A 57671-nucleotide genomic window follows, 5' to 3' on the forward strand; every position below is an offset into this window, starting at 1 on the left:
AAGACCACTATTTTGGCGGAGGTGAAAGGTTTGAGTCTATTCGCCGCAATTGGATATATGGTTCGAGAAGTGTTTGTCTTTGTTTCTTATGTGAAGAATAATGCGTTTCCGCAGCCGTTATCATCAGACGATGAGAGAAAGTACTTAGAGTTAATGGAGCAAGGTGATGCTCAAGCGAGAAATCTGTTAATTGAACATAATTTACGGCTTGTAGCTCATATCGTTAAAAAATTTGAAAACACAGGGGAAGATGCAGAAGATTTAATTTCAATTGGTACAATTGGGCTCATTAAAGCGATCGAGAGCTATTCGGCAGGAAAAGGCACAAAACTTGCGACGTATGCAGCACGATGTATTGAAAATGAAATTTTAATGCATTTACGTGTACTGAAAAAAACGAAAAAAGACGTTTCACTTCATGATCCAATCGGGCAAGATAAAGAGGGGAATGAAATATCGCTTATCGATATATTAAAATCAGAGTCTGAAGATGTAATTGATATGATTCAGCTTAGTATGGAGTTAGAAAAGATTAAAGAGTATATCGATATTTTAGACGAACGAGAGAAAGAAGTAATCGTGAAGCGTTTTGGACTGGGGCTTGATAAGGAGAAAACGCAACGAGAGATTGCGAAGGCACTTGGTATTTCCAGAAGCTACGTATCAAGAATTGAAAAGCGCGCTTTAATGAAAATGTTCCATGAATTTGTAAGAGCTGAGAAAGAGAAAAAAGCGAAAGAATAATGTACATTGCAAGCAGCCATATTTTAAAATGGGCTGCTTTTCTTTTTGTAAATAAGGAAAGAAAAAGAGTTGTGTTCAGAAGAAATCTATGTTCACTGTTGAAAATGACGGATTCTATCTGTAATATTAGAGGGTGCTAAACAATTTAAGAATAATACCATACTTAGTTTTCTGCATGTATAATGAAACAGTTCTATATGATATGTGGGAATAAGAACCAATTTTACATATGATATAGAAGGAAAAGAAGGGGAAGCTAAAGTTATAGACTGATTAGGAGGTTTCGCAATTTGCGACGTACATTATATCGACTTATGATCGAACTTACAAATGGTCGTTTTACTTCTTATATATTACGTAAATTTGCACAATCTCGTTTGAGCTCTATCATTATTCCATCGTATGCGAAAGTTTTTCAAATTAACCAAGATGAGATGGAAAAGGGTTTGAAGGAATATAGAACATTGCATGAATTATTTACGCGTAAGCTAAAAGAAGGAAAGCGTAGTGTTGATACAGATGCATCGAGTATCGTTAGTCCTGTTGATGGTGTTTTTGCTGATCACGGTCCTATTGAGGACACAAAAACATTTGATATTAAAGGTAAGCGTTATTCAATAGTGGATATGCTAGGTAATGAAGAACGTGCAAAGCGATATGCAGGTGGTACATACATGGTTATTTATTTAAGCCCAAGTCATTATCATCGTATTCATAGTCCGCTTTCTGGTTCTGTGACTGAAAGGTTTGTACTTGGTAGAAAGTCATATCCGGTAAATGCAGCTGGTATGGAATATGGGAAAGAGCCATTGTCAAAAAATTATCGCTCTGTTACAGAAGTAAATAGTGACGGTGAACATATGGCACTTGTAAAAGTAGGAGCTATGTTTGTTAATAGTATTGAGCTGTTGCATGAAAGAGACACTGTTCAAAAAGGTGAAGAAATGGCATACTTTACATTTGGCTCAACAGTTGTGTTATTGTTTGAAAAAGATATGATAGAAGTAGTGCAGGAATTGAAGAGTGGACAAGAGCTTCGTCTTGGTGAAAAAATTGCTACTCGTTCGGCTCATAAGTAAAGAAAACATTTTATAACTGTAAGCAAGAGTTATGGACAAAGATGCTTAATGATGAAATTCCCTAGATGGGAGTACTTGTTTATTCGAGAGCCATCGCAGGATGGCTCTTTTTACAAGTTAGCTCATTAAAATTTCACTTTATATGTAATCAAGACGATTTGACAAGCTTGTCCTCTAATGAGCGTCTAATCATTTCTTGTTTTATAAGTAAAATGAAGTCGGGATTTAATTTTAGTTCTTTTGCTTTATAATAAGACTCAGTGAGTAACTCAGTAGACAACTGTTCCATATATTTTGTTTTCAAGGTGAGTCACCTCCTAATAATTTAAGGATTGATTCGTTGTTGCATTTAATGTACCAAAAAAATATGACAGTCACAAACGAGTGGTTATCCACATACCTAGGTGGATAAAATGTGTATAGATTGTTAGTAAATTCCAAATTGGCTGAAAAATTAATGTGGAAAATGTGTACAATTTTATCCACAGGTCATATATCGAAATATGTTGTCGAAAAATTTTTATGAAAACTCCTCAAAGAGGTGAAAGAAATTGAAGCTATTTTTACCAAATGAATATGTGAAAAATGTATATCATGTTCAACCAGAAGATTTGAAAAAACGTGGAATTAAAGGTGTCATTACTGATTTAGATAACACGTTAATTGAATGGGATCGTCCAAATGCAACGCCACAACTTGAAGAATGGTTTTTGAAAATGAAAGAGCAAGGTATTCAAGTAACGGTCGTTTCAAATAATAATGAGCAACGTGTGAAAGACTTTGCTGATCCATTAGGTATTCCATTTATTCATAGTGCGCGTAAACCATTTGTTCGCGCGTTTAAGCGTGCGATACAAGAGATGCGTTTACAACCAGATGAAGTTGTAGTAATTGGAGATCAGTTACTAACGGATGTTTTAGGTGGAAACCGAGTGGGACTTCATACAATTTTAGTTGTACCGGTAGCACAAACGGACGGATTAGTAACGCGCTTTAATCGGAAAATTGAACGAAGAATTATGAGAAATATGAAGAAAAAAGGTTTAATTAACTGGGAGGAATAAAGTTTGACTGAAACAATTAAATGTATTGGTTGCGGTGTAGAAATTCAAACAGAAGATAAAAACGAAGTGGGATATGCTCCTACCTCATCTTTAGAGAAAGAACAAGTAATTTGTCAACGCTGTTTTCGCTTGAAACATTATAACGAAATTCAAGATGTATCATTAACAGATGATGACTTCCTACGTATTCTAAATGGAATTGGAAAATCGGATGCGTTAGTAGTTAAAATTGTAGATATTTTTGATTTTAATGGTAGCTGGTTACCTGGCCTACATCGTTTCGTGGGAAATAATAAAGTATTACTTGTTGGAAATAAAGCTGATTTAATTCCTAAGTCAGTAAAACATGATAAAGTAAAGCATTGGATGCGCTATAGTGCAAAGCAGCTAGGATTAAAGCCAGAAGATGTCTTTTTAATTAGTGCAGCAAAGGGGCAAGGGATTGCTGAGTTGGCAGATGCTATTGAGTATTACCGCGGCGGAAAAGATGTTTACGTTGTTGGATGTACGAATGTAGGAAAATCAACATTTATTAATCGTATGATTAAAGAATTTAGTGATGAGACTGAAAATGTAATTACAACATCTCATTTCCCAGGAACAACACTTGATTTAATTGATATTCCGTTAGACGAAGAATCTTCTTTATATGATACGCCAGGTATTATTAACCACCATCAAATGGCTCATTATGTTGGAAAAGAAAGCTTAAAGCTTATTACACCAACAAAAGAAATTAAGCCAATGGTGTTCCAATTAAATGAAGAACAAACACTATTCTTCAGTGGATTGGCACGTTTTGATTATGTAAGTGGTGGTCGTCGTGCATTTACTTGTCACTTCTCGAATCGTTTAACAATCCATCGTACAAAGCTTGAGAAAGCAGATGAATTGTATAAAAATCATGCTGGGGATTTACTAAGCCCGCCAACACCAGAAGAATTAGAAAATATGCCAGAGTTAGTGAAATACGAATTTAATATTCGTGAACCAAAAACGGATGTTGTATTCTCTGGATTAGGATGGGTTACGGTAAACGAATCGGGAGCAAAAATTGTTGCACACGTACCAAAAGGAGTAAGTGTTTCGCTACGTAAATCTTTAATTTAATATGGAGAGGGATTTATGAAACAATTATATGGTGTAATCGGAAATCCAATTGGACATTCATTATCGCCAGTTATGCATAACGATGCATTTGAACACTTGAATATGGATGCCCATTATCATGCATTTCTTGTTAAAGAGGAAGTGCTAGGGGAAGCAGTAAGAGGTTTAAAAGCATTAGGTATTTCAGGATTTAATGTAACAACGCCGCACAAAGTTGCTATTATGGATTATTTGGATGAGATTGACCCGCTAGCAAAACAAATTGGTGCAGTAAATACAGTGGTTCATAAGGATGGAAAATTGATTGGCTACAATACAGATGGAATTGGTTTTGTCCGAGCGCTGCAGTCAATTAGTAGTGAACCACTTCAGGAGAAACGTATTTTATTGCTTGGCGCAGGTGGTGCTAGTCGAGCTATTTATTTTTCTCTTGCTGATGTAGGTGTGAAAGAGATTGATGTAGCTAATCGTACAGCAGATAAGGCGAAAGAACTTATTGCTGCATGTACGGCTACTGTTAATTCTGTTGCTTTATCGCTAGAAAAAGCAACAGAAGAACAAGGAAATTATGATATTATCATTCAGACGACAACAATAGGTATGCATCCACGCGTCGAATATACGCCATTACAAATTTCTTCGTTAAAAAAAGGGACGATTGTATCAGATATAATTTATAATCCATTTGAAACGAAAATTTTATGTGAGGCAAAAGAGCAAGGTGCAATGATTCAAAATGGTATTGATATGTTTGTTTATCAAGGTGCACTTGCATTTGAAATGTGGACAGGGCGTGTACCGAATATCGATAGAATGAAACAATTAGTTATAAGAAAGCTTGGAGGCTAACATATATGTTAACAGGAAAACAAAAAAGATTTTTACGTGCACAAGCACATCATTTAACACCAATTTTTCAAGTAGGAAAAGGCGGAGTAAATGAAAATATGATTAAACAAATCGCAGATACTTTAGAAGTTCGTGAACTATTTAAAGTAAGTGTGCTACAAAACTGTGAATTCGATCGTCGTGAAGTTGCAGAAGAACTTGCAAAAGGCGCACGTGCTGAAATCGTTCAAGTAATTGGAAGTACAATCGTTTTATACAAAGAATCTAGAGAAAATAAACAAATTAAACTTCCGCGATCAAAAGAATAGCATATGCTATTTTTTATCGTTAGTGCGTAATGATGTAGAGAGCGAAACCAATTGAACTTTTATTAACAGTGAACTCTCTTCGGATAGGAATGAAGAGAGTTACTGTAGGTAAAAGGAAGGGGCGTTTCTTTTGAGAAAAATTGGCATCATTGGCGGTACATTTGATCCGCCACATTATGGGCATTTGCTAATTGCAAATGAAGTATATCACGCTTTGAATTTAGAAGAAGTATGGTTCTTACCGAACCAAATTCCACCGCATAAACAAGGACGGAATATTACAAGTGTAGAAAATCGCTTACAAATGTTAGAGCTTGCGACTGAGGCGGAGGAACATTTTTCTATTTGTTTAGAAGAGCTAAGCAGAAAGGGCCCATCTTATACGTATGACACTATGTTACAATTGACGAAGAAGTATCCGGATGTGCAGTTTCACTTTATTATTGGTGGAGATATGGTTGAGTATTTACCGAAGTGGTATAACATTGAAGCGTTACTCGATCTTGTGACGTTTGTTGGGGTTGCAAGACCTGGTTATACATTGCGTACGCCTTACCCTATCACCACTGTGGAAATTCCGGAGTTTGCAGTTTCTTCATCTTTAGTGCGTGAGAGATATAAAGAGAAGGGAACATGTAAATACTTACTTCCCGAAAAAGTACAGGTGTATATCGAGAGGAATGGGTTGTATGAATCGTGAGAAAGCACTTCATATTGTCAAACAACAAATGCATGAAAAACGTTATATACACACAATAGGTGTAATGGAGACAGCAATTGAACTTGCTAAGTTATACGGTGTGGATGAAAAAAAGGCTGAAGTTGCAGCTATATTCCATGATTATGCGAAGTGTAGAGCGATTTCTGAGATGGAAGAGATTATTAAAAGTGAAGATTTGCCGAAAGATTTACTTTGTTATAACAAAGAGTTATGGCATGCACCTGTTGGGGCATACTTAGTAGAAAAAGAAGTAGGCATTACGGATCCTGAAATCCTGCAAGCTATTACATATCATACAAGTGGTCATGAGAAAATGACGATGTTAGATAAAGTAATTTATGTAGCTGATTACATTGAGCCTGGGCGAAAGTTTCCAGGGGTGGAGGAAGCTCGTAAACTCGCATATACGGATATAAATCAAGCTTTATTATTTGCGTTAAAGCGAACAATTCAATTTTTAATGGAAAAAAATCAAACGATTTATCCATTAACATTCCAAACATACAACGCAGTTATCAAGGAGGAAATTAGTAAATGAAAGATAAAGAGTTATTAGTATTAGCAGCAAAAGCAGCTGATGATAAGAGAGCAGAAGATATGGTTGTCCTAAATATGCAAGGTATTTCACCAATTGCAGATTATTTCATTATTTGTCACGGTAACTCAGATAAGCAAGTGCAAGCAATTGCGCGTGAAATTAAATCAAAAGCACATGAGTTCCAAATCGACGTACAACGTATGGAAGGTTTTGACGAAGCACGCTGGGTACTAGTTGACCTTGGAGATGTAGTTGCTCATGTATTCCATAAAGATGAGCGTAATCACTATAATTTAGAGCGTCTTTGGGGCGATGTGCCACGTGAGGATATTACAGACGAGCTAGACCAATGAAATACGAACAATTTGCTTTGTTGTACGACGAACTAATGAATGATGTTCCTTATGATAAATGGGTGGAATTCACAGAGGAAAGTTTACAGCAAGCGGATATGAAAGAGGCGAAGATTCTTGATGTAGCATGCGGTACTGGTAATGTAACACTTCCGCTTGTACAAAAGGGTTACGATTTAATCGGTGTCGATCTTTCGGAAGAGATGTTAACGGTCGCTCAGCAAAAACTAGGCGGAGAAGGATACTTTATTCCTTTTTACCAACAAGACATGCGAGAGCTTGACGTTCCAGGTGAGTTTGACTGTGTAACGATCTTTTGTGATTCATTAAACTATGTATTGCAAGAAGATGGAGTGCAAGAAACATTTCGAAGAGTATTTCACCATTTACGTCAAGATGGTTTGTTTTTATTTGATGTACATTCTTTATATAAAATACATCATGTATTTCAAAATGAAACATACACAGTGAATGGAGAAGAAATATCTCTTATTTGGAATTGCTTCCCTGGTGAAGAATCAAATAGTGTAGAACATGATTTAACATTCTTTGTTCAAGACCCAGAAGAAGATGTGTACCATCGTTTTGACGAATGTCACGTGCAACGTGCATATCAGGTCGAAGAGTTAACGAAATGGCTTGAAGAAGCTGGTTTTACTGTGCTTCGCGTCACTGGTGATTTTGAGCGACTTGAAGTTACAGAACAAACAGAGCGTATTTTCTTCATGGCGAAGAAAAACGGATAAAACAAAAGCAACCGAGAAGGTTGCTTTTGTTTTGTAAAGAAGTTGTAATTTTAGTTCTAGCATAATAAGAAGATGATATACGTGAAGTGTGAAAATACTAGTTTAAGTGAAAATGTAATGTAAAAAAGTAAGTATTTATAAAAAGGATTTGGAATGACGATGACGTATTTATTATGTGTGTTTATTGAATTGCTGATCGACGCATTTTAAATCTTCATCAAATTTCTCGTGTGTCCGCTCAATTAATTTATGAAACATATCCCCAACATGTTCTTCTAAAACACGAATGCCTTCTCCTGTAACGCCGCCTTTAACACATACTTTTTCTTGTAAAGTAGGCAATGTGAAAATCTCTTTTTCAAGTAGTTTCCCCATTCCAACGACCATTTCACTTACTAAAGTAGTGGCTTCTTCATGTGTAATATTTGTTTTATCTACAGCAGCGTTAATGAAACATTGTAATAAATAACTAAAGAATGCAGGGCCGCAGCTTGCTATATCAGATGAAACGCGCGTTATATCTTCTTCTATCATAAGAGGAGTAGAAATGTTTTTGAATAGGCGAAATAGCTTTTGTTGCCACTCTTCAGAGCATTTACTTCCAAATGTAAATAGTGATGCGCCAGACAGGGCGCGGTTTGTAATGCTCGGAATGATACGTGCAATGTGGCAAGGTACAAGCGTCTCTAATTGTGACGGAGATATTGGACTTGTGATAGAAACTAAGCACTTTTCATCAGAAAAATGTTCAGCGTATTTTTGTAGGATCGGGTATATATCTATCGGCTTTACGCAAATAAAAATAAGATGTGATCGTTCGATTACCTCATCGATAGTTTTGGCTATATGAACAGAAGGGTGTTTTTCCTTTATATGATATGCTTTGGCGGGCGTTCGATTAATCATTGTAAGGCACGAAGGTTTGACAGCACGGGTTTCTAAAAATGCGTCGATTAGTATATTCCCCATGTTCCCTGTCCCTATAATTCCTATGTTCAATGTTTCATCCCTCCTTCGTAACAGCTTTCTCCTAAACAATATGAATGATGTTATAAATTTATGATTAGAGGTGTAAAATGATGTGGGATTTTCCAAAGAAATGGTTAGGATTAGTAGCTATTATTGGAACTGTACTTTTTCTTCTTTTTTGGAAAACGAACCAGCATACAGAGCGAACGGTCATTGCAACGGATGTTCAAGCGAAAGAGCTAGAGAAGAAAAGTAAACCGAAAATATCGGATACAAAGCAGCAGAAAAAAATAATTGTAATTGATATGAAAGGGGCTGTTGTTAAAGAGGGGGTGTATGAAATGAAAGAAGGGGACCGGGTCAAGGATGCTATTGAAAAGGCAGGTGGTTTTTTACCTGAGGCAGATAGGAAGAAGGTAAATTTAGCACAAATGGTACAAGACCAAATGATCCTTTATGTACCGAATGAAAACGAACAAGTGCAAGAGGTAGCTGCTATTGCAAAGGGGGAGGGGAAAGTTCAAATAAATGCAGCTTCTAAAGAACAACTTGAAAAAATTACAGGCATTGGTTCTCGGAAAGCAGAAAGTATTTTGAAATATCGAGAAGAACATGGTCCTTTTCAGAAAATAGAAGATTTGTTGGAGATTGATGGGATCGGTGTGAAGTCATTGGAAAGAATAAAAGATCAAATTATTATTCCGTAAAAGATTGACGAAGTTTTTCTTCATTCGCTACACTACAAGTAGACAAAAAAGTAGGTGAAAAATATGGAACGAATTTCATGGGATCAATATTTTATGACGCAAAGCCATCTGCTATCTTTACGTAGTACATGTACAAGGCTTGCAGTAGGAGCGACAATCGTTCGTGATAAACGAATTATTGCTGGTGGATATAATGGTTCAATTAAAGGTGGCGTACATTGTATAGATGATGGATGCTACGTTATTGATAATCATTGTGTTCGTACAATTCACGCAGAAATGAATGCTTTATTACAGTGTGCAAAATTCGGTGTGAAAACGGAGGAAGCGGAAATTTATGTTACGCATTTCCCTTGTTTACAATGCTGTAAGGCGATTATTCAAAGTGGTATTACAGCAGTTTATTATGCGCAGGATTATAAAAATCATCCATATGCCGTAGAGTTATTTGAAAAAGCGGATGTAACAGTGAAACACGTTCCGCTAGAATATAATATTGCAGCATTAGAGGATCAAAAGCGTCATATGGAGTTAAAAGAACTATTTGCATCTTTAGAAAAAGAAAACTTATCAATGGAAGAATTACAGCATGTATTCACGAAAGCAAAAATGATGCTATAAGGAGTGAGTATAGTTGTATGGACAATGGGGTTATGTTGCAATCTCATTTATCATAGGGATTGCAATTGCCTTTTCCACTTCAGTTTTATTGCTGACTTGTTGTCTCGTTTTGTATGTTTTCTATTGTTTATACCGTACTTCGCGTAAAACCTTCTTTTTTTGTATGTTAGCGTGTTTTAGTGGCGCTATGTACACTACGTATATTCAAGGGCAAAACAAGCCTCTAGGAGAGTCTTACGAAGTTACAAGGGGGCTAATACAAAATACACCTCTTATTAACGGGGATCGCCTAACATTTCAAGTTGAAGATCAGAATAAAAATATAGTGCAGTTAAGTTACAAAATTAAATCGGCCTTGGAAAAGAAACAACTGCGACAATTACATGCAGGAGTATCATGTGTATTCGAAGGTGAGAGGAAAGAACCACCAATAGCTCGGAACTTTCATGGTTTTAATTATCGTGATTATTTGTATAAGCAAAATATTCATTTCATATTGGAGGCTATACATATTTCTGAATGCCAAAAAACATCGTTGTCACTCGTGCAATGGATTCTTCTTTTGAGACAGCAATCAATCTCGGGCGTTACAGAAATGTTTCCGGAGCAATCAGGTGCTTTTATGAATGCATTAGTATTTGGTGATAGACAACAAATGACATTTGAAGTTGAAGAGCAATATCAGCAATTTGGTCTTGTACATTTGTTGGCGATTTCAGGATCGCATATCGTATTGTTAATGGTAATTGTGTATTTTATTTTGCTAAGAAGTGGTGTGACGAGGGAGATAGCGACAGTATGTCTTATCTTTTGCATTCCTCTATATATGATTTTAGCAGGAGAATCACCGTCTGTTATAAGAGCTTCTATAACAGGAGTTTTGATGTTGATTGCTTTCATATGTTCTATTCGTTTATCTAGCTTAGATGCTTTAAGCGTTACAGCTATATGTATGCTTATATTTGATCCGTATCTTGTTTTTAATATTGGCTTTCAGTTTTCGTTCGTTGGTAGTTTCGCCTTGCTTTTGTCAGCCCCGCTTTTACTAGATAGTAGCAATGGAGTAATCCGAAATTCCATTTATATCTCTTTTATTTCACAACTCGTTAGTACTCCGATTTTGTTATATCACTTCGGTTATTTTTCTCCATATAGTATTTTTCTTAATATCCTATACGTTCCGTTTTTATCTCTTATTGTATTGCCGTGTAGTATTATTGTTTTGGTATGTATACCAATCTTCCCGTTTCTTGCAAAAGGACTTGCGAATGTACTATCAATAGGTTTGAATCTTTCTAATGATTTTCTAAGTTATTGTGAAAATTTACCGTTTATCCGCCTTGTTTTCGGGCAAACACCTATACTTCTTGTAGCTCTATATTACGCGAGTATTGTTAGTATATTGATGGTTTGGGAAAGGCGGGTGTCGAAGAAAATTATGTTCGTAGCTTCGGGTATATTTCTTTTCGTTTGTACATGTCATTATGTATATCCGTATTTTCGAGAAAGTGGGAGTGTTACATTTCTTGATGTTGGACAGGGAGACGCAATTTTAATTCGCCTCCCGTACGATAAAGAGATTTACCTCATTGATACTGGTGGCACAATGCGTGCAAATAAGGAAGAATGGCAACGGAAAAAGCATGAATTTTCTGTTGGAAATGATATTTTAATCCCTTATTTACAAAAGGAAGGGATTAAAACAATTGATAAATTAATCGTAACGCATGGAGATGCGGATCATATAGGTGCTGCGCAAGAGTTATTATCAAATATAAGCGTAAAAGAAGTTGTATTTGGCCGAAAAGAACAAGATGCGGTATTAGAAAAAGTATTAAAGAAACAGGCATTAGAAAAGGAAGTGAAAATAAGTGAAGTGGGGGGAGGAGAGAGTTGGAGCGTAAATGAAGCGGAATTTTTTGTGTTAGCTCCAACAGGAAAAGCAAGAAGTGAAAATAATGCTTCAATCGTAATATGGGCAAAATTAGGAGGGGCAACGTGGCTGTTTACAGGTGATTTAGAAGAAGAAGGAGAGAAATTTTTAATAGCTACGTATCCAGATTTACGGGCGGATGTTTTAAAGGTTGCTCATCATGGGAGTAATACGTCATCTATAGTGCCTTTTTTGAGCGCTGTACAGCCTGATATAGCGATTATTTCTGTCGGTGAGCGTAATAGGTATGGGCATCCTCATAAGGAAGTGATAGAGCGTTTGGAGAAGATGGGGATTGAAATATGGCGTACGGATAAGCAAGGCGCTATTTCCTATGTTTTTAAAGTGGAACACGGAACCTTTCGTAGCAAAATCACATACGATGAAACACATAATAGATAAAAAAGAAGACTGCCAGTAAGCAGCAGTCTTTAAGAACCGATAAATTTAATAACAGTTGCAATGATGAAAAGTGTTGCGAAAAAACCAAATGAGACGATAAATCCTACCCCTGAATCAATAGCGTCATTGCGTTTACTTTGAACGTTCTGTTCAAAATCATTCATTTAGAATCCCTCCCCAACATTCCACTTTAGTATAAAATATTGTCAGAAAAAAATCTACAATTTCCATATGAAGAGAAATCGAGCGTTTTTACTACTTTAGATCGTTAAGGAACGTGAGTGTTTTGTTTCCAAGCATGTTAACAGTTGGCACTTATACTTGAATCTTTATTGTGAATAATAAAGGGAAGGTGATTACCGCACACCAATAAGAAACCCGGGGCTTATTGCGTGGCGTTTAATATAAATAAAGGAACGGGTCATAAAGCCTGTTCCTTTGTACTTGTAAAACGAAAGCTAGGGCAGTAGTATAAATATATATTGCCAAGTTAGGGAGTAGGAAAAAGTATGAGTGATATACATAAAAAGATTAAAAAGAAGCAGTTTGCTCCAGTGTATTTACTGTATGGAACGGAAGCGTTTTTTATAAATGAAACGATAAAGCTTATTACAACAGAAGCGCTTGAAGAGGAAGATCGCGAGTTTAATGTTGTGACATATGATTTAGAAGAAGCGTATTTAGAAGATGTGGTTGAGGATGCACGTACACTTCCTTTTTTCGGGGAACGTAAAGTGATATTAATAAAATCACCACTATTTTTAACTTCACAAAAAGAAAAATTAGAGCAAAATATAAAAATTTTAGAAGAATATATTGGAGAGCCTTCTCCATTTTCTATTCTTGTTTTTGTTGCGCCTTACGAAAAACTTGATGAACGAAAAAAAATTACAAAATTATTAAAGAAAACAGCGGACGTAGTAGAAGCGAATGCGATGCAAGTGCAGGATGTTCAGAAGTGGATTGTTGCTCGTGCAGATGAAGTGCATGTGCATATAGATAATGCAGCTGTTAGTTTGTTGTTAGAGCTTGTGGGAAGTAATGTAACGATGTTGGCGAAGGAAATGGACAAGTTAACGTTATACGTCGGTATGGGCGGAGAGATTACACCGAAACTTGTTGGGGAGCTTGTGCCAAAATCGGTTGAACAAAATGTGTTTGCTTTGACAGAAAAAGTGGTAAAAAAAGATATCGCGGGTGCGATGCAAATTTTGGATGGATTATTTACGCAGCAAGAGGAACCAATTAAACTGCTTGCGTTATTAGTAAGTCAATTCCGCTTGCTCTATCAAGTGAAAGAGTTACAGCAGCGTGGTTATGGACAAAATCAAATTGCGTCTCATATTGGTGTGCATCCATATCGTGTAAAGTTAGCGATGAATCAAACGAAGTTTTTCTCTTTTGAAGAATTAAAAAAAGTGATTATAGAATTAGCGGAAGCTGATTATAGTATGAAGACTGGAAAAATGGATAAGAAACTTGTGCTTGAGTTTTTCTTAATGCGGTTAAATCATATGTGATGAAACAAAAAGTTCACGTGCTTAGCACGTGAACTTTTTGTATATAAAAAAACGATCCAAATGGATCGTTTTTTAAACGCCTTACGCGTTTACTTGTTTCGCTAAGCGAGATTTTTGACGAGCTGCAGCGTTTTGGTGGATAAGACCTTTACGAGCTGCTTTGTCAAGTTTTTTAGAAGCAGTTTTGAAAGCTTCTTTAGCATTTTCAAGATCGTTATTAGTAACTAAAGCTTCTACAGTTTTAACAGCAGAACGCATGTCAGACTTGATAGAAGCGTTATGTGAACGACGCTCTTCGCTAAGTTTAGCGCGTTTGATAGCAGATTTGATGTTTGCCATACTTTTCACCTCCCTGGTGCAATCGAATGACTCGATTCTTAACATAGAACAAGTGATATTCTATCAAACGGTGAAGAGAATTGCAATAGTATATCAATGAAATTTCACGTAAAGGAAAGAATGACCTTATATAACTTTGGGAAATCTAACGATATTTACTATGAATTACGGAGGAGATACGATGAAAGAACCATTAGATTTAAGTAAATATAGTGTTAGAACGGACCTTGCTGTAGAGGCACATGAAATGCTGCAAGAGAGTCAAGAAGAGCAAAAAGGGATACAAGGAGTTATTGTCAAAGAGAGGGAAGAAGAAGGTATCACCATTACAAAAGTAACGATTGATGAAATTGCCTCTGAATCGATGGGTAAAAAACCTGGGAGTTATTTAACGCTTGAAGTACAAGGTATACGTCAACAAGATACGGAACTGCAACAAAAAGTAGAGCGCATTTTTGCAAAAGAATTTTCTTATTTCTTAGAAGAGGTTGGCGTTACGAAAGAAGCGAGTTGTTTAATTGTTGGCCTTGGGAATTGGAATGTAACGCCAGATGCGCTTGGACCAATCGTTGTAGAAAATGTATTGGTAACGAGACATTTGTTTCAATTGCAGCCTGAAAGTGTAGAAGAAGGGTTTAGGCCTGTTAGTGCAATTCGGCCGGGGGTAATGGGAATTACAGGAATCGAAACGAGCGATGTCATTTATGGAATCATTGAGAAGACGAAGCCAGACTTTGTCATTGCAATTGATGCATTAGCTGCCCGCTCTATTGAACGAGTAAATAGTACGATACAAATTTCTGATACGGGAATTCATCCTGGATCGGGTGTTGGGAATAAGCGTAAGGAACTTAGTAAAGAAACATTGGGTATTCCTGTTATCGCGATTGGTGTTCCGACTGTGGTTGATGCAGTTTCGATTACAAGCGATACAATTGATTTTATTTTGAAACATTTTGGACGGGAGATGAAAGAAGGAAACAAACCTTCCCGTTCTTTGTTGCCAGCCGGTTTTACATTTGGAGAAAAGAAAAAATTAACAGAAGAAGATATGCCGGATGAAAAGAGTCGGAATATGTTTTTAGGTGCTGTAGGTACACTGGAAGATGAAGAGAAGAGAAAATTAATTTATGAAGTGTTATCTCCTCTTGGTCATAATTTAATGGTGACTCCGAAAGAAGTGGATGCTTTCATAGAGGATATGGCGAATGTAATAGCGAGTGGTTTAAATGCAGCCTTGCATCATCAAATTGACCAAGATAATACAGGAGCATATACACATTGATGGGAAGAGACGATAATCGTTTAAGCCGTTTTTCGCTTTTATGTATATGTAGTGCGGCCTTATGTTTACTTATGATAATAGCAGGGGTGGCACTTGCTAATCATGGTTTGAAAAGTATGAAAGGTTATCAGCAAATGTCGTATGAACAAATCGCTCATATGACAGGAACAGAGGGTGCGGGTGCTGAATCGGAAATTTTGGGAAGTTCGTTTTCCGTTGCTGAAAAACAAAAACAATTAGAAAGCTTAAAAAGCTTTAATGTTGTAGAAGGAATTGGTATGGCAATAGCAAGTGCTACTTATGAAGTAACAAAGTTCGGAACGGATATAGTTGTTGGGAAAGTGAGAGAGATTTTTAGTTAAGGGTAGCAGGAAGAACGGTTGTCTTACCATTTTGTACGACAGCCGTTTTTAAATTTGAAAAAGGTTTGTCTCTTATGGTTTGTTCGCATAAGATATAAATAGAATGATTTGTATTGTAAGCAGCACGAGTTTTCATTGAATCTTTGCTGCTCTATTGATATAATCAGTGCTAGTGTATATTGGCGAGACTATTAGGAGTTGAGAACATAGATGAACAAAGAAGAAAGAGCAAAAAGACAGTCCAAAATCCGTAATTTCTCTATCATTGCTCATATTGACCACGGAAAATCAACGTTAGCAGACCGTATTTTAGAGAAAACAAACGCGTTAACACAACGTGAAATGAAAGCTCAATTGCTTGACTCTATGGATTTAGAGCGTGAGCGCGGTATTACAATTAAATTAAATGCAGTACAACTAACGTATAAAGCGAAAGACGGTGAAGAGTATATTCTTCACTTAATCGATACTCCAGGACACGTCGACTTTACGTACGAAGTATCTCGTAGTTTAGCGGCTTGTGAAGGTGCGATTCTTGTTGTGGATGCAGCACAAGGGATTGAGGCGCAAACATTAGCGAACGTATATTTAGCGCTTGATAATAATTTAGAAATATTACCAGTTATTAATAAGATCGACTTACCAAGTGCGGACCCAGAACGTGTACGTCAAGAGGTAGAAGATGTAATTGGTTTAGATGCATCGGAAGCTGTACTTGCTTCAGCGAAAGCTGGTATTGGTATTGAAGATATTTTAGAACAAATCGTTGAAAAGGTACCAGCTCCAACAGGTGATTCAGAAGAGCCTTTACAATGTATGATTTTCGATTCTTTATATGACCCGTACCGCGGTGTAATTGCATATATCCGTGTTGTAAATGGAACGGTAAAAGTTGGCGATAAAGTACGTATGATGGCAACTGGAAAAGAATTTGAAGTAACAGAAGTAGGTGTGTTTACACCGAAAACAACGCAACGTGACGAGTTAACAGTAGGTGATGTAGGTTTCTTAGCAGCATCTATTAAAAACGTAGGTGATACACGCGTAGGTGATACGATCACACATGCAAAACGTCCGGCTGCAGAGGCGTTAGCAGGTTATCGTAAATTAAACCCGATGGTATTCTGTGGTTTATATCCAATCGATTCTGCACGTTACAACGACTTACGTGATGCGTTAGAAAAATTAGAGTTAAACGATTCTGCTCTTGAGTTTGAACCAGAAACATCTCAAGCGCTAGGATTTGGTTTCCGTTGTGGTTTCTTAGGACTTCTTCACATGGAAATCATTCAAGAACGTATTGAACGTGAATTTAAAATCGATTTAATTACAACAGCACCAAGCGTTATTTATAAAGTTTATTTAACGAACGGTGAAGATGTTATTGTTGATAATCCATCTAATATGCCAGATCCACAGTCTATTGATCGTGTAGAAGAGCCGTTTGTGAAGGCTTCAATTATGGTTCCGAATGACTATGTTGGAGCTGTAATGGAAATTTGCCAAGGTAAACGTGGAACGTTTATTGATATGCAATATTTAGATGAAACACGTGTTACACTAACATACGAAATCCCGTTATCAGAAATCGTATATGACTTCTTCGATCAGTTGAAATCAAATACGAAAGGATATGCATCGTTTGACTACGAGTTAATTGGTTACAAACCATCGAAACTTGTGAAAATGGATATTCTTTTAAATAACGAACAAGTCGATGCTCTATCATTTATCGTACACCGTGATTCAGCGTATGATCGTGGTAAAGTAATCGTAGAGAAATTAAAAGAATTAATTCCAAGACAACAGTTCGAAGTACCAATTCAGGCGACTATCGGAAACAAGGTTGTAGCACGTTCTACAATTAAGGCAATGCGTAAAAACGTACTTGCAAAATGTTACGGTGGTGACATTTCTCGTAAGCGTAAACTTCTTGATAAGCAAAAAGAAGGTAAAAAACGTATGAAGTCTGTTGGTTCTGTAGAAGTACCGCAAGAAGCATTCATGGCTGTACTGAAAATGGATGACAACTAATAATTGATTGTTATTTCATGCGGATTGAGATAAAAAAAGAAGTCGTTTATACGGCTTCTTTTTTATGTATAATTACTTTTTAGACAACGTAGCTTCTCTCATTTACAATAGTGAGGTGGCTATATTTATGAATGATTGATATAGAGTTAGGAGACTATTAATGTCCGAAAATATTCGAAAAGATATTCACGAAAAAATACAAAATGGCAATTTTAATTGTGAAAAGGAATTGACGCTTTCTATTATTAGCGGGAAGTGGAAAGTTGTGATACTGTGGCATCTTGGTGTGGAAGGGCCTCATCGTTTTAGTGAATTACAACGATTATTCCCAAGCATTTCTCATAAAGTTTTGTCGAACCAATTAAAAGAGTTAATGGAAGATGGGATTGTTGACCGAACAGTATACCCAGAAATTCCTCCGCGAGTAGAGTATTATATGACGGAATTAGGCATGTCGCTTTTACCGATCGTTGAAATGATGTATGATTGGGGAAAAATGCGAATGGAACAAATTCGTAATACGTTAGAGAAGTGAAGATTCCTCCGGAGTGCGGAGGTTTTCTTTTTAGAAAGGTAGGAGTTATATTTGGTTCAAGCTGCATATATTCATATTCCATTTTGTCAGCATATTTGTCACTATTGTGATTTTAATAAAGTGTTTATTGAACGCCAACCGGTCGATCAATATTTAGAGTATTTAGAGAAAGAAATAATAAATACAGTTCAAAAAGTACCGTTTGATAGTATGAAAACGATTTTTGTTGGTGGAGGAACTCCGACAGCGTTAAATATGGAACAGACAAAAAAGTTACTAGATATTATAAACCGTCGCTTACGTCCATTTGCTCCAAATTGTGAATTAACATTTGAAGCGAATCCAGGTGATTTACCGAAAGAGAAGTTAAATGTATTGCTAGAAGGTGGAGTGAACCGAATTAGTTTTGGTGTGCAAACATTTCGGGATGAGTTGCTTGAGAAAATTGGGCGTAAGCATACGAGGGAAGATGCATTTGTAGCAATTAGAGAAGCGCAGGAAGTGGGCTTTAAAAATATAAATGTAGATATTATTTATGCTCTGCCAGGGCAGACGATAGAAGATGTAAAAGAAACATTAGACATTGCTTTTACGCTTGGTGTACAACATTTCTCAGCATATTCATTAATTGTGGAACCGAAAACTGTGTTTTATAACTTAATGAATAAAGGGAAATTAAGACTTCCAGGTGAAGATCATGAAGCGAAAATGTATGAAATGGTAATGGATGAAATGGAGAAACACGGCTATAGCCAGTATGAAATTAGCAATTTCTCAAAAGGTGATAATGAAAGTAGACACAATCTCACATACTGGAATAATGAGGAGTATTATGGATTTGGAGCTGGAGCGCATAGTTATGTAAATGGAGAACGTATCCAAAATGTAGGGCCGCTCAAGCAATATTTCAATAAAATCGATGAAACTGGATTTCCATATTTAGATGTTCACGCGGTGACGGAGAAAGAAAGAATGGAAGAAGAGTTGTTCTTAGGACTTCGAAAAACACAAGGTGTATCTAAAATATTGTTTCAAAAGAAATTTAATATGGAGATGAATCAAGTTTTCGCGAAGCAGTTGCAAAAAAATCAAGAACAAGGATTGCTTGAAGAGAAAGATGGATATGTTCGTTTAACGCGAAAAGGAAAATTATTAGGGAATGAAGTATTCCAATCATTTTTGATTGACTAATTAAATGTTCCATAAACGTGAAAAAGTTTCATTATTTCGTGACGTTTCCGTTGACAATTGAATGTCAATTTTGGTAAGTTATTAATAGATTTAGCACTCGAAGACAAAGAGTGCTAACAGAGGTGATGATGAGATGCTTACGGAACGTCAGCTCTTAATTTTACAAACAATTATTGATGACTTTATTGGATCAGCGCAACCTGTTGGGTCGAGGACGTTGGCTAAGAAAGATGAAATTACGTTTAGTTCAGCTACTATTCGAAATGAAATGGCTGATTTAGAGGAACTAGGATTTATTGAGAAAACGCATAGTTCTTCAGGACGTGTTCCTTCTGAAAAAGGATATCGTTTTTATGTAGACCATCTTTTAGCGCCGCAAAACTTACCGAACGATGAAATTGTACAAATTAAAGATTTATTTGCTGAAAGAATTTTTGAAGCGGAAAAGATTGCACAACAATCGGCTCAAATTTTATCAGAGCTTACGAATTATACGGCCATTGTTCTTGGACCGAAGTTAAGCACAAATAAACTTAAAAACGTACAAATTGTACCGCTTGACCATCAAACTGCAGTCGCTATTATTGTAACGGATACAGGGCATGTACAAAGCAAAACGATTACCGTTCCGGAATCTGTTGATTTATCAGATTTAGAAAAAATGGTTAATATTTTAAATGAAAAGCTGTCGGGTGTACCAATGGCAGAACTGCATAACAAAATCTTTAAAGAGATTGTTACAGTTTTACGTGGATATGTTCATAATTACGATAGTGCAATAAAAATGTTAGATGGTACATTTCAAGTTCCTTTATCGGAAAAGATATACTTTGGAGGCAAAGCAAATATGCTTTCGCAACCAGAGTTCCATGACATTCACAAAGTAAGATCCTTGCTGACGATGATTGATAATGAAGCCGAGTTTTATGACATTTTGCGTCATAAACAAGTAGGTATTCAAGTGAACATTGGTAGGGAAAACTCTGCGACGGCCATGGAAGATTGTAGTTTAATTTCTGCAACATATTCGATTGGAGAAGAACAGCTTGGAACAATTGCTATTTTAGGTCCGACAAGAATGCAATACTCTCGGGTAATTAGTTTGTTACAGTTATTTACGAGACAATTTACTGATGGACTTAAAAAGTAAATGAGAGTAATACATTCGCTCAAGTAATGAAATTTTCATTGCTGTGTGTAATATATAATGCTTAAGGAATTGTGTTCAGCATAATACCTAATACCTTTTAAGGAGGTGAATATTGTGGAAGAGCGTAACGAACAAGTGGTAGAAGAAGTAAAAGAAGCGCAAGTTGAAGAAGCTGTCACGACAGAAAACAGTGAAAAAACTGTAGAAGAAAAAAGTGAGGCTGCTCTTTTACAAGAAAAAGTAGATGAGTTACAAGCGAAGCTAACGGAAACGGAAGGTCGCACATTACGTCTACAAGCTGATTTTGAAAATTATAAGCGTCGTGTCCAAATGGATAAACAGGCTGCTGAAAAATATAGAGCACAAAGTCTAGTTTCAGATATTTTGCCAGCTCTTGATAATTTTGAAAGAGCGATGCAAGTGGAAGCAACTGATGAGCAAACGAAATCCTTGTTACAAGGTATGGAAATGGTGCATCGTCAATTGCTAGAAGCGTTGACTAAAGAAGGCGTTGAAGCGATTGAAGCTGTTGGTAAACAGTTTGATCCTAATGAACACCAAGCTATTATGCAAGTGGAAGATAGTGAATTTGAATCAAACGCGGTAGTTGAAGAATTCCAAAAAGGTTATAAACTAAAAGACCGTGTGATTCGCCCGTCAATGGTAAAAGTAAATCAATAATTTACATAAAAGTAGGAGGATTCGCCATGAGTAAAATTATCGGTATTGACTTAGGTACAACAAACTCTTGTGTAGCTGTTATGGAAGGTGGAGAACCAAAGGTTATCCCAAATCCAGAAGGAAACCGTACAACACCTTCTGTTGTAGCTTTCAAAAATGAAGAGCGTCAAGTTGGGGAAGTTGCAAAGCGTCAAGCAATTACAAACCCAAATACAATCATGTCTGTTAAACGTCATATGGGTACAGACTACAAAGTAGAAGTTGAAGGTAAAGATTATACACCTCAAGAAATTTCTGCAATCATTTTACAAAACTTAAAAGCTTCTGCTGAAGCATACTTAGGTGAAACAGTAACAAAAGCTGTTATTACAGTACCTGCATACTTCAACGATGCAGAACGTCAAGCAACAAAAGATGCTGGTCGTATCGCTGGTTTAGAAGTTGAGCGTATCATTAACGAACCAACAGCAGCAGCGCTTGCTTACGGTTTAGAAAAACAAGATGAAGAGCAAAAAATCTTAGTATATGACTTAGGTGGCGGTACATTTGACGTATCTATCCTTGAGTTAGCAGATGGAACATTCGAAGTTATTTCAACTGCTGGTGACAACCGTCTTGGTGGAGATGACTTTGACCAAGTTATTATTGACCACTTAGTAGCTGAGTTCAAAAAAGAAAATAACATTGATTTAAGCCAAGATAAAATGGCACTTCAACGTTTGAAAGATGCAGCTGAAAAAGCGAAAAAAGATCTTTCTGGCGTAACACAAACACAAATTTCATTACCATTCATTAGTGCTGGAGCTGCTGGTCCATTACACTTAGAATTAACGTTAACAAGAGCGAAATTCGAAGAGATTTCAGCAGGTCTTGTTGAAAGAACGTTAGAGCCAACTCGTCGTGCATTAAAAGACGCTGGTTTTGCTCCAAGTGAATTAGATAAAGTTATCCTTGTTGGTGGATCTACTCGTATCCCAGCTGTACAAGAAGCTATTAAACGTGAAACTGGTAAAGAACCATATAAAGGTGTAAACCCTGATGAAGTTGTAGCATTAGGTGCTGCAGTTCAAGGTGGCGTACTTACTGGTGATGTAGAAGGCGTACTATTATTAGACGTAACTCCACTTTCTTTAGGTATTGAAACTATGGGTGGTGTGTTCACGAAATTAATCGAGCGTAACACTACAATTCCAACAAGTAAGTCACAAGTATTCTCAACAGCTGCTGATAACCAACCGGCAGTAGATATTCACGTATTACAAGGTGAGCGTCCAATGTCAGCTGACAACAAAACGTTAGGTCGTTTCCAATTAACAGACCTTCCACCAGCACCACGTGGTATTCCACAAATCGAAGTAACATTCGATATTGATGCGAACGGTATCGTTAACGTACGTGCAAAAGACTTAGGAACAAGCAAAGAGCAAACTATTACAATCCAATCTTCTTCAGGTCTTTCTGATGAAGAAGTAGATCGTATGGTACAAGAAGCAGAAGCAAATGCTGACGCTGACCAAAAACGTAAGGAAGAAGTTGAACTTCGTAACGAAGCTGACCAACTTGTATTCCAAACAGATAAAGTTGTAAAAGATTTAGAAGGTAAAGTGGATGCGGCTGAAGTTGCAAAAGCAACAGAAGCGAAAGAAGCATTACAAGCTGCGATTGAGAAGAACGAGCTTGAGGAAATCCGTGCGAAAAAAGACGCTTTACAAGAAATCGTACAACAATTAACTGTTAAATTATACGAGCAAGCTCAAGCAGCTGCAGGGCAAGCAGAAGGTGCACAAGGAGCACAAGATGCTGGCGCGAAGAAAGACAATGTAGTAGACGCTGAGTTCGAAGAAGTAAAAGAAGATAAGTAATATAAATAAGTAGGATGACAAAAAGTCAAAGTCAAGCGTGCCTTGACTTTGGCTTTTTTCACGAATGAAAAGAAAAGTGTGAGGTTCTTAAGTTTTTTACTTTGCATACTGTAAGTGAGGAAACTTTGTTGCAAAGCACTTTCTTTCGGTGTTAAAATTACGTTTATGTGAAAGATTCGGGGGTTGTAAATTTATGAGTAAACGAGACTATTATGAGGTCCTTGGACTTAGCCAGGGTGCTTCAAAAGATGAAATAAAAAAAGCGTATCGTCGTTTGGCTAAAAAATACCATCCAGACGTAAGTAAAGAAGAAAATGCAATTGAAAAGTTTAAAGAAGTACAAGAAGCATACGAAGTATTAAGCGACGATCAAAAGCGCGCGCAATATGATCAATTTGGTCATGCTGGTGCAAATCAAGGTTTCGGTGGCTTTGGCGGCGGAGGAGACTTCGGCGGTGGCTTCGGTTTCGAAGATATCTTTAGTTCGTTCTTTGGCGGCGGTGGCGGTAGACGTCGTGATCCAAATGCTCCGCGTCAAGGTGCTGACTTACAATATCAAGTTACTTTAGAGTTTGAGGAAGCTATTTTTGGTAAAGAATTAAATGTTGAGATTCCAGTAGAAGATCCATGTGATACTTGTAAAGGTAGCGGAGCGAAACCAGGAACTTCAAAAGAAACATGTAAACATTGTTCAGGATCAGGGCAAGTAAGTGTAGAACAAAATACACCATTTGGTCGTATCGTAAACCGTCAAGCTTGTGGTCATTGTTCAGGAACTGGTCAAATGATTAAAGAAAAATGTACGACATGTCACGGTTCTGGTAAAGTACGTAAACGTAAAAAAATCAATGTTAAAATTCCAGCAGGTATTGATAATGGTCAACAAATTCGTGTATCTGGAAAAGGTGAAGCGGGCGTAAATGGCGGACCGGCAGGAGATTTATATGTTGTTGTTCATGTGAGAAATCATGAATTCTTTGAGCGTGAAGGAGATCACATTATTTGTGAAATGCCATTAACATTTGCGCAAATGGCACTTGGTGCTGAAGTGGAAGTTCCTACTGTTCATGGGAAAGTGAAGCTAAAAATTCCAGCAGGAACACAAACAGGAACAGAATTCCGCTTAAAAGGAAAAGGTGCTCCGAACGTACGTGGATACGGTCAAGGAGATCAATATGTAGTCGTTCGTGTTGTTGTACCGACGAAATTAACTTCACATCAAAAAGAGTTATTACGTGAATTTGCGGGACAAGAAGAGCAGGATGATAGTTTATTTGGAAAGCTTAAACGTGCTTTCAAAGGGGAATAATGGAAATGAAAAATGGAGTTGGTAAATTGTGAAATGGTCAGAAGTTAGTATTCATACAACAGAAGAAGCAGTAGAAGCTGTCTCTCATATTTTACATGAAGCTGGTGCTAGTGGAGTTGCGATTGAGGATCCAGCGGAGTTGACGAAAGAGCGCGAGCAACAATATGGTGAAATTTATGCATTGAACCCAGATGAATATCCGGCGGAAGGTGTATTAATAAAAGCATATTTCCCACAAACGGATTCTTTACAGGAAACGATTGCGGGTGTAAAATCATCTATTGATATGCTTCCATCTTACGACATCGAAATTGGTACTGGAAATATTACCGTTAACGAAGTCAATGAAGAAGATTGGGCTACTGCTTGGAAAAAATATTACCATCCAGTACAAATTTCTGATACATTCACAATTGTGCCGACGTGGGAAGAATATACACCAGCTTCTCCGGAAGAAAAAATTATTGAATTAGATCCAGGTATGGCGTTTGGAACAGGAACTCATCCGACAACAACGATGTGTATTCGTGCTTTAGAAAAAACAGTTCAGCCAGGTGATACTGTCATTGATGTAGGAACAGGTTCTGGTGTACTTAGTATTGCAGCGGCAAAATTAGGTGCGTCTTCTGTTCAAGCGTATGATTTAGATCCGGTTGCAGTGGAAAGTGCAGAAATGAATGTACGTTTAAATAAAACAGATGATATCGTGTCTGTTGGGCAAAATAGTCTTTTAGAAGGTATTGAAGGTCCTGTTGATTTAATCGTAGCTAACTTATTAGCAGAAATTATTCTTTTATTCCCTGAGGATGCAGCAAGAGTTGTGAAGTCGGGCGGATTATTTATTACATCGGGCATTATTGCAGCGAAGGAAAAGATAATTTCTGAAGCGCTAGAAAAAGCTGGATTTACAATTGAAGAAGTATTACGAATGGAAGATTGGGTAGCAATTATTGCACGAAATGCGTAATATAGATTTTAGTTTATAATGAAAAGGGGAGTCTCTCACTATAAGGTGAGGGACTTGCCGTTTGTTATATGAAAAAATGATAACGTTTCGTTCTTTTCGTAAGTGTTAACTTACGAAAGGAACGAAACTCTACTAAGGTGATTATATGCAACGTTATTTTGTAGAAGAGAAATATGTAAATGAGACAAGTATTCGCATTGTAGGTGATGACGTACATCATATCGCAAGAGTGATGCGTATGTCAGCTGGTGATCACATTTATTGCTGTGTAAACGGAAAAACAGCAATATGTTCAATTGATGAAATTACCAGTGAATTTATTAATACGGCTATTGTAGAATGGGTAGAGGCGTCAAGTGAACTTCCTGTTTTCGTGACGATTGCAAGTGGACTGCCAAAAGGAGACAAGCTAGAGTTAATTTTCCAAAAAGGAACTGAGCTTGGGGCGGCCGCATTTTTACCATTTCAAGCATCTCGCTCTATTGTAAAATGGGATGCGAAAAAAGCTGATAAAAAAGTTGAGCGTTTAAGAAAAATTGTGAAAGAAGCTGCGGAACAATCGCATAGAAGCGAAATTCCAGAAGTGCATGCTCCGGCATCATTTAAGCAATTGCTTTCAATGAGTAATGAGTATGATGTATGTCTTGTTGCGTACGAAGAGGAAGCAAAACAAGGTGAGAAATCCAATTTTGCTAAAGCTTTAACGACGATGAAACCAGGTCAAAAACTATTGATTGTATTTGGACCAGAAGGTGGTTTAGCGGAGGAAGAGATTACTACGCTTCGTGAACATAAATTTGTACCATGTAGTTTAGGACCAAGAATTTTAAGAACAGAAACGGCGCCGTTATACGCGTTAAGTGCTGCTTCGTATCATTTTGAATTGATGGGGTGATGATCAATGTCAACTGTTGCGTTCCATACGTTAGGTTGTAAAGTAAACCACTATGAAACAGAGGCCATTTGGCAATTGTTTAAACAAGGTGGATATGAAAGAACTGAATATGAAAAGAAAGCTGATGTATATGTTATTAATACGTGTACAGTAACGAATACGGGAGATAAGAAAAGCCGTCAAGTTATTAGACGTGCTGTTCGTCAAAATCCGGATGCGGTTATTTGTGTAACGGGATGTTATGCACAAACATCTCCAGCGGAAATTATGGCGATTCCAGGCGTAGATATTGTAGTTGGTACACAGGATCGTGAAAAGATGTTAGGATACATCGAAGAATTCCGCAAAGAGCGTCAACCAATTAATGCTGTCCGCAACATTATGAAAACACGTGTATACGAAGAACTGGATGTACCTTATTTCACGGATCGTACACGTGCATCTTTAAAAATACAAGAGGGTTGTAATAATTTCTGTACATTCTGTATCATTCCTTGGGCACGTGGTTTAATGCGTTCTCGTGATGGAAAAGAAGTTATTAAACAAGCGCAGCAATTAGTAGATGCAGGTTATAAAGAAATCGTATTAACAGGTATTCATACAGGTGGGTACGGTGAAGATATTAAAGATTATAACTTAGCTGGATTACTTCGTGATATGGAAGCGGAAGTAGGCGGATTAAAACGTCTACGCATTTCTTCTATTGAAGCGAGTCAGATTTCAGATGAAGTAATTAAAGTGTTAGATAAGTCTGAAGTAGTTGTACGTCACTTGCACATTCCATTGCAATCTGGATCTAATACTGTATTAAAGCGTATGCGTCGTAAGTATACGATGGAATTTTTCCAAGAGCGTTTAGATCGATTGAAAGAAGCGTTACCAGGCCTTGCGATTACATCGGATGTAATTGTTGGTTTCCCAGGTGAAACAGAAGAAGAATTCATGGAAACATACAATTTCATTAAAGAGAATCGCTTCTCTGAGTTACACGTATTCCCTTACTCAAAGCGTACAGGAACACCTGCAGCGCGTATGGAAGATCAAGTTCCTGAAGATGTGAAGAATGATCGTGTTCATCGTTTAATTGAACTATCTAACCAATTAGCGAAAGAGTATGCATCACAGTTTGAAGGGGAAGTGCTTGAAATCATTCCGGAAGAGCAATTTAAAGAGGGCGACCGTAAAGGGTTATATGTAGGCTATACGGATAACTACTTAAAAATTGTATTTGAAGGATCAGAAGAGTTAATTGGTAAGCTAGTGAAAGTGAAAATTACGAAAGCTGGTTATCCATATAACGAAGCGCAATTTGTTCGTGTTCTTGAAGATGATGTAAAAAAAGAATCAGCAAGCGCATAAAATGAAACTTTAATGAGTGAGGTTTTTGTTCCTTCCCACTAATTATCAGCCGGATTACTACCTAAGTTCTTTGCTTTTGCTGAATTTTGAGGTGGGGGTCTTACTGCCCGGCAAATAGTGGGATAAAAAAAGCATGCAAACGGAAACGATTTGCATGCTTTCTTTTTTTCGTGGAGAAGTTAAGTACTGAAAAGACAGGTACGTCGAATGAGTAGTTGTTTCGTACATTCCTGCATTAAAAAAGATGTAATGATAAAAATATAGTTGTTTTCAGGGGAAAAGGATAATAGCTATCTACATAGCTTTTGAACAGGAAAGGGCATCTATTCTTCTTTTATTCTGCCAAATAGTTGACCTGAAGTGATAAAATGTATTATAATCGTAAAAGACATGCTGAAGAAGGGTTTCTTTTTGCATGCTGAAATTAGTATGTAAGTGTGATGTTTCGGAGGGAGGGAAAGAGAATGTCAAAAACAGTCGTTCGTAAAAACGAGTCTTTGGAGGATGCACTTCGCCGTTTTAAAAGATCGGTTTCTAAAACTGGTACACTTGCTGAAGCAAGAAAGCGCGAGTTTTATGAAAAACCAAGTGTAAAACGTAAGAAGAAATCTGAAGCGGCAAGAAAGCGTAAATTCTAAGAGAGGGTGTAAGTTATGAGTCTTCTCGGTCGTTTAAACGATGATATGAAACAAGCGATGAAGAATAAACAAAAAGAAAAATTAACCGTTATTCGTATGGTTAAGGCTGCTTTACAAAATGAAGGTATTAAACTGCAACATACTCTTACTGAAGAAGAGGAATTAACAGTTTTAGCTCGTGAAGTAAAACAGTATAAGGACTCCCTCCTTGAATTTAAAAAAGCTGGTCGTGAAGACCTTGTTAATAAACTGCAAAGTGAAATTCAGATTTTAAGCGCATATTTGCCGGAGCAATTAACAGAAGAAGAACTAGCGAGTGTAATTAAGCAAGTTATTTCTGAAGTTGGTGCAACTTCTAAAGCAGATATGGGTAAGGTGATGACTGCTGTTATGCCGAAAGTAAAAGGTAAAACAGACGGATCACTTGTGAATAAGTTGGTTATCCAGCTATTAGCATAAAAAAACGTCTCATTTCGTATGAGACGTTTTTTTATGCTTTTTTTCAGTTTGGACGTGATATTACAAGCTCTTTTTTCATACATATGGGATGAGAGGGGGTCTTTTGAGATGAAAAAATTAGAACAAATGAAGAATTGGTTAACAAAGCAAATAGACCTGCCAGTGGATGTGCTAATGGATCTACCTCGGATCACGCTTGTTGGGCAAGTGCATATCTATATAGAAAATCATCGGGGTTTATTAGTGTTTTCAGATAAAGAAGTAAGATTGTTATTAAAGCACGGTCAATTATTAATTAAAGGGCAATCCTTTATTATTAAAACAATCCTTCCAGAAGAACTTTTGCTTGAAGGAATAATTGAGCAAGTGACGTTTTTAGAAAACGAAAAAAAAGAGGAGTGAGGGAAACTTCCATATGTGAAGTTTTTCTTCGTTATTTTCGTGATTCGACCTTACTATTCAGTTTATCTCGCTATTTATGGGCGGTAGAACTCTTTATTTCATTTTCGTACGAGCTATTTTGATAATTAAAGTGAAAAAAGTAGTGTGTATACTTTTGGAAAGGTAGTGGAGATAGTAGATGAAAAATAAATGGTTTATAAAGTGGCTTGGATATGTAAAAGTACGAATTGAAGGTAGAGGTGCGGAACGGTTCGTTAACGAATGTGTACGTAGAAGATTATTAGTTTGGGATGTTAAGAAGATTGCTGATGAAACGTTAGTTTTTTGTATGTTATTACGAGATGTGAAGAAAATAAAACCAATTTATAGAAAAAATGAATGTAAACTATATTTTATTGGGCGTTACGGTTTTCCTTTTTTGAATAAGCGTTTAATTAAAAATAGTGGATTCTTAATTGGTTTTTTAATTTTCTTTTTTGGCATGATTGCATTATCCAATATGGTTTGGAAAATTGAAATTACAGGAGCGAAACCTGAAACAGAATATATATTGATGAAAGAATTGGACAAAATGGGTATTAAAAAAGGAAAATTACAATTCCAAATGCCTAATGTAGAAGATGTACAACGTCATTTGACAGACAATATTAATGCGATTACTTGGGCGGGATTAGAAATAAGAGGAACGACGTACCATTTTAAAATTGTTGAAAAAAACGAGCCGAAAAAAGAAAAGGAACAAAGGCCGCAAAATTTAGTTGCAAAAAAAGAAGCGATTGTGACAAAAACATTTGTTGAAGTAGGAAAACCAGTTGTCTTGAAAAATGACCATGTCGAAAAAGGACAGCTTCTCGTATCAGGGATATACGGTAATGAGGAGAGTCCGACGATTGTTTCGGCGAAAGGTATTGTATATGGAGAAACGTGGTACACATCTGAGGTGAGTGTACCACTAAAGACGCAATTTCAAGTATATACTGGCAATGCATATAATGAGCATTACCTTACATTTGGGAGTGCGAAAATAAAAATATGGGGATTTCAACATGATAAGTATAAACGCTCTCGTACTGAAAGTGTAAAACACGATGTGAAACTATTTGGTTTTACACTGCCGATCGCGTATGAAAAAGATATTGTACGAGAAGAGGAAGAAGCGAATCGGGAATATACAGAAAAACAGGCAATGAAAGTAGCGAAAGAGATGGCTGAAAAAGAACTAAAGAAAAAATTGGATGAACATGCTATGATTGTAAGTGATAAAATTTTGAGTAAAGAGGTTGAGGCGGATCAACTAAAAGTCACATTGCATTATACTGTGATCGAAAATATTGCAGAGCCACAACCAATATCCGAATCCGATATTCAAGGAGACTGAGTAATGGCAGAACAATTAGTAGAAATGAACCAACAATTGGAAAATGCTAACGAAGCAATCGCTCTTTTTGGAGTCAATGATGCTCATTTGAAAGTAATTGAACGGGAATTGAATGTATCGATTGTAACTAGAGGTGAAACTGTTCATGCATCTGGAGCAGTTGAAACTGTGACACTCGTAGAAAAAATCTTACAGCAATTACTTGTTGTTATTCGAAAAGGTATATCAATTACAGAAAGAGATGTTGCGTATGCAATTCAGCTCGCACAACAAGGGAAAATTGCTCAATTTGAAGAGTTATATGAAGAAGAAATCTTTAAAACGGCAAAAGGTAAATCCATTCGTGTAAAAACAATGGGGCAAAGAAGATATATTCATGCAATGAAGAAGAATGATATTGTATTTGGAATGGGACCTGCTGGGACTGGGAAAACATACTTAGCTGTAGTAATGGCTGTGAGAGCTTTAAAGCAAGGGTATGTAAAGAAAATTATTTTAACGAGACCGGCTGTAGAAGCTGGAGAAAGTTTAGGTTTTTTACCAGGAGATTTGAAAGAGAAGGTAGATCCGTATTTACGTCCATTGTATGATGCTTTGCACGATATTCTTGGACAAGAATATACGCAACGTATGATGGAGCGAGGGGTAATTGAAATTGCACCTCTTGCTTATATGAGAGGGCGTACGCTCGATGATTCATTTGTTATTTTAGATGAAGCGCAAAATACAACGGGTGCACAAATAAAAATGTTTTTAACTAGATTAGGTTTTAGTTCTAAAATGGTTATTACGGGGGACCCTTCACAAGTAGACTTACCAAAAGGGGTAAAATCAGGGCTTTCGCTAGCTTCTAACATTTTATCTGGTGTATCAGGTCTTTCATTCATTACATTAGAACAAACGGACGTTGTGAGGCATCCGCTGGTGCAACGTATTATTGAGGCATATGATAAAATGGAATGATCCTATTTGTCAGGATCATTTCTTTTTGTATTAAGGTTGGCGAACGGCATATTTTTTACTATCATAAAAGATAAGAGAAATAAACTATAGGTGCTGGTGTATCAAAATGTTACTTAAAAGTATCGTTGGCTAGAAGAAATGAAAGCTATAAATAGTTTCACTTTATTTCTGGAGAGGAGAAGGTATTGAAATCATGTTAAGATCTGAAGAAGTTTCTAAGTGGTTTCGTAATTTACAACATTCGAAAAAACTAAGTTGGATTTCTTACGTTTTATTAGGAGCAGTGCTGTTTTTTGCACTTATGAATAATGTAAAACCAGAGCAATTAGATGTTGATATGTATTCTATTGCGAAAAAAACAATTCATTCTCCTATTAAAATTGAAGATAAGGTTATAACGGACAGAAAAAAACAAGAGGTCGCTCAAAAAGTTGGGGATCAATATACATATAGAAGTGAATATAAACAAAATAGAGTAGATATTGTAAATGATGTTTTTGCTAAGGTAAATGAAGCAATTCAAGAGATGAAAGCTGCTGGACCTGAAGAGCAAAAAAAGATGACCGATGCAAATAAATTAGAAAAATTGAAGAAGAAGTTGCCATCTAATTTAACAAAGGAATTATCGGATGAGAATTTATTATATTTTATTAATGCAGAACCGGATCAATTAGAATTAGCAAAGAACGCGGCTCTAACGTCTATTAGTGTTATTATGGGTGGAAATATTAAAATGTCCGAAGAAATAGCAGCAAAAGAGCGATTTGTTAATGAAATGAAAAGCCTCAATGTGAATAGTGGATTGAAGGAAGCTGTGAACGCGCTAGGATCATATGCGATTACAGCAAATTATTTTTATGATCCGGCTGTAACGAAAGAGAAGAAGAAAGCGGAAGAAGATTTAATTCCACCTGTTTATATTCTTCAAGGACAAGTTATTGTTAGAGAAGGTGAAACAATTTCAAGTGATATGTATAATCAGTTGAAATTAGTCGGTTTATTAGAGAAAGGTAATAGTTTTCAGCCTTATGTTGGATTAGCAGTGCTCATTGGTGTGTTACTGTACTTTATGCATAAGCAGTTTGAAGTATTTTTACAGCGTAAAAGAGAAGATAGACCGTATATTTTAGCGTATATTACAATTTTATCTATCACGATTGTTTTAATGAAAACGATTAGTTTGTTTCAAAAGCTTGAATATGCAGGAATTGCGTATGTTGTTCCGGTTGCGATGGGAACAATACTTGTAAAACTAATGATTGGCGATCGGTTTGTATTTTTAACAAGTATGATTTTTTCTGTGTGCGGAAGTATTATGTTTAATGAAGGGGTAACAAGTACACTGAATTATAGTGTAGGTATTTATGTGTTGTTAAGTTCATTATCAGTAAGCATTTTCTTAAGAGAAAAAAATCGTCGTACGATGATTTTGCAAGCTGGTATACTCGTTTCTATCTTAAATGTGGTCGTCTTAGCGGCGTTATTATTATTACGTAATGGGAATTTTTCACCTCTTGAAATTGGAACGCAACTATTGATGGCTTCCGTTTCAGGAATTATCTCATCCGTTTTGGCTATGGGGATATTACCGTATTTAGAGAGTGGACTTGGAATTGTATCAAGCATGAAGCTTATGGAACTATCAAGTCCGAATCATCCGCTTTTACGTAGAATTTTGTTAGAAGCGCCAGGAACGTATCACCACAGTGTAATGGTAGCGAATCTTTCTGAGGCAGCGTGTGAAGCGGTTGGAGCAAATGGTGTATTAGCACGTGTAGGGGCGTATTATCATGATGTAGGAAAAACAGTACAACCGCAATTCTTTATTGAAAACCAGATGGGAATTGAAAATCCACATGATAAATTAGATCCTGTGACGAGTAAAGATATTATCATTGCTCATGTAACAGATGGAGTCAGAATGCTCGAAGAATACCATATTCCGCAAGAAATTATCGATATTGCTGGACAACACCATGGTACAACATTACTTAAATATTTTTATTATAAGGCGATTAAAGAAGATAAAGAAAAATATACAGAAGAGATGTTTCGCTATCCGGGATCAAAAGCAACTTCTAAAGAGTCGGCAATTGTTGGTATTGCTGATAGTGTTGAGGCGGCGGTACGTTCTATGAATCACCCAACGCCAGATCAAATTAATAATTTAGTACAAAGTATTATTAAAGATCGCCTGCAAGATGGGCAATTTAGTGAATGTGATTTGACGTTTAAGGAACTACAAATCGTTGGAAAAACGTTATGTGAAACGTTAAATGGTATTTTCCATTCGCGTATTACATATCCGGAACCACCGGAAGAGAAGGAGAAAGAATGAGTTTATTAATTGATTTCATTGATGAAACAGAAGAAGTGAAAGAAGAATATGTGAATTTAATTCGTGAGATATTAGAAAAAGCAGCTCAAATGGAAAAAATAGAGGATGGTGCGGAGTTATCAGTGACATTTGTAGATAACGAACGCATTCGCGAGATTAATCGTGATTACCGAGATAAGGATCAGCCTACTGATGTCATTTCCTTTGCTATGGAAGAAATGGGAGAAGGAGAAATGGAAATTGTAGGTGCAGAGATGCCTCGTATGTTAGGTGACCTTATTATTTCTATTCCGAGAGCGAAAGAACAAGCTGAAGAGTATGGACATTCTTTTGATCGTGAACTTGGCTTTTTAGCGTTACATGGCTTTTTACATTTACTTGGTTATGACCACATGACAGAAGAGGATGAAAAAGAAATGTTTGGAAGACAAAAAGAAATTTTAGAGGCATTTGGATTAGGTCGATGAAAAAAGGAAAACTTATAAATAGTTTTGGATATGCTATAGCAGGTATATTCTTTTGTCTTCGTCATGAACGAAATATGAAAATTCATTATGTAGCCGCAGTCATTGTTATATGCTGTGGCTTTTATTTCCATATTACGAAAGTAGAGTGGATGGTATTACTTATTGTAATAGGAATTGTAATGAGTTTAGAGATGGTAAATACGGCTGTGGAGAAAACAGTAGATTTAGCGACTACCGATATACATCCGTTTGCGAAAATTGCAAAGGATGTCGCAGCCGGATCGGTTTTATTGTTTGCGATAATAGCCGTTATAATTGGTGCTATTATCTTTTTGCCGTATGTGGTATAGTTGCATTCCAAAGCTTTTATGAAGCTTTGAAAGTGCTGTAAAGGCCTTTAATAAGAGAGTGTATCTTATTCACAGCTGTGGACAGGAAGGATGCGGGAATATGAATAGTAAACAATTAATTCAAGAAGCAATCGAAGCGCGTAAACAAGCGTACGTACCATATTCTAAATTTCAAGTAGGTGCAGCATTATTAACACAGGATGGAAAAGTATATCGTGGATGTAATGTTGAAAATGCATCATATGGTTTATGTAACTGTGCAGAAAGAACAGCTTTATTTAAGGCGATTTCTGAAGGAGATAAAGAGTTTGTAGCTATTGCAGTTGTAGCGGATACAAAGCGTCCGGTACCTCCTTGTGGAGCATGCCGACAAGTTATGGTAGAATTATGTAAACAGGATACGAAAGTATACCTATCAAATTTACATGGTGACGTTCAAGAGACTACAGTTGGAGAATTGTTACCAGGAGCATTTTTAGCGGAGGATTTACATGAATAGAAAAGGTTATAAATCAGGTTTTGTCTCTATTATTGGCAGACCGAATGTTGGAAAATCTACATTTTTAAATCGTATTATCGGCCAGAAAATTGCCATTATGAGTGACAAGCCACAAACAACTCGTAATAAAATTCAAGGCGTATATACAGAAAATGATTCACAAGTAATTTTCATTGATACACCAGGAATACATAAACCTAAACATAAATTAGGCGACTTCATGGTGAAGATGGCTCAAACGACATTAAAAGAAGTTGATATTGTTCTGTTTATGGTCAATGCAGTTGAAGGATTTGGTCGTGGTGAGGAATTCATTATTGAGAAATTAAAAGAAACGAAACAACCAGTATTTTTAGTAATTAATAAAATTGACCAACTTCATCCAGAGCAATTATTAGAGTTAATTGATCAATACCGTAAACTATATGAATTTGCAGAGATTGTACCAATTTCTGCATTAGATGGCAATAATGTGGATGCTTTAATTGGAACAATTAAAAAGTATTTACCAGAAGGACCGCAATACTACCCAGATAATCAAGTAACGGATCATCCAGAGCGATTTATTATTTCAGAGCTTATTCGTGAAAAAGTATTACATTTAACACGTGAAGAAGTGCCGCACTCTGTAGCGGTTGTTATTGATGCAATTCAAAAACGTGAGGGCGGAGCGGTTTATATAAACGCAACGATTGTTGTTGAACGTGCATCACAAAAAGGAATTATTATAGGTAAGCAAGGAAAGATGTTAAAAGAAGTCGGTAAGCGAGCTCGTTTTGACATTGAAGCATTACTTGGTTCTAAAGTATTTTTAGAAGTATGGGTAAAAGTGCAAAAAGATTGGCGTAATAAAATGTCTCAGCTTCGTGACCTTGGTTTCCGCGAAGACGAGTACTAAAATAGAGTAAAGCTGTAATCAGCGGATGTTTTGTTCATCCGCTGATTATTGGTTTTTATGAGTTTTGATAAATTAGGAAAAATTTTTCTCACATGAAAATGGACAAAATGGGTCAATTTAATAACAACAAAGGAAATTGGTTTATAGGCTACGCTTATTGAGAAAGGTGGATTCTTATGCTAGATTTTACCTGGAAGTTTTTCTCCAAAACAGGAAGCATTGAAACGTACTTGCTTTTGAAAGAAATGGAAAAAGACGTAAACGATGAGATGGATCAACATGAAGAGGAGCTAGCGCATCTAGACTCTCCAATTTCTTGACCCGTTTTGTTCAAACCTTGGATGGTGACGAACATGTTTCAAAAAGTTGAGGGCATCGTTATCCGTACGACAGATTACGGAGAAACGAACAAGATTGTTACAATATTCTCAAGAGAATTGGGTAAGGTAAGTGCAATGGCAAGAGGAGCGAAAAAACCGAAAAGCCGGTTAGCATCTGTTTCGCAACTTATGACCCATGGTAATTTTCTTATTCAAATGGGATCTGGACTTGGAACTTTGCAACAAGGCGAGATTATTTCAACTATGAAAGAAATTCGCGAGGATATATTTTTAACTGCTTATGCATCATTTATTGTTGAGTTAACTGATAAAGCAACAGAAGATAAAAAACATAATCCATATTTATTTGAAATGTTATATCAAACGTTGCATTATATGTGTGAGGGTGTTGATTCAGAAGTATTATCATTAATTTATCAAACGAAAATGCTTCCGGTATTAGGGATGCGCCCGTACTTTGATACATGTGCGATTTGTCATCAAGAAACAGATTTTGTCGCCTTCTCTGTCCGGGAAGGCGGTTTTCTGTGCTCGCGTCATGCTGAGCAAGACCAGTATCGTATACCAGTGGGAGAAGCTGTTCATAAATTATTACGTCTTTTCTACCACTTCGATTTACATAGACTTGGCAATGTATCGGTGAAGGATAGCACAAAAAAACAAATGCGTTTAGTATTGAATACATATTATGATGAATATTGCGGGATTTATTTGAAGTCAAGACGTTTCTTAGAACAACTTGATAAGTTTCAAATATAATTTGGGGCCGTATACGGTCCTTTTTACATCCTATCTTTTTCAAATAGCATATTTAGTATATAATATTTAAGAGATAGTATAACTTTTTTCGTTGTGCATTAAAGGTGGTGATTATCATAGAGCTGAATAAACGGCAAGAACATATCATTCAGATTGTAAAAGATCACGGTCCTATTACAGGGGAGTCAATTGCTGCGCAATTAGGATTAACACGTGCAACGCTAAGGCCAGACTTAGCAATTTTAACGATGGCTGGTTATTTAGAAGCGCGTCCACGCGTAGGTTATTTTTATACGGGTAAAACCGGGGGGCAGCTATTATCTGAGGCTGTTAAGAAAATTAAAGTGCAAGATTATCAATCTAGACCAGCTGTAATTGATAAAAATGTATCAGTATACGATGCGATTTGTACAATGTTTTTAGAGGACGTAGGTACCTTATTTGTTGTAGATCAGGCGATTCTATTAGTTGGTGTTGTGTCTCGTAAAGATTTATTAAGAGCTAGCCTTGGAAAGCAGGATTTAACCTCTCTTCCGGTTAATATTATCATGACAAGGATGCCAAACATTACGATGTGTCGTAGAGAGGATTCTTTATATGATATTGCGATGGAATTAATAGAAAGACAGATTGATGCGATGCCGGTTGTGAAAGATACGAAGCAAGGTTTAGAAGTGATTGGACGAATTACAAAAACAAATATTACACGTGCGTTTGTAAACTTAGTAAATAACGAATAAGTGTAATTTGTTTAAAGTGAGGTAATATAATGGATAATAAAATCGTATATGTCGTATCTGACTCTGTTGGAGAAACGGCTGATTTGGTTGTTCGAGCAGCGATGGGGCAATTCCCATTTGCTCCTGATATTAGACGTGTACCGTATGTAGAAGATACAGGGACATTAAAAGAAGTGATTTCGATTGCTAAGAGCAATCAAGCGCTTATTTGTTTTACGTTAGTAAAGCCTGACATGCGTCAGTATTTAGTGACAGAGGCTGCGAGAGAAGGCGTAGAGGCATATGATATTATCGGGCCTCTTATCGATCAAATTGAAGAAATTACAGGGCAAGTACCAAGATATGAGCCGGGTGTTGTTCGTAGATTAGATGAAGAATACTTTAAAAAGATTGAAGCGATTGAGTTTGCTGTAAAGTATGATGATGGTAGAGACGCGCGTGGTATTTTAAAAGCAGATATCGTGTTGATTGGGATTTCGCGCACATCAAAAACACCACTTTCTCAATATTTAGCTCATAACAAACGTTTGAAAGTTGCTAATGTACCGCTCGTACCAGAAGTAGATCCGCCTGAAGAGTTATATCAAGTGGCTAAAGAAAAATGCTTCGGTTTGAAAATTACGCCAGAGAAGTTGAATCATATTCGAAAAGAGCGATTGAAATCACTTGGACTAAGTGATGGTGCAACATATGCCAATATTAATCGTATCAAAGAAGAAATTGATCACTTTGAGAATGTAGTTGGTAAAATAAATTGTCAAGTAATTGATGTATCGAATAAAGCGATTGAAGAAACAGCCAACATTATTGTGAATGCAGTGCAAAACCAAAAATTGTTTTAGCACATTTACCAAAGGTGAATGTGCTTTTTTCGCTCGTGAGAAACACAATACCTGTTGATTTCGTAATAGATTATAGCGGAGTGGTTATACTTATATTCTTCTGTCTTTTTATTATGCTAAAGGCAGGGTTTCGTTATCCTGAAATAGAAGATGAAAAAATAAAGGGATATGTAGCGTAGTTGAAGAAAATATATTATAATAAAAAATTGTGATAAAAACCTATATTTTACGTTTAGACTTTAATTTTTCAGAATAAACTAGGGATAGGATTTACGAAAAGACATGTAATTACGTTAAATCGACAAAATCTATACAAGAAAACGCACATTATGGAAGGATTCGCAGAAGGGATGTAGAATACAGAAATATGCAAAACATCAATATCGTATTAGTTGATGCAGATGCATAGCCTGTGAATGCTGAAAACTGTGCAAGTTGGAACGAAAGTTCATGTCGAAATTTTGTTTGTCACATCGTATGCTCATCGTTTAAGGAAGAAGCAAGGGAAATTGGATCTATGTAGATACTGAATAAGCTAAAGTTGATTTTTGATATGTATCAACATGCAAAAAACAGATCTCGTGATCACATAGGATATGGTGCTTGCTAGTCTTCTTGTAAAAAAGTGTATATGTATTGTCTCCAGGAGGTACATTTGTAACAGGTGAGCAAATGGATACAATTTTATATAGTAGGTACGTATCTGCGAAATTACGCAGAAAAGGGCCTACAAAATCGTTTGATAACGTGATCGACAACACTTTCTAATAAGTTTAGAAAAAATATTGTCGAATTATAAAGGAATTTTTTAATTTTTATCGAATACAAAATACGACACGGAGATGGATTTATGGGGAACAGAATTCCCGAAGAAGTTGTTGAACAGATTCGGACGTCATCGGATATTGTAGAAGTGATTGGTGAATACGTTCAACTTAGAAAACAGGGGCGTAACTATTTCGGCCTTTGTCCATTTCATGGTGAGAATTCTCCTTCATTCTCTGTTTCATCTGATAAGCAAATTTTTCATTGCTTCGGATGTGGAGAAGGTGGAAATGTATTTTCCTTTCTAATGAAAATGGAAGGATTGGCTTTTACCGAGGCTGTTCAAAAGCTAGGTGAAAGAAATGGAATGGCGGTTGCAGAGTATACATCAGGGCAAGGACAACAAGAAGACATATCTGATGACACTGTCATCATGCAACAGGCTCATGAACTTTTGAAAAAGTATTATCATCATTTATTAGTAAATACAGAAGAAGGAAATGAAGCACTTTCGTATTTGTTAAAACGTGGTATTACGAAAGAGATGATTGAGAAGTTTGAAATTGGTTATGCGTCACCTGCTTGGGATGCAGCAACGAAAATTTTACAAAAAAGAGGTTTATCGCTGTCTAGTATGGAACAAGCTGGTCTTCTCATAAGAAGCGAGAAGGATGGTAGTCATTATGATCGCTTCCGTGGAAGAGTTATGTTTCCAATCTATACGTTACAAGGTAAAGTGATAGCGTTTAGTGGAAGGGCATTAGGAGATGACACTCCGAAATATTTAAATAGCCCTGAAACACCGATTTTTCATAAAAGTAAATTGTTGTATAACTTCCACCAAGCGAGGCCGTTTATTAGAAAACGTGGGCAAGTGGTCCTTTTTGAAGGGTATGCCGACGTAATGGCTGCGGTAAAAAGTGGTGTGGAAGAAGCTGTCGCGACAATGGGAACAGCTTTAACTGAAGAACAAGCAAAACTTCTGCGACGTAACGTTGAAACTGTTGTTCTTTGCTATGATGGTGATAAAGCAGGGCGAGAAGCAACGATGAAAGCAGGGCAATTATTGCTAAAAGTTGGTTGCCAAGTGAAAGTTACATCCTTGCCAGATAAGCTTGATCCTGATGAATATGTGCAACAATATGGGACAACTGCTTTTGAAAATCTTGTGAAATCAAGTATAAGTTTTGTTGGTTTTAAAATAAATTATTTGCGTTTAGGGAAAAATTTGCAAGATGAGTCTGGCAAAGAAGAATATGTGAAAAGTGTTTTAAAAGAGTTATCGTTGCTACAGGATGCGATGCAGGCAGAATCATATTTGAAGTCATTATCGCAAGAATTTTCGTATTCAATGGAAACTCTTTTGAATCAATTGCACCAATATCGCAAAGAACAAAAGGTACAGCAAAAACAAGTAAAGCAGGTTTCTAAGCCGTCTCAAATTGTTCAAACAAAACCGAAGTTAACAGGTTTTGAAAGGGCAGAAAGAGAAATTATTTATCATATGTTGCAAAGTCCAGAAGTGGCTGTTCGTATGGAATCCCACATAGAAGATTTTCATACAGAAGAACATAAAGGGATTTTATATGAACTATACGCATATTATGAAAAGGGAAATGAACCTTCAGTCGGAACATTTTTAAGTTGGCTCTCTGATGAGAAGTTGAAAAATATTATCACTGATATTTCGACGGATGAATTTATTAATCCAGAATACACAGAAGAAGTGTTACAAGGCCATTTAGAGACGCTCAGCCGTCATCAAGAAAAACTTGAAAAGATGGAAATCATCTTTAAGGTAAAACAAATGGAAAAAACAGATCCTGTAGAGGCTGCTAAATATTATGTAGCATATTTACAAAATCAAAAAGCGAGAAAATAGCTTTTTTGATAAATTTTTAGTATAATGAATGTTTGTATCTCGCGTAAGGAGGGGAACAGATGGCTGACAAACCAGCTCGTTCTAAACAAATTGAAACTGAAATGACCCTTGAGCAAGTGAAAGAACAACTCACTGAGCTCGGAAAAAAACGTGGCGTTCTTACATATGAAGAGATTGCAGAACGCATGAATGGATTTGAAATTGAATCCGATCAAATGGATGAATACTATGAATATTTAGGTGAACAAGGGATTGACTTAGTTGGTGACAATGATAACGACGAAGGTCCTAATAATCGCCAAATTACAAAAGCGGAAGAAGAATTCGACCTTAATGATTTAAGTGTACCACCTGGGGTTAAAATCAATGATCCTGTTCGTATGTATTTAAAAGAAATTGGTCGTGTAGATTTACTATCTGCAGAAGAAGAAATTCGACTTGCAACGCGTATTGAAGAAGGCGATGAAGAAGCGAAACGTCGTCTTGCAGAAGCAAACTTACGTCTTGTAGTAAGTATTGCAAAGCGCTACGTAGGCCGTGGTATGCTTTTCTTAGACTTAATCCAAGAAGGGAATATGGGTCTAATTAAAGCGGTTGAAAAGTTCGATTATCGTAAAGGTTTCAAATTTAGTACGTATGCAACTTGGTGGATTCGCCAAGCGATTACACGTGCGATTGCAGACCAAGCACGAACAATTCGTATCCCAGTTCATATGGTTGAAACGATTAATAAGTTAATTCGTGTACAACGTCAATTACTACAAGATTTAGGACGCGAACCATCTCCTGAAGAGATTGGTGAAGAAATGGATCTTGCTCCAGAAAAAGTACGCGAAATTTTAAAAATTGCACAGGAGCCAGTTTCTCTTGAAACACCGATTGGTGAAGAAGATGACTCCCATTTAGGTGATTTTATTGAAGACCAAGAAGCAACATCGCCTGCGGACCATGCAGCGTATGAATTGCTAAAAGAACAATTAGAAGATGTGTTAGATACACTAACAGATCGTGAAGAAAATGTTCTACGTCTTCGTTTTGGTTTAGATGATGGACGAACTCGTACGCTTGAAGAAGTTGGGAAAGTATTCGGCGTAACGAGAGAACGTATCCGTCAAATTGAAGCAAAAGCACTTCGTAAATTAAGACATCCAAGCCGTAGTAAGCGTCTTAAGGATTTCTTAGAATAGGCTACTTTTAAGTTTACTTCACCTTTGTGAAGTAAACTTTTTTATTTTGTTAACTTTTGTTAAACTTTAGCTATCGGCAACGATTACAATTTCTTGTAATTTATTTTACAGAATTGTCTTTTGATTTGCAAATGCTCATTTTTCGATTTTTCGATTAATTTTGTGTATTCTATACAAAAATATATGTAGAAAAGTGAAAAATATGATGAGAAACGTTAATAATTATCGAAATAATAAGCGATATAACAATAAAAAACAATAAACTGAATTTATGGAATATTTTTAACGATTAGTAGTTTACTCTTTTCTGATAGAACGTTTTCAAGTACAATGGAAATGACTGAATCATCTAACTATTTAGGGGTATAGAGGGGGGAGAAGAGATATGAAACGTAATCCGCTGATTCCGTTCGCTCTTATTGCAGCATTAGGTATTATCGTTATGTTTGTATTTTCATTTCAGGGGCTAAATAAATCTAAAGAGTTAGCTGATGCAAAAAATGGTGGGAAGCCAGCACAAACAGCATCAAAGCCAGAGGATATTGTGAAGCAAAGCTGTACGAGCTGCCACGGTGACCAGTTACAAGGGGCAGTAGGACCTAATTTACAAAAAATTGGTGGGAAACTTTCAAAAGATGAAATTAAAGAAATTCTTTCGAAAGGAAAAGGAAATATGCCTGCCAATTTAGTTCCAGCTGATCAAGCCGCTAAAGTAGCTGATTGGTTATCGAAGAAAAAATAAAGTTCCGTATGACAAGTCTTTTGCTTATGCAAAGGGCTTGTTTTTCTATATTTTCTAAAATACGATGAGTGATAGAGAAGTGAATTGTTTTTATAGGCTTGCAACAACTACTATAAATTCATTATCATGGAGACAGACTGACAAGAGAAGGAGTAATGGAAATACATGAATGAAGTAAAGCTTTCAAAACGATTAGAAGAAGTAGTGCGTGAAATACCGGTAGGATCTACAGTAGCTGATATTGGATCGGATCATGCGTATTTACCGTGTTATACAATTATAAATAATATTGCTACAAAAGCAGTTGCTGGAGAGGTTGTAGATGGCCCATTTCGCTCTGCACAAGCAACTGTAGCTGAAAGTGGCTTACAAGATAAAATAGATGTGCGTAAAGGGAATGGATTAGCTGTTATCGCGCCAGGAGAAGTAGATGTAATTACGGTTGCTGGAATGGGCGGAGCGTTAATTCGTGACATTTTAGAAAGTGGTAAAGAAAAATTAGAAGGAGTAACTCGTTTAATTTTACAGCCGAATATTGCAGCGCATCACATTCGTGAATGGTTTATTGAGAATGGATGGGAGCTTATCCATGAAAAAATCGTAAAAGAAGATGGGAAAATTTACGAGATTTTAGTAGGCGAGCGAGGAAACATCGCGGTGCCTTATTCTGAGAATAAACAAGCGGAATTATTTATGGGGCCATTTTTAATAAAAGAAAAAGGTGAAGCTTTCGTTGAAAAATGGGAAGGGGAATTAAAAAACTTCCAAAATATTTTAAAGCAGTTAGAACGTGCGGCTGATTCTGAAGAAACAAAAGCGAAGCGTGCGGAAGTAGAAGCGAAAATGAAAATGATACGGGAGGTTTTATCATGAGTAAAATTCCAAATGGCCATGAAATTATTTCTTTATTTGAAAGTATGTATCCGAAGCATTTGGCGATGGAAGGAGATAAGATTGGCCTGCAAATTGGAGCGCTTAATAAACCCGTACAACACGTATTGATTGCGTTAGATGTAACGGAGGAAGTTGTGGATGAAGCAATTCAATTAGGGGCGAATGTCATTATTGCGCATCACCCTTTAATTTTTAATCCGTTAAAAGCGATTCATACAGATAAAGCGTACGGAAGAATTATTGAAACGTGTATTAAAAATGATATTGCCATTTATGCAGCACATACAAATGTGGATGTTGCTAAGGGCGGGGTAAATGATTTACTTGCTGAGGCGTTAGGATTGCAAAATACAGAAGTTTTGGCACCGACATATGCAGAAGAAATGAAAAAAGTTGTTGTGTTTGTGCCAGTAACTCATGCAGAAGAAGTACGAAAAGCATTAGGAGACGCAGGTGCTGGTCATATCGGCAATTATAGCCACTGTACGTTTAATAGCGAGGGTACAGGCACGTTTGTACCTCAAGAGGGAACAAATCCTTATATCGGGGAAACTGGGCAGTTAGAACGTGTAGAAGAAGTGCGAATCGAAACGATAATTCCAGCTTCACTACAGCGAAAAGTGATTAAAGCAATGGTAACGGCGCATCCATATGAAGAAATAGCATATGATGTGTATCCACTTGATAACAAAGGTGAAACATTAGGGCTTGGAAAAATAGGATATTTACAAGAAGAAATGACACTTGGACAGTTTGCGGAACATGTAAAGCAATCATTAGATGTGAAGGGCGCAAGAGTTGTTGGGAAATTAGATGATAAAGTGCGTAAAGTGGCTGTACTTGGTGGCGATGGTAACAAATACATCAATCAAGCTAAATTTAAAGGAGCGGATGTATATGTAACAGGTGACATGTATTATCATGTTGCTCATGATGCGATGATGCTCGGTTTAAATATAGTTGACCCAGGACATAACGTTGAAAAAGTAATGAAGCAAGGTGTACAAAAGCAATTACAAGAAAAAGTGGATGCAAAGAAATTCAATGTACACATTCATGCTTCGCAATTACATACAGATCCATTTACATTTGTATAAGAAAAATAAAAACCGTTGCTCGTATAGGCAACGGTTTTTATTATTGTTCTTTTTTCACTTTTACACGAGGTAATATTTTTTGTAACGGTACTTTTCGAACTCTCTCCCATGTAGCGGGATTCATTGGATCATATTGATCTAAGAAAGCGATAACTTCTTTTGTAATTGGAGTTGGAGTAGAAGCACCTGCTGTAACAGCTACGTTTTCTACACCTTGTAGCCACTCTAATTTAATCTCACTTACGTCTGCAACGCGGTATGCTTTCGTACCAGCGATTTCTTGTGATACTTGTGCTAAACGGTTTGAGTTGTTACTTTTCGGATCACCGACAACAATTGTTAAGTCTGCAACATCAGCTTGTTTAGCGACAGCTTCTTGGCGAACTTGAGTTGCTAAACAAATTTCCTTATGGAATTCTGCTGTTGGGAATTTTTTCTGAATGTCCTCCATTAAATGTTGAACATCCCATTGGCTCATCGTTGTTTGATTTGTAACTAAAATTTTATCTGTTGGAATTTCTAATGTTTTTAAATCATCAGCTCTTTCGATAAGGTGAACGATGTCAGGTGCAATACCAACTGCGCCTTCTGGTTCTGGATGATTTTTTTTACCGATATAAATGACATGGTAACCTTCAGCTTTCTTTGCTTCAATAAGATCATGTGTTTTTGTAACATCTGGACAAGTGGCATCGATTGTCGTTAAACCTTTTTCTTTTGCACGTTGTTTAACTTCTGGAGAAACACCGTGTGCTGTGAAAATAACAGTACCAGATTCGATTTTATCTAAAATTTCTAATCGACTTGGACCGTCTAACGTAATGATGCCATCTTCTTCGAATGCATCTGTTACATGTTTGTTGTGAACAATCATACCTAAAATATAAATAGGTCTTGGTAATGATGTATCTAATGCGGCGTTACGTGCAATAACCATCGCGTCCACAACACCGTAGCAATAACCACGAGGGGAAATTTTAACAATTTTCATATGAGTAATCCTCTCCTTCTAAACAAGGGATACTTTTGTGCATAGTCTTTTACATTATAAAGGAGGAATGGATAGAAAACAAAGGATTGTTACACATATAGTTTTGGTTTTGTTGCTATTTTATGAACAGGCTCCTCTCGTAATTCTTTTTCTATGACAGGCTCAATCACTAATTTTTTTCTTTTTCTTTTTTTTTGTGGAGGAGGCGGAGTTGCTACCTCAACCTTTTCTATTATGTCTTCAGTTGGATTTTCAGTTGGATCTTCTTCCGCACTTTTTCCAGAGGTGAGGATTTTAACAATGCTTGGTAGGTTACGCATAATAGGACCGTACTGTTCGACGACAGGGCTTACAGATTGAACGACTTGGGATACTTTTTCAATATTGTTTATCATATTAGTTGGATTCGAAATTAAATTTGCAAAAAAACTGCCGATGCCGCTACTTGATGCTGCTGTAGTTGCTGCACCGCCGCGCGTTTCATTTGATTCATACATTTGAGGGGGGGGCATTTGCTCTGGATATTGCTGCATGTATGGTTGATATTGTTGTGAGTACTGCTGCGGGTATTGCTGTTGGTATTGGTATTGTTGTTGATATGGGGGCGGCGGTTGTTGGTGCATCATTGGCGGCGGTCCATCCATTTGTCGATAAGGTGGAACCATTTGCATGAAAGGCTCGGTTGGATCGTGTTTTTTAAAGAGTTTAGCAAGGAAACCTTTCTTTTTTTGCGCCATCGGTGGTAGCTGTGGAATTGGATATGGTGTATAAGGTTGCTGTCCTTGATTCGGATACATTTGCCTTGTATGGGATTTTGGAAACATGTGAGAAATCCTCCTTTCTTCAGTTAGGTATATACACATACAATATGCAATAAGAGGGAAGAAGGTTAGTTTTTGAAGTAAAAACCTAAACTAAAGATGGATTTTACTTGTAGATTTCGATATAATGTAGACTTGGCTGATTTGTGCGCGCAGTAGAAATTTAGAAAGAAGGTGTAACTTATGACACAACAAACTTTTACACAGTATGATTTTAAACCATTTTTAATAGATGCAGTTCGTGAACTACGCTTTACAGAGCCGACAGGAATTCAAAAGAAAATTTTCCCGGTCGTGAAAAAAGGTGTAAGTGTAATTGGACAATCCCAAACAGGTTCTGGGAAAACACATGCATACTTACTTCCTACATTGAACAGAATTAATGCAAGTCGTGAAGAAGTACAACTTGTTATTACAGCGCCTACTCGTGAGTTAGCACAACAAATTTACGAAGAAATCGTGAAATTAACAAAGTTTTGTGCGGAAGATCAAATGATTACAGCACGTTGTTTAATTGGTGGAACTGATAAACAACGATCAATTGAAAAGTTGAAAAAACAACCTCATATTGTAGTTGGAACACCAGGACGTATTAAAGATTTAGTAGAAGCACAAGCATTATTTGTTCATAAAGCAAATACTATTATTGTCGATGAAGCAGACTTAATGCTTGATATGGGATTCATTCATGATGTAGACAAAATTGCATCACGCATGCCTAGAAACTTGCAAATGCTAGTTTTCTCTGCAACAATTCCTCAAAAACTAAAACCGTTTCTGAAGAAATATATGGAGAATCCAGAGCATATTCATATCAATCCAAAACAAGTTGCGGCTGGGAATATTGAGCATTATTTAGTACCTTCTAAACATCGTAACAAAATCGATTTAGTGAACAAAATGTTGCTACAATTTAAACCGTATTTAGCAGTTGTTTTCACGAATACGAAGAAGATGGCGGATCAGGTTGCTGACGGATTAATGGAACGTGGCTTAAAAGTTGGACGAATTCACGGAGATTTATCACCGCGTGATCGTAAAAAAATGATGAAACAAATTCGTGATCTTGAATTCCAATATATTGTTGCAACTGATTTAGCAGCACGTGGTATTGATATTGAAGGAATTAGTCATGTTATTAACTACGAACTTCCATCAGATTTAGATTTCTTCGTTCACCGCGTTGGAAGAACAGCACGTGCGGGGCATTCAGGTATTGCAGTGACGATTTATGATCCAGCAAACGAAGAAGCGTTAGATAGTTTAGAAAAACAACGTCATATTGAGTTCAAGCATGTAGAGTTACGCGGAGATGAGTGGGCGGATTTAGGTGAACGTCGTCGTCGTAAGAGCCGTAAAAAACCAAATGATGAACTTGATGTTATGGCAACGAAAGTTATTAAAAAGCCGAAAAAAGTAAAACCAAACTATAAACGTAAACTTGCAACAGAACGTGATAAAGTGAAGAAAAAATATAGCAATAAAAAAAGATAAGGGGAGCCCCCTTATCTTTTTTTATCCGGATATTTGCGGGATAATAATCGGTGGGGAATGGAAAAACACTGATTAAAGTTTCGGTGTAGCTAGTTACAATTTGCGTAGTGTTTTAGGAACAAACAATTCGCTACATATTTCTACAAATTATGCTATCATTATATCTATTGTATATTGAAGAGGTGATTGTATGTTAAAGATTGGATCTCATGTTTCTATGAGTGGTAAGAAAATGTTATTAGCAGCAAGTGAAGAGGCTGTTTCATACGGTGCAACGACGTTTATGATTTATACAGGTGCACCGCAAAATACACGAAGAAAACCAATTGAAGAATTGAACATAGAAGCAGGAAGAAAACATATGGAACTAAACGGTATTGAGGAAATTATCGTACATGCGCCATATATTATTAATCTTGGGAATACGACGAAGCCAGAAACATTCCAATTAGGTGTAGACTTCCTTCGCATGGAAATTGAAAGAACATCGGCATTAGGTGTAGCGAAACAAATCGTTCTTCACCCAGGTGCGCACGTTGGTGCAGGAGCAGATGCTGGTATTCAACAAATTATTAAAGGGCTTAATGAAGTATTAACGCCAGAGCAGACGGTTAACATTGCGTTAGAAACGATGGCAGGAAAAGGAACAGAATGCGGTCGTAGCTTTGAAGAAATTGCAAAGATTATTGATGGTGTAAAATATAATGAAAAATTATCAGTATGCTTTGATACGTGTCATACGCACGATGCAGGATATGATATTGTAAATGATTTTGACGGCGTATTAAATGAATTTGATAAGATTGTTGGTATGGATCGTTTGCAAGTACTTCATATTAATGATAGTAAAAATGTATGCGGCGCAGGAAAGGACCGTCATGAAAATATCGGCTTCGGTCATATCGGTTATAAAGCGTTACATCATATTGTGCATCATCCGCAGTTAATGCACGTACCAAAAATCCTTGAAACGCCATATGTAGGTGAAGATAAAAAAGATAAGAAGCCGCCATATAAATTAGAAATCGAAATGCTGAAAAATGGTACTTTTGATGAAGGGATTCTTGAGAAAATTAAAGCGTAATAAGCAATAAGGAGGGGATTTTCCCCTCCTTATTTTAGTAGTTGCTGAAATAAAGTATTTACTTGTTGGGCAGTAGCAGGGGAGGTTACTTTTGCTATTTGTTTTAAGAGCTCTAGCCGTTCGTCATTATCGTAAATGTTAATATTCTTTCCTTTCATAAGTAAAACAATTTGATCCGCTTGTGCAGTCGTAATAGAAACTTCATACTCTTTACTATATTTCAATAACTCTTTTGTAGAAATATGATTTAATTTTTTATTTACAAGTTGTTTAATGAGGTTCATTGAGTTATCCTCCTTCACACGTTCTTCTATCGAAATATATGAGTACGTAGCTTGTACATATTCGTATAGAGTTTCTTTTTTCATGAGAAAAAGAAGCGTATGTTATAATATAAGGACAAAACTATAGAAAAAGAGTATAAGGAGGACTTATGGAACAAAAGCAACACCGAAAAGAAAGTGTTATCCATCTTATTTATCGTTTAGTTATGATTATTTTTGGGGCAGCATGCGCAGCGGTAGCGATTGAACTATTTTTAATGCCAAATAAAATTATTGATGGTGGAATTATTGGTATTTCTCTTATATTAGATTATCTTACTCCTAATATTTGGTGGTTAAGTTTCTCTACTTTAGTCGTTATTCTCAATATCCCATTTATGTATTCAGGTTATAAGCAAATCGGAAAAACGTTCATGTTATCTTCGGCGTTCGGTATTGTAGCTTTAGCGTTTATTGAATCAACGTTACATGCTGTTCCGCCATTTACAACAGAGCCGATTTTAGCAACAGTGTTTGGTGGTCTTATTTTAGGTATTGGTGTAGGGCTCGTTATTCGCCATGGTGGATCAATGGACGGAACAGAAATTATGGGTATTTTATTAACGAAGAAATTACCTTTCTCTGTTGGCGAATTTGTAATGTTTGTGAACTTATTCATTTTTGCATGGGCAGCATTTGTATTTGGTGTTGAACAAGCTATGTATTCTGTTATGACGTACTATATCGCATTCAAAACAATTGATACAGTCATTCAAGGTTTAGATGAAACGAAAGCAGTTTTAATTGTATCAGATCAATATGAGGAAGTATCAAATGCGATTTTGCATCGTCTTGGTCGTGGAACTACAAAGCTTGTAGCGAAAGGCGGTTACACGGATAAAGAAAAAGAAGTTATTTATGCAGTTGTAACGCGTCTGGAAGTGACGAAGTTAAAATCAATTGTGTATGAAATTGATGCGAATGCGTTTGTTACGATTATGAATACACAAGAGACAAATGGTGGCAAGTTTAAATCGGCTATCCACTAGAAAATTTATCCAGTAAAAGCCCTCGCCAATCGTTGGGGGATGGCCTCATCTGATTAAGGTTTCATTTTATAGGAATATTTTTCAAAAGCAGAGAATTTTTCTCTGCTTTTTGTTATAATAGTAAGGTTTCTTGAAAAAATTGATATATTTTAGGCAGATTGGTTTACAACTATAATAAGCTGTACTATAATTCAAATAGATATAAATCGGAATCATTCTGAATTAAAATAGGTGAGATGCTATGAATAATATATTAGAAATAGAAGGATTGTCATTTCGATATGAAGATCGAAATGTGTTAGAAGATATTAATTTGCAAGTTCCGAAGGGAGCTTTTTTAGGTTTAGTTGGGCCAAATGGTTCTGGGAAATCAACTTTGCTAAAATGTTTATTAGGCGTTTTAAAGCCAAAACAGGGAAGTATTCGTTTGTTTGGTGTTGACAGTAAGAAGTTTAAAGAATGGAACAAAGTTGGTTATGTGTCGCAAAAGGCAAATAGCTTTAATTCTGGTTTTCCCGCCACTGTTTTTGAAGTTGTATCAATGGGACTCGTTTCGAAAAAAGGGCTGTTTCGCTTTTTCACGAAAAACGATAAGGAAAAGGTAGAAAAAGCGATTGCTGATGTAGGGATGAGTGCGTTTCAAGGGCGCAATATCGGAGAACTTTCTGGTGGACAACAACAGCGTGTATTTATTGCTCGTGCGCTCGTTAGTGATCCTGAATTACTTATTTTGGACGAGCCTACTGTTGGAATCGATGTAAAGAATGTAGAAAGTTTTTATGAGATATTAGAGGATTTAAACAAAAGGTTAGGAATCACATTAATTCTCGTTACTCATGATATGGGAGCTGTTACTGAGAAGGTAACACATGTTGCATGCTTAAACCAACATCTACATTTCCATGGAAATGTAGAGAAGTTCCGAGAGTTAGAAGATGCAGAAATGTCCGTCTTATATGGACATCATGTTCATCGTTTAGAACACGAGCATGAGCATCACGGGAGGATATAATGATACAAGATTTTTTACAATATGACTTTTTACAGAACTCTTTATATGCAGGGATTTTAATAGGACTTGTTGCGCCGCTTATCGGTGTATTTGTTGTCATTCGCCGAATGTCGCTTATTGCGGATGCTTTAAGTCACGTGACATTATCGGGTATTGCTGCAAGTTTACTACTAGAAAAAACAATTTTCACAGGAGGATTTTTAAATCCGTTATATATGGGAATGATTTTTTCTATTGGTGGGGCGTTACTAATTGAAAAATTACGTACTGTATATAAACATTATCAAGAATTAGCAATTCCGATTATTCTTTCAGCAGGAATGGGGATTGGGGTTATTTTTATATCACTTGCAAATGGATTTAACACTGATTTATTTAGTTATTTATTTGGGAGTGTAAGTGCTGTAACAAGTACGGATTTAATAATCATCGGCATTGTAGCAATTGTTGTTATTGTAACGATTACTTTATTATACAAAGAGTTATTTTTACTATCGTTTGATGAGGAATATGCTGTATCAACCGGTTTGAGTGCAAAGTGGATTCACTTTATTTTCATTATATTGGTTGCTCTTGTTATTGCAGTATCAATGCGTGTAGTAGGGGTTCTTCTCGTATCATCATTAATGACGTTACCAGTTGCAGCAAGTATTCGTATTGCAAATGGATTTAAACAAACAATTTTCTTTTCCATTTTATTTGGTGAAATTGCAGTAATTGGCGGAATGTTTGCTTCATATCAACTTGATCTAGCACCAGGTGGTACAATTGTTATGATAGCAGTTCTTATTTTAATTGGTGCGATTTTATGGAAAAAGAAAAAAACTGCATAAAGTAGGGATAGATATGAATCTAACAGAAGCTTTACGCCTAATGAAAGATAAAGGATACAAACATACTGGGAAAAGGGAAGAAATGCTCAGGTTATTTGCAGCTCACAATCGTTATTTAACGGCGAAAGACGTTTTAGAGCATATGAAGGATGATTATCCAGGTCTTAGCTTTGATACGATTTATCGTAACTTAACGGTGTTTGCTGAAATCGGTGTTTTAGAACAAACGGAATTAAATGGTGAAAAACATTTTCGTTTTACATGTTCTATTATGGAACATCATCATCATTTTATTTGTTTAGATTGCGGGGGGACGAAAGAGATTACTTCCTGCCCGATGGATTTTATGAATAAAGATTTTAACGGTTATGAAGTAACCGGGCATAAGTTTGAAATATACGGCCGTTGTCCAAAATGTGTAAAATAAGAACTCGTCGGTTACATAACTGACGAGCTTTTTTACGTAAAAAAGAAGGTTGCCCACAAATATTGTGGCAACCTTCTTTTTATTGTTCTTGTGTTTCTTTTTCTTTTTCTTTTTCTTTTTCTCGTTCAGCAGCCATTTCAGCAGCAATTACATCGATTTCTTTTTTCAGTTCTTCTACCATTATTTCTTCTGGTACTTTACGAACAACTTGCCCTTTACGGAATAATAATCCTTCTCCACGTGCACCGGCAATACCGATATCAGCTTCACGAGCTTCACCAGGACCGTTTACAGCGCAACCAAGTACTGCAACTTTAATTGGTACTTTTAGTGTAGAGATGTATTCTTCCACCTCGTTAGCGATGCTAATTAAATCAATTTCAATACGACCACAAGTTGGACAAGAAATAAGTGTTGCTGCATTAGATGCAAGACCGAATGACTTTAATAGTTCACGCGCAACTTTTACTTCTTCAACTGGGTCAGCACTTAATGAAATACGTAGTGTATTTCCGATGCCTTTATTTAAGATTGCGCCAAGACCAGCGGCACTTTTTACAGTTCCGGCAAATAATGTTCCGGATTCTGTAATACCTAAATGTAATGGGTAATCAAAAGCACGAGCAGCTTTTTCGTATGCTTCAATTGCTAAGTTAACATCAGAGGCTTTCATAGATACGATAATATCGTGGAAATCTAAGTCCTCTAAAATTTTAATATGATGTAGGGCACTCTCAACCATACCATCTGCAGTTGGGTATCCGTACTTTTCTAAAATGTGACGTTCTAATGAACCTGCGTTTACACCGATACGAATTGGAATACCGCGTTCTTTTGCCGCATTTACAACAGCTTCTACTTTATGGCGACGACCAATGTTACCTGGATTGATACGTACTTTATCAATGCCGCCTTCAATTGCTTTTAAAGCAAGACGATAATCAAAATGAATATCAGCAACAAGTGGAATGTTGATTTGTTTTTTAATATCAGCAATAGCATTTGCTGCGCGTTCGTCTGGAACAGCAACACGGACAACTTGACAGCCAGCTTCTTCTAAACGTTTAATTTCAGCAACTGTTGCTTCAACATCATGTGTTTTTGTTGTTGTCATACTTTGTATAATTAATTCATTATTACCGCCAATTGTTAAATTACCGACTTTAACTGGACGTGTTTTTGTACGATGAGTCATTTCATTCACGAATAGATCGCTCTCCTTATAAAAGAAGTTTCTTATTTAGTCCCTCATATCAATGAAAGTATACGTGATACAGGGCTATAGAAACCGAAGTGCTCGGTTTCACTTTTACTATTGTATCAGCGCCTTTATGTAATTGACAAGGATTAAGTGATTGCTCATTGATATAACGGGAATTTATAAGACTTTCCAATTTGTATTTTTGTAGCAGATGTACTTTTGTTTAGTTGTTTAAAGTCATCAATCACCTTTTCAATGGAAGGGATTTTTTTCTTATTAATTTGTTCGGTAATAGAAAGAACTGTCTCACCTGTTTTGACTTCAATTGTTTTATAAGTTACATCTGTTTCTTTTTCTGCTTTGTTCTCTTTATTTTGTTTTGTATCTGTATTTTCTTGCTTTATCGTTTGGGCCGCAGTTGTTTTTTTATATGAACTTAACATCGGTAAAGTGCCGATTTTTATATCGTAATAAAATATATAACCAAGAACAAGCACGAATAAGAATATACCTAATCTTTTCATATTCTTCACTCCTTTGCTAGGAATATATGCTTGTCCAAAAAAAAAATGCCTATTTAGGCATTTTTTCGTTTTTATTTTTCTTTCGGTTTTGGAACTTCTTTAATCGTTAAGTAAAGAACAATTAAAACAACTGCGATATAAATAAATGTTGAACCAGGTACAACGATTTTGAATAGATCCATAATCATAAAGAAGATTGTTGGGATTGTGTAGCTGTATGCAGTTAACGTCCATACTTGCTTATAAGATAATTTACGTTGACCACTCATAGCAGAACCTATAAACGCAAGTAAAGTAATTCCTAAGAAAGTAATAAACAATTGGAATAGGTATACTAACACGCCGATAACGGCTAGTAAAATTGGATAAATACTATCGAATACAGAAATGAAATCTTGTAAATCTTTCTTCTCAAGAGATGTCCCTAATAAATCATTATAGGAGTATGTTTGTGTTTGACCATTTCCTATAGAAACTACTTTATCTTTTAAAATAAATAAACCAGTTTTGTTTTTATATGTTTCTATATCTGTTGTATTGGGATCAAATACGAAAAGAGCATCTCCTTCTTCCTTTTGAATAGGTTGTTCAATATCTGCTTTTAGTTCACCGTTTTCGATTTTAAAATCAGGTAAATCTTTTTCAATCGCTTGATTTACCATGCTGACACTATCTTGGATAAAGCTGCCGTAAAAGAATGTTCTTGGAATAGTAGTGATTAGACAAAGTAGCATAATATACAAAATGGTTTTTCCGATTTTTTGAAAACGGAATAGCGCCATATCTTTAGGCGAATATACGCTTTTTGCTAATTGGGTAAATATGGACATAGATTCACTTCCTTTATGTATGTATAAAATCATTGTAACGTAGGAATCTAGAGAATCTCAAGATATATTATATTTACATATAGTGGAGATAACTAAATTTCTTTTTATTAATTTTCTTCTTTTATATGAGAAAAATACAATTGACACTTTTCTTTGCCATATGGTAAATTTATCTTACATTTCTTAAAGGATATATCCGATAGGAATTCCTTTATTTGATATGTTGTTACATACATAATTGTGGACCCTTAGCTCAGCTGGTTAGAGCAGACGGCTCATAACCGTCCGGTCGTAGGTTCGAGTCCTACAGGGTCCATATCCATTTCGCATGTTTATTATGTCAGTGGGAAGCTTCCTTGTAGAAGGGAGCTTTTTTTACGGAATATATGAGCATTTTAATTGAAAAGAAGTGGGATTTTTGCTACGTTAATGATAGCAAGACAATGTGATTTATTTGTTTGCACCCTATGGCAATTAGGGTAGAATGAAGTTGTATGTCACTTAAGTGGCAATACATAAACTGGGAGGAATATAACAATGGCAAAACACGAATTACCAAATTTACCTTATGCGTATGATGCTTTAGAGCCTCACTTTGACAAAGAAACAATGAACATCCATCATACAAAACATCATAACACTTACATTACAAACTTAAACGCTGCTTTAGAAGGTCATGCAGAATTAGCTGACAAAAGCGTAGAAGAATTAGTTGCAAACTTAAACGAAGTACCAGAAGCAATCCGTACAGCAGTACGTAACAATGGTGGCGGACATGCTAACCATACATTCTTCTGGACAATCTTATCTCCAAACGGCGGCGGACAACCAGTAGGCGAACTTGCAACTGCAATTGAAGCGAAATTCGGTAGCTTCGATGCATTCAAAGAAGAATTCGCAAAAGCTGGCGCAACTCGTTTCGGTTCTGGTTGGGCTTGGTTAGTAGTAAACAATGGTGAGTTAGAAGTAACAAGCACGCCAAACCAAGATTCTCCTCTAACTGAAGGTAAAACTCCAGTTGTAGGTTTAGATGTTTGGGAACATGCTTACTACCTAAATTACCAAAACCGTCGTCCTGACTACATCGGTGCATTCTGGAACGTTGTAGATTGGAACGCTGCTGAAAAACGTTACCAAGAAGCAAAATAATTGTAATAACGATAGAAAAAGCTAGGAGAATGCTCCTAGCTTTTTTCTATGCTTTCCTTTTACATAATTGGGCTTGTCTTTGGAAGACTAGAACATGAAGTAAAGGAGAGTTGTGTATGAAGTGGAAACATATAATTGGTGACGTTGAAGTGAATCGGGATTTAGTGTTGTTGCTCCTTATTGGAGGTTTATACACGCTCGCAATTTCTTTATCGAATACGTTTGTTAACATTTATTTATGGAAACAAACACAAAATTATGTGAATCTTGGCCTGTATAATTTGGCCAGCGTTGTATTACAGCCTCTCACATTTCTTATAGGTGGGAAATTAGCGAAGCGTATTGATCGCTCAATCTTGTTACGAATAGGCGTAGGCACGTTAGCTATTTTTTTTATCGTTGTTTTAGTAGCGGGAAAAAGCGCTTCTCACTATATTTTATTAATGGGGGCTCTTTTAGGAGTCGGATATGGTTTTTACTGGCTCGCGTTTAACTTATTAACATTTGAGATTACAGAACCAGAAACAAGAGATTTCTTTAATGGGTTTCTTGGACTTCTTACATCCTTCTCTGGCATGATTGGACCGATAGCAGCTGGATACACAATTTCACGTATGGAAAAATGGAGTGGCTATACGGTCATATTCTTTCTTTCGTTAGTGTTATTTGCAATTGCTGTTATTTTAAGCTTTTTTGTATCTAAGAGAGAATGTGAAGGA

At 36.4% G+C, this 57671-nt stretch carries 63 protein-coding genes and 1 tRNA gene (1 of these 64 only partly in view); 54 read left to right on the forward strand and 10 right to left on the reverse strand.

Features of this window, described 5'->3' with window-relative positions:
- Positions 1–30 precede the first annotated feature (30 nt).
- Both sigK and QEP67_RS05675 read left to right on the forward strand, forming a co-directional pair.
- A complete protein-coding gene (sigK, locus tag QEP67_RS05670) occupies positions 31–744 on the forward strand; it encodes an RNA polymerase sporulation sigma factor SigK (RefSeq protein ID WP_000051382.1) in 714 nt (237 codons plus the stop codon).
- 290 nt (positions 745–1034) lie between these two features.
- The gene (locus QEP67_RS05675) at positions 1035–1823 is read left to right on the forward strand and encodes a phosphatidylserine decarboxylase (RefSeq protein ID WP_001255007.1); all 789 of its coding nucleotides are present in this window, start codon (positions 1035–1037) and stop codon (positions 1821–1823) included.
- A gap of 148 nt (positions 1824–1971) precedes the next feature.
- On the opposite strand, the gene QEP67_RS05680 is transcribed toward QEP67_RS05675, so the two are convergent.
- On the reverse strand, positions 1972–2127 hold the full coding sequence (locus tag QEP67_RS05680; RefSeq protein ID WP_000853283.1) for a sporulation histidine kinase inhibitor Sda: 156 nt from the start codon (positions 2125–2127) through the stop codon (positions 1972–1974).
- Positions 2128–2374: 247 nt separating this feature from the next.
- On the opposite strand from QEP67_RS05680, the gene QEP67_RS05685 reads away from it, so the two are divergent.
- The 8 genes from QEP67_RS05685 to QEP67_RS05720 all read left to right on the forward strand — a co-directional run bounded on the left by QEP67_RS05685 (position 2375) and on the right by QEP67_RS05720 (position 7512).
- Positions 2375–2887, forward strand: a complete 513-nt coding sequence (locus QEP67_RS05685) for a YqeG family HAD IIIA-type phosphatase (protein WP_000765310.1) — start codon at positions 2375–2377, stop codon at positions 2885–2887.
- Positions 2888–2890: 3 nt separating this feature from the next.
- A complete protein-coding gene (yqeH, locus tag QEP67_RS05690) occupies positions 2891–3997 on the forward strand; it encodes a ribosome biogenesis GTPase YqeH (RefSeq protein WP_000140797.1) in 1107 nt (368 codons plus the stop codon).
- 15 nt (positions 3998–4012) lie between these two features.
- Entirely contained in the window at positions 4013–4846 is an 834-nt protein-coding gene (aroE, locus tag QEP67_RS05695) for a shikimate dehydrogenase (protein ID WP_000812092.1), read from the forward strand.
- Between the two features lie 5 nt (positions 4847–4851).
- Complete coding sequence (gene yhbY / locus QEP67_RS05700) at positions 4852–5154, forward strand: ribosome assembly RNA-binding protein YhbY (RefSeq protein ID WP_000955225.1); 303 nt, start codon at positions 4852–4854, stop codon at positions 5152–5154.
- Between the two features lie 130 nt (positions 5155–5284).
- The gene (nadD, locus tag QEP67_RS05705) at positions 5285–5854 is read left to right on the forward strand and encodes a nicotinate-nucleotide adenylyltransferase (RefSeq protein WP_001226042.1); all 570 of its coding nucleotides are present in this window, start codon (positions 5285–5287) and stop codon (positions 5852–5854) included.
- Entirely contained in the window at positions 5844–6413 is a 570-nt protein-coding gene (gene yqeK / locus QEP67_RS05710; protein WP_001078363.1) for a bis(5'-nucleosyl)-tetraphosphatase (symmetrical) YqeK, read from the forward strand. Before nadD ends, yqeK begins: the two co-directional genes overlap by 11 nt.
- Positions 6410–6766 carry a ribosome silencing factor gene (gene rsfS / locus QEP67_RS05715; protein ID WP_000653210.1) on the forward strand — a complete coding sequence of 119 codons (357 nt, stop codon included), beginning with the start codon at positions 6410–6412 and terminating at the stop codon, positions 6764–6766. The genes yqeK and rsfS overlap by 4 nt, the downstream gene beginning before the upstream one ends.
- Positions 6763–7512, forward strand: coding sequence for a class I SAM-dependent methyltransferase (locus QEP67_RS05720; RefSeq protein ID WP_000873069.1), 750 nt, complete (start codon positions 6763–6765; stop codon positions 7510–7512). Before rsfS ends, QEP67_RS05720 begins: the two co-directional genes overlap by 4 nt.
- 171 nt (positions 7513–7683) lie before the next feature.
- On the opposite strand, the gene comER is transcribed toward QEP67_RS05720, so the two are convergent.
- Entirely contained in the window at positions 7684–8511 is an 828-nt protein-coding gene (comER, locus tag QEP67_RS05725; RefSeq protein ID WP_001020561.1) for a late competence protein ComER, read from the reverse strand.
- Positions 8512–8588: 77 nt separating this feature from the next.
- Here comER and QEP67_RS05730 point away from each other — a divergent pair, with 77 nt between their 5' ends.
- The 3 genes from QEP67_RS05730 (at position 8589) to QEP67_RS05740 (ending at position 12144) form a co-directional block, all read left to right on the forward strand.
- On the forward strand, positions 8589–9188 hold the full coding sequence (locus QEP67_RS05730) for a helix-hairpin-helix domain-containing protein (RefSeq protein WP_000989940.1): 600 nt from the start codon (positions 8589–8591) through the stop codon (positions 9186–9188).
- 63 nt (positions 9189–9251) lie between these two features.
- On the forward strand, positions 9252–9809 hold the full coding sequence (locus tag QEP67_RS05735) for a ComE operon protein 2 (RefSeq protein ID WP_000439780.1): 558 nt from the start codon (positions 9252–9254) through the stop codon (positions 9807–9809).
- 13 nt (positions 9810–9822) lie between these two features.
- Positions 9823–12144, forward strand: a complete 2322-nt coding sequence (locus QEP67_RS05740) for a DNA internalization-related competence protein ComEC/Rec2 (RefSeq protein ID WP_061672369.1) — start codon at positions 9823–9825, stop codon at positions 12142–12144.
- 29 nt (positions 12145–12173) lie between these two features.
- Here QEP67_RS05740 and QEP67_RS05745 read toward each other — a convergent pair whose 3' ends face one another.
- A complete protein-coding gene (locus QEP67_RS05745) occupies positions 12174–12308 on the reverse strand; it encodes a YqzM family protein (protein ID WP_000997609.1) in 135 nt (44 codons plus the stop codon).
- 345 nt (positions 12309–12653) lie between these two features.
- On the opposite strand from QEP67_RS05745, the gene holA reads away from it, so the two are divergent.
- Positions 12654–13664 (forward strand): DNA polymerase III subunit delta, encoded by a 1011-nt coding sequence (gene holA / locus QEP67_RS05750; protein WP_001279932.1) that lies wholly within the window; start codon positions 12654–12656, stop codon positions 13662–13664.
- Positions 13665–13745: 81 nt separating this feature from the next.
- On the opposite strand, the gene rpsT is transcribed toward holA, so the two are convergent.
- The gene (rpsT, locus tag QEP67_RS05755; RefSeq protein ID WP_001274014.1) at positions 13746–14003 is read right to left on the reverse strand and encodes a 30S ribosomal protein S20; all 258 of its coding nucleotides are present in this window, start codon (positions 14001–14003) and stop codon (positions 13746–13748) included.
- A gap of 181 nt (positions 14004–14184) precedes the next feature.
- Here rpsT and gpr point away from each other — a divergent pair, with 181 nt between their 5' ends.
- From gpr to QEP67_RS05910, 31 genes are all read left to right on the forward strand, one after another.
- Entirely contained in the window at positions 14185–15288 is a 1104-nt protein-coding gene (gpr, locus tag QEP67_RS05760) for a GPR endopeptidase (protein ID WP_000662625.1), read from the forward strand.
- Positions 15285–15650: a YqxA family protein gene (locus QEP67_RS05765; protein ID WP_002107663.1), complete on the forward strand. Its 366-nt coding sequence runs from the start codon at positions 15285–15287 to the stop codon at positions 15648–15650. Before gpr ends, QEP67_RS05765 begins: the two co-directional genes overlap by 4 nt.
- A gap of 210 nt (positions 15651–15860) precedes the next feature.
- Positions 15861–17684, forward strand: coding sequence for an elongation factor 4 (lepA, locus tag QEP67_RS05770; RefSeq protein WP_001030960.1), 1824 nt, complete (start codon positions 15861–15863; stop codon positions 17682–17684).
- 160 nt (positions 17685–17844) lie between these two features.
- Positions 17845–18219: a helix-turn-helix domain-containing protein gene (locus QEP67_RS05775; RefSeq protein ID WP_001293536.1), complete on the forward strand. Its 375-nt coding sequence runs from the start codon at positions 17845–17847 to the stop codon at positions 18217–18219.
- A 51-nt stretch (positions 18220–18270) separates the two neighbouring features.
- Positions 18271–19410, forward strand: a complete 1140-nt coding sequence (hemW, locus tag QEP67_RS05780) for a radical SAM family heme chaperone HemW (protein ID WP_000249446.1) — start codon at positions 18271–18273, stop codon at positions 19408–19410.
- Positions 19411–19543: 133 nt separating this feature from the next.
- Complete coding sequence (hrcA, locus tag QEP67_RS05785; protein ID WP_000954944.1) at positions 19544–20560, forward strand: heat-inducible transcriptional repressor HrcA; 1017 nt, start codon at positions 19544–19546, stop codon at positions 20558–20560.
- Between the two features lie 114 nt (positions 20561–20674).
- Positions 20675–21241 (forward strand): nucleotide exchange factor GrpE, encoded by a 567-nt coding sequence (gene grpE / locus QEP67_RS05790; RefSeq protein ID WP_000392716.1) that lies wholly within the window; start codon positions 20675–20677, stop codon positions 21239–21241.
- Positions 21242–21267: 26 nt separating this feature from the next.
- Positions 21268–23103, forward strand: coding sequence for a chaperone protein DnaK (gene dnaK / locus QEP67_RS05795; protein ID WP_000034697.1), 1836 nt, complete (start codon positions 21268–21270; stop codon positions 23101–23103).
- 193 nt (positions 23104–23296) lie between these two features.
- On the forward strand, positions 23297–24412 hold the full coding sequence (gene dnaJ, locus QEP67_RS05800) for a chaperone protein DnaJ (RefSeq protein WP_000043954.1): 1116 nt from the start codon (positions 23297–23299) through the stop codon (positions 24410–24412).
- 28 nt (positions 24413–24440) lie between these two features.
- Complete coding sequence (gene prmA / locus QEP67_RS05805; protein WP_000872122.1) at positions 24441–25379, forward strand: 50S ribosomal protein L11 methyltransferase; 939 nt, start codon at positions 24441–24443, stop codon at positions 25377–25379.
- 145 nt (positions 25380–25524) lie between these two features.
- On the forward strand, positions 25525–26274 hold the full coding sequence (locus tag QEP67_RS05810; RefSeq protein WP_001190150.1) for a 16S rRNA (uracil(1498)-N(3))-methyltransferase: 750 nt from the start codon (positions 25525–25527) through the stop codon (positions 26272–26274).
- A 6-nt stretch (positions 26275–26280) separates the two neighbouring features.
- On the forward strand, positions 26281–27633 hold the full coding sequence (mtaB, locus tag QEP67_RS05815; RefSeq protein WP_000108690.1) for a tRNA (N(6)-L-threonylcarbamoyladenosine(37)-C(2))-methylthiotransferase MtaB: 1353 nt from the start codon (positions 26281–26283) through the stop codon (positions 27631–27633).
- A gap of 464 nt (positions 27634–28097) precedes the next feature.
- The gene (gene rpsU, locus QEP67_RS05820; RefSeq protein WP_000048061.1) at positions 28098–28271 is read left to right on the forward strand and encodes a 30S ribosomal protein S21; all 174 of its coding nucleotides are present in this window, start codon (positions 28098–28100) and stop codon (positions 28269–28271) included.
- A gap of 15 nt (positions 28272–28286) precedes the next feature.
- Positions 28287–28730: a GatB/YqeY domain-containing protein gene (locus QEP67_RS05825; RefSeq protein ID WP_353706542.1), complete on the forward strand. Its 444-nt coding sequence runs from the start codon at positions 28287–28289 to the stop codon at positions 28728–28730.
- A 108-nt stretch (positions 28731–28838) separates the two neighbouring features.
- Positions 28839–29132 carry a sporulation protein YqfC gene (yqfC, locus tag QEP67_RS05830; protein ID WP_000732264.1) on the forward strand — a complete coding sequence of 98 codons (294 nt, stop codon included), beginning with the start codon at positions 28839–28841 and terminating at the stop codon, positions 29130–29132.
- A gap of 178 nt (positions 29133–29310) precedes the next feature.
- Positions 29311–30510 (forward strand): sporulation protein YqfD, encoded by a 1200-nt coding sequence (yqfD, locus tag QEP67_RS05835; protein WP_000792503.1) that lies wholly within the window; start codon positions 29311–29313, stop codon positions 30508–30510.
- 3 nt (positions 30511–30513) lie between these two features.
- Positions 30514–31473, forward strand: coding sequence for a PhoH family protein (locus QEP67_RS05840; protein ID WP_000840500.1), 960 nt, complete (start codon positions 30514–30516; stop codon positions 31471–31473).
- Positions 31474–31666: 193 nt separating this feature from the next.
- Positions 31667–33811 (forward strand): HD family phosphohydrolase, encoded by a 2145-nt coding sequence (locus QEP67_RS05845; RefSeq protein WP_000946271.1) that lies wholly within the window; start codon positions 31667–31669, stop codon positions 33809–33811.
- Positions 33808–34278, forward strand: a complete 471-nt coding sequence (ybeY, locus tag QEP67_RS05850) for an rRNA maturation RNase YbeY (protein WP_000054689.1) — start codon at positions 33808–33810, stop codon at positions 34276–34278. Before QEP67_RS05845 ends, ybeY begins: the two co-directional genes overlap by 4 nt.
- Positions 34275–34628: a diacylglycerol kinase family protein gene (locus QEP67_RS05855; RefSeq protein ID WP_000715485.1), complete on the forward strand. Its 354-nt coding sequence runs from the start codon at positions 34275–34277 to the stop codon at positions 34626–34628. The genes ybeY and QEP67_RS05855 overlap by 4 nt, the downstream gene beginning before the upstream one ends.
- A 100-nt stretch (positions 34629–34728) precedes the next feature.
- Positions 34729–35127, forward strand: coding sequence for a cytidine deaminase (locus tag QEP67_RS05860; protein ID WP_001086293.1), 399 nt, complete (start codon positions 34729–34731; stop codon positions 35125–35127).
- The gene (era, locus tag QEP67_RS05865) at positions 35120–36025 is read left to right on the forward strand and encodes a GTPase Era (protein ID WP_001080239.1); all 906 of its coding nucleotides are present in this window, start codon (positions 35120–35122) and stop codon (positions 36023–36025) included. The genes QEP67_RS05860 and era overlap by 8 nt, the downstream gene beginning before the upstream one ends.
- A 176-nt stretch (positions 36026–36201) precedes the next feature.
- Positions 36202–36345: a YqzL family protein gene (locus QEP67_RS05870; protein ID WP_000883924.1), complete on the forward strand. Its 144-nt coding sequence runs from the start codon at positions 36202–36204 to the stop codon at positions 36343–36345.
- A 33-nt stretch (positions 36346–36378) separates the two neighbouring features.
- Positions 36379–37125 carry a DNA repair protein RecO gene (gene recO / locus QEP67_RS05875; RefSeq protein ID WP_000487012.1) on the forward strand — a complete coding sequence of 249 codons (747 nt, stop codon included), beginning with the start codon at positions 36379–36381 and terminating at the stop codon, positions 37123–37125.
- 107 nt (positions 37126–37232) lie between these two features.
- Positions 37233–37865: a helix-turn-helix transcriptional regulator gene (locus QEP67_RS05880; RefSeq protein ID WP_000583754.1), complete on the forward strand. Its 633-nt coding sequence runs from the start codon at positions 37233–37235 to the stop codon at positions 37863–37865.
- A 29-nt stretch (positions 37866–37894) separates the two neighbouring features.
- On the forward strand, positions 37895–38707 hold the full coding sequence (locus QEP67_RS05885) for a pyruvate, water dikinase regulatory protein (protein ID WP_000368948.1): 813 nt from the start codon (positions 37895–37897) through the stop codon (positions 38705–38707).
- A gap of 850 nt (positions 38708–39557) precedes the next feature.
- On the forward strand, positions 39558–41354 hold the full coding sequence (dnaG, locus tag QEP67_RS05890; protein WP_000528234.1) for a DNA primase: 1797 nt from the start codon (positions 39558–39560) through the stop codon (positions 41352–41354).
- A 59-nt stretch (positions 41355–41413) separates the two neighbouring features.
- On the forward strand, positions 41414–42541 hold the full coding sequence (gene rpoD / locus QEP67_RS05895; RefSeq protein ID WP_000764061.1) for an RNA polymerase sigma factor RpoD: 1128 nt from the start codon (positions 41414–41416) through the stop codon (positions 42539–42541).
- A 385-nt stretch (positions 42542–42926) separates the two neighbouring features.
- Positions 42927–43283 (forward strand): cytochrome c550, encoded by a 357-nt coding sequence (gene cccA / locus QEP67_RS05900; RefSeq protein ID WP_000828143.1) that lies wholly within the window; start codon positions 42927–42929, stop codon positions 43281–43283.
- Positions 43284–43448: 165 nt separating this feature from the next.
- On the forward strand, positions 43449–44156 hold the full coding sequence (locus tag QEP67_RS05905) for a tRNA (adenine(22)-N(1))-methyltransferase TrmK (RefSeq protein WP_001006534.1): 708 nt from the start codon (positions 43449–43451) through the stop codon (positions 44154–44156).
- Positions 44153–45274 (forward strand): Nif3-like dinuclear metal center hexameric protein, encoded by a 1122-nt coding sequence (locus tag QEP67_RS05910; protein WP_341056835.1) that lies wholly within the window; start codon positions 44153–44155, stop codon positions 45272–45274. Before QEP67_RS05905 ends, QEP67_RS05910 begins: the two co-directional genes overlap by 4 nt.
- 40 nt (positions 45275–45314) lie before the next feature.
- Here the strand turns inward: QEP67_RS05910 and QEP67_RS05915 are convergent, their stop codons facing one another.
- Both QEP67_RS05915 and vrrA read right to left on the reverse strand, forming a co-directional pair.
- Positions 45315–46265 (reverse strand): 4-hydroxy-3-methylbut-2-enyl diphosphate reductase, encoded by a 951-nt coding sequence (locus QEP67_RS05915; protein WP_000706674.1) that lies wholly within the window; start codon positions 46263–46265, stop codon positions 45315–45317.
- Between the two features lie 89 nt (positions 46266–46354).
- Positions 46355–47089, reverse strand: a complete 735-nt coding sequence (gene vrrA, locus QEP67_RS05920; protein ID WP_064459829.1) for a VrrA/YqfQ family protein — start codon at positions 47087–47089, stop codon at positions 46355–46357.
- A 180-nt stretch (positions 47090–47269) separates the two neighbouring features.
- On the opposite strand from vrrA, the gene QEP67_RS05925 reads away from it, so the two are divergent.
- The gene (locus tag QEP67_RS05925; protein WP_000194012.1) at positions 47270–48580 is read left to right on the forward strand and encodes a DEAD/DEAH box helicase; all 1311 of its coding nucleotides are present in this window, start codon (positions 47270–47272) and stop codon (positions 48578–48580) included.
- 190 nt (positions 48581–48770) lie between these two features.
- A complete protein-coding gene (locus QEP67_RS05930; RefSeq protein ID WP_000912443.1) occupies positions 48771–49664 on the forward strand; it encodes a deoxyribonuclease IV in 894 nt (297 codons plus the stop codon).
- 29 nt (positions 49665–49693) lie between these two features.
- Here the strand turns inward: QEP67_RS05930 and QEP67_RS05935 are convergent, their stop codons facing one another.
- Complete coding sequence (locus tag QEP67_RS05935) at positions 49694–49948, reverse strand: DUF2624 domain-containing protein (RefSeq protein ID WP_001048965.1); 255 nt, start codon at positions 49946–49948, stop codon at positions 49694–49696.
- A 149-nt stretch (positions 49949–50097) separates the two neighbouring features.
- Between QEP67_RS05935 and QEP67_RS05940 the strand changes: the two genes are divergently transcribed.
- The 4 genes from QEP67_RS05940 to QEP67_RS05955 all read left to right on the forward strand — a co-directional run bounded on the left by QEP67_RS05940 (position 50098) and on the right by QEP67_RS05955 (position 53248).
- Entirely contained in the window at positions 50098–50976 is an 879-nt protein-coding gene (locus QEP67_RS05940; RefSeq protein ID WP_000435955.1) for a YitT family protein, read from the forward strand.
- Between the two features lie 241 nt (positions 50977–51217).
- Entirely contained in the window at positions 51218–51988 is a 771-nt protein-coding gene (locus QEP67_RS05945) for a metal ABC transporter ATP-binding protein (protein WP_001059648.1), read from the forward strand.
- Entirely contained in the window at positions 51988–52821 is an 834-nt protein-coding gene (locus QEP67_RS05950; RefSeq protein ID WP_064459831.1) for a metal ABC transporter permease, read from the forward strand. Before QEP67_RS05945 ends, QEP67_RS05950 begins: the two co-directional genes overlap by 1 nt.
- A 13-nt stretch (positions 52822–52834) precedes the next feature.
- On the forward strand, positions 52835–53248 hold the full coding sequence (locus QEP67_RS05955) for a Fur family transcriptional regulator (RefSeq protein ID WP_002107670.1): 414 nt from the start codon (positions 52835–52837) through the stop codon (positions 53246–53248).
- A 79-nt stretch (positions 53249–53327) separates the two neighbouring features.
- Here the strand turns inward: QEP67_RS05955 and ispG are convergent, their stop codons facing one another.
- The 3 genes from ispG to QEP67_RS05970 all read right to left on the reverse strand — a co-directional run bounded on the left by ispG (position 53328) and on the right by QEP67_RS05970 (position 55803).
- Positions 53328–54443, reverse strand: coding sequence for a flavodoxin-dependent (E)-4-hydroxy-3-methylbut-2-enyl-diphosphate synthase (ispG, locus tag QEP67_RS05960; protein ID WP_131934101.1), 1116 nt, complete (start codon positions 54441–54443; stop codon positions 53328–53330).
- Between the two features lie 164 nt (positions 54444–54607).
- Positions 54608–54973 carry a protein YqfZ gene (yqfZ, locus tag QEP67_RS05965; RefSeq protein ID WP_000825418.1) on the reverse strand — a complete coding sequence of 122 codons (366 nt, stop codon included), beginning with the start codon at positions 54971–54973 and terminating at the stop codon, positions 54608–54610.
- Positions 54974–55044: 71 nt separating this feature from the next.
- On the reverse strand, positions 55045–55803 hold the full coding sequence (locus QEP67_RS05970; RefSeq protein WP_000021901.1) for a DUF1189 domain-containing protein: 759 nt from the start codon (positions 55801–55803) through the stop codon (positions 55045–55047).
- A gap of 242 nt (positions 55804–56045) precedes the next feature.
- Here QEP67_RS05970 and QEP67_RS05975 point away from each other — a divergent pair.
- The 3 genes from QEP67_RS05975 to QEP67_RS05985 all read left to right on the forward strand — a co-directional run.
- Positions 56046–56119: transfer RNA gene (locus QEP67_RS05975), tRNA-Ile, on the forward strand.
- A 221-nt stretch (positions 56120–56340) separates the two neighbouring features.
- On the forward strand, positions 56341–56952 hold the full coding sequence (sodA, locus tag QEP67_RS05980) for a superoxide dismutase [Mn] (protein ID WP_001052034.1): 612 nt from the start codon (positions 56341–56343) through the stop codon (positions 56950–56952).
- Between the two features lie 116 nt (positions 56953–57068).
- On the forward strand, positions 57069–57671 hold the beginning of the coding sequence (locus tag QEP67_RS05985; protein WP_000871369.1) for an MFS transporter. The gene runs 675 nt beyond the window's last position; 603 of the gene's 1278 nt are visible here — the first part of the coding sequence; its start codon is at positions 57069–57071; the stop codon falls past the right edge of the window.

The sequence above is a fragment of the Bacillus cereus group sp. MS39 genome, assembly GCF_040448665.1.
GTDB lineage: Bacteria > Bacillota > Bacilli > Bacillales > Bacillaceae_G > Bacillus_A > Bacillus_A wiedmannii.

Coding starts and splice junctions, on each gene's coding strand:
- sodA (WP_001052034.1), top strand. CDS start 56,341: ATGGCAAAACACGAATTACCAAATTTACCTTATGCGTATGATGCTTTA.
- QEP67_RS05855 (WP_000715485.1), top strand. CDS start 34,275: ATGAAAAAAGGAAAACTTATAAATAGTTTTGGATATGCTATAGCAGGT.
- lepA (WP_001030960.1), top strand. CDS start 15,861: ATGAACAAAGAAGAAAGAGCAAAAAGACAGTCCAAAATCCGTAATTTC.
- rpsU (WP_000048061.1), top strand. CDS start 28,098: ATGTCAAAAACAGTCGTTCGTAAAAACGAGTCTTTGGAGGATGCACTT.
- QEP67_RS05905 (WP_001006534.1), top strand. CDS start 43,449: ATGAATGAAGTAAAGCTTTCAAAACGATTAGAAGAAGTAGTGCGTGAA.
- QEP67_RS05915 (WP_000706674.1), bottom strand. CDS start 46,265: ATGAAAATTGTTAAAATTTCCCCTCGTGGTTATTGCTACGGTGTTGTG.
- QEP67_RS05955 (WP_002107670.1), top strand. CDS start 52,835: ATGAATCTAACAGAAGCTTTACGCCTAATGAAAGATAAAGGATACAAA.
- vrrA (WP_064459829.1), bottom strand. CDS start 47,089: ATGTTTCCAAAATCCCATACAAGGCAAATGTATCCGAATCAAGGACAG.
- aroE (WP_000812092.1), top strand. CDS start 4,013: ATGAAACAATTATATGGTGTAATCGGAAATCCAATTGGACATTCATTA.
- QEP67_RS05825 (WP_353706542.1), top strand. CDS start 28,287: ATGAGTCTTCTCGGTCGTTTAAACGATGATATGAAACAAGCGATGAAG.
- gpr (WP_000662625.1), top strand. CDS start 14,185: ATGAAAGAACCATTAGATTTAAGTAAATATAGTGTTAGAACGGACCTT.
- QEP67_RS05720 (WP_000873069.1), top strand. CDS start 6,763: ATGAAATACGAACAATTTGCTTTGTTGTACGACGAACTAATGAATGAT.
- QEP67_RS05885 (WP_000368948.1), top strand. CDS start 37,895: ATGGATAATAAAATCGTATATGTCGTATCTGACTCTGTTGGAGAAACG.
- mtaB (WP_000108690.1), top strand. CDS start 26,281: ATGTCAACTGTTGCGTTCCATACGTTAGGTTGTAAAGTAAACCACTAT.
- dnaG (WP_000528234.1), top strand. CDS start 39,558: ATGGGGAACAGAATTCCCGAAGAAGTTGTTGAACAGATTCGGACGTCA.
- QEP67_RS05840 (WP_000840500.1), top strand. CDS start 30,514: ATGGCAGAACAATTAGTAGAAATGAACCAACAATTGGAAAATGCTAAC.
- QEP67_RS05745 (WP_000997609.1), bottom strand. CDS start 12,308: ATGAATGATTTTGAACAGAACGTTCAAAGTAAACGCAATGACGCTATT.
- QEP67_RS05945 (WP_001059648.1), top strand. CDS start 51,218: ATGAATAATATATTAGAAATAGAAGGATTGTCATTTCGATATGAAGAT.
- ispG (WP_131934101.1), bottom strand. CDS start 54,443: ATGACTCATCGTACAAAAACACGTCCAGTTAAAGTCGGTAATTTAACA.
- yqfC (WP_000732264.1), top strand. CDS start 28,839: ATGAAAAAATTAGAACAAATGAAGAATTGGTTAACAAAGCAAATAGAC.
- hrcA (WP_000954944.1), top strand. CDS start 19,544: ATGCTTACGGAACGTCAGCTCTTAATTTTACAAACAATTATTGATGAC.
- yqfD (WP_000792503.1), top strand. CDS start 29,311: ATGAAAAATAAATGGTTTATAAAGTGGCTTGGATATGTAAAAGTACGA.
- recO (WP_000487012.1), top strand. CDS start 36,379: ATGTTTCAAAAAGTTGAGGGCATCGTTATCCGTACGACAGATTACGGA.
- QEP67_RS05730 (WP_000989940.1), top strand. CDS start 8,589: ATGATGTGGGATTTTCCAAAGAAATGGTTAGGATTAGTAGCTATTATT.
- QEP67_RS05810 (WP_001190150.1), top strand. CDS start 25,525: ATGCAACGTTATTTTGTAGAAGAGAAATATGTAAATGAGACAAGTATT.
- dnaJ (WP_000043954.1), top strand. CDS start 23,297: ATGAGTAAACGAGACTATTATGAGGTCCTTGGACTTAGCCAGGGTGCT.
- QEP67_RS05940 (WP_000435955.1), top strand. CDS start 50,098: ATGGAACAAAAGCAACACCGAAAAGAAAGTGTTATCCATCTTATTTAT.
- QEP67_RS05970 (WP_000021901.1), bottom strand. CDS start 55,803: ATGTCCATATTTACCCAATTAGCAAAAAGCGTATATTCGCCTAAAGAT.
- QEP67_RS05910 (WP_341056835.1), top strand. CDS start 44,153: ATGAGTAAAATTCCAAATGGCCATGAAATTATTTCTTTATTTGAAAGT.
- yqfZ (WP_000825418.1), bottom strand. CDS start 54,973: ATGAAAAGATTAGGTATATTCTTATTCGTGCTTGTTCTTGGTTATATA.
- QEP67_RS05925 (WP_000194012.1), top strand. CDS start 47,270: ATGACACAACAAACTTTTACACAGTATGATTTTAAACCATTTTTAATA.
- QEP67_RS05775 (WP_001293536.1), top strand. CDS start 17,845: ATGTCCGAAAATATTCGAAAAGATATTCACGAAAAAATACAAAATGGC.
- QEP67_RS05930 (WP_000912443.1), top strand. CDS start 48,771: ATGTTAAAGATTGGATCTCATGTTTCTATGAGTGGTAAGAAAATGTTA.
- QEP67_RS05950 (WP_064459831.1), top strand. CDS start 51,988: ATGATACAAGATTTTTTACAATATGACTTTTTACAGAACTCTTTATAT.
- dnaK (WP_000034697.1), top strand. CDS start 21,268: ATGAGTAAAATTATCGGTATTGACTTAGGTACAACAAACTCTTGTGTA.
- QEP67_RS05870 (WP_000883924.1), top strand. CDS start 36,202: ATGCTAGATTTTACCTGGAAGTTTTTCTCCAAAACAGGAAGCATTGAA.
- rpsT (WP_001274014.1), bottom strand. CDS start 14,003: ATGGCAAACATCAAATCTGCTATCAAACGCGCTAAACTTAGCGAAGAG.
- QEP67_RS05860 (WP_001086293.1), top strand. CDS start 34,729: ATGAATAGTAAACAATTAATTCAAGAAGCAATCGAAGCGCGTAAACAA.
- QEP67_RS05845 (WP_000946271.1), top strand. CDS start 31,667: ATGTTAAGATCTGAAGAAGTTTCTAAGTGGTTTCGTAATTTACAACAT.
- QEP67_RS05735 (WP_000439780.1), top strand. CDS start 9,252: ATGGAACGAATTTCATGGGATCAATATTTTATGACGCAAAGCCATCTG.
- yqeK (WP_001078363.1), top strand. CDS start 5,844: ATGAATCGTGAGAAAGCACTTCATATTGTCAAACAACAAATGCATGAA.
- QEP67_RS05935 (WP_001048965.1), bottom strand. CDS start 49,948: ATGAACCTCATTAAACAACTTGTAAATAAAAAATTAAATCATATTTCT.
- cccA (WP_000828143.1), top strand. CDS start 42,927: ATGAAACGTAATCCGCTGATTCCGTTCGCTCTTATTGCAGCATTAGGT.
- holA (WP_001279932.1), top strand. CDS start 12,654: ATGAGTGATATACATAAAAAGATTAAAAAGAAGCAGTTTGCTCCAGTG.
- yhbY (WP_000955225.1), top strand. CDS start 4,852: ATGTTAACAGGAAAACAAAAAAGATTTTTACGTGCACAAGCACATCAT.
- ybeY (WP_000054689.1), top strand. CDS start 33,808: ATGAGTTTATTAATTGATTTCATTGATGAAACAGAAGAAGTGAAAGAA.
- rpoD (WP_000764061.1), top strand. CDS start 41,414: ATGGCTGACAAACCAGCTCGTTCTAAACAAATTGAAACTGAAATGACC.
- rsfS (WP_000653210.1), top strand. CDS start 6,410: ATGAAAGATAAAGAGTTATTAGTATTAGCAGCAAAAGCAGCTGATGAT.
- era (WP_001080239.1), top strand. CDS start 35,120: ATGAATAGAAAAGGTTATAAATCAGGTTTTGTCTCTATTATTGGCAGA.